The organism is Pseudemcibacter sp. (genome assembly GCF_965661635.1).
Classification (GTDB): domain Bacteria; phylum Pseudomonadota; class Alphaproteobacteria; order Sphingomonadales; family Emcibacteraceae; genus Pseudemcibacter.
Window position 1 is genome coordinate 1 of record NZ_CBFIEP010000145.1, and the last position, 57671, is coordinate 57671.

At 38.3% G+C, this 57671-nt stretch carries 61 protein-coding genes and 3 tRNA genes; 27 read left to right on the top strand and 37 right to left on the bottom strand.

Annotation, left to right across the window (positions count from 1 at the left end; genetic code table 11):
* Nucleotides 1-305 precede the first annotated feature (305 nt).
* From ACTF6W_RS09300 to gatC, 5 genes are all read right to left on the bottom strand, one after another.
* Nucleotides 306-395 (bottom strand) — tRNA-Ser (locus ACTF6W_RS09300).
* 181 nt (nucleotides 396-576) lie between these two features.
* Nucleotides 577-846, bottom strand: coding sequence for a hypothetical protein (locus ACTF6W_RS09305; protein WP_438994263.1), 270 nt, complete (start codon nucleotides 844-846; stop codon nucleotides 577-579).
* A gap of 359 nt (nucleotides 847-1205) precedes the next feature.
* Nucleotides 1206-2690 carry an Asp-tRNA(Asn)/Glu-tRNA(Gln) amidotransferase subunit GatB gene (gene gatB, locus ACTF6W_RS09310; RefSeq protein ID WP_438994264.1) on the bottom strand — a complete coding sequence of 495 codons (1485 nt, stop codon included), beginning with the start codon at nucleotides 2688-2690 and terminating at the stop codon, nucleotides 1206-1208.
* A 2-nt stretch (nucleotides 2691-2692) separates the two neighbouring features.
* Entirely contained in the window at nucleotides 2693-4171 is a 1479-nt protein-coding gene (gatA, locus tag ACTF6W_RS09315; RefSeq protein WP_438994265.1) for an Asp-tRNA(Asn)/Glu-tRNA(Gln) amidotransferase subunit GatA, read from the bottom strand.
* A gap of 9 nt (nucleotides 4172-4180) precedes the next feature.
* Complete coding sequence (gene gatC, locus ACTF6W_RS09320) at nucleotides 4181-4468, bottom strand: Asp-tRNA(Asn)/Glu-tRNA(Gln) amidotransferase subunit GatC (RefSeq protein WP_438994266.1); 288 nt, start codon at nucleotides 4466-4468, stop codon at nucleotides 4181-4183.
* 191 nt (nucleotides 4469-4659) lie between these two features.
* Between gatC and ACTF6W_RS09325 the strand changes: the two genes are divergently transcribed.
* Both ACTF6W_RS09325 and ACTF6W_RS09330 read left to right on the top strand, forming a co-directional pair.
* A complete protein-coding gene (locus ACTF6W_RS09325) occupies nucleotides 4660-5088 on the top strand; it encodes a MarR family winged helix-turn-helix transcriptional regulator (protein ID WP_438994267.1) in 429 nt (142 codons plus the stop codon).
* Between the two features lie 61 nt (nucleotides 5089-5149).
* Nucleotides 5150-5500 carry a hypothetical protein gene (locus ACTF6W_RS09330; RefSeq protein ID WP_438994268.1) on the top strand — a complete coding sequence of 117 codons (351 nt, stop codon included), beginning with the start codon at nucleotides 5150-5152 and terminating at the stop codon, nucleotides 5498-5500.
* 116 nt (nucleotides 5501-5616) lie between these two features.
* Here ACTF6W_RS09330 and ACTF6W_RS09335 read toward each other — a convergent pair whose 3' ends face one another.
* From ACTF6W_RS09335 to ACTF6W_RS09345, 3 genes are all read right to left on the bottom strand, one after another.
* Nucleotides 5617-5877, bottom strand: a complete 261-nt coding sequence (locus ACTF6W_RS09335; RefSeq protein WP_438994269.1) for a hypothetical protein — start codon at nucleotides 5875-5877, stop codon at nucleotides 5617-5619.
* Between the two features lie 32 nt (nucleotides 5878-5909).
* Entirely contained in the window at nucleotides 5910-7970 is a 2061-nt protein-coding gene (locus ACTF6W_RS09340) for a TonB-dependent receptor (RefSeq protein ID WP_438994270.1), read from the bottom strand.
* Between the two features lie 82 nt (nucleotides 7971-8052).
* Nucleotides 8053-8535: an Lrp/AsnC family transcriptional regulator gene (locus ACTF6W_RS09345; protein ID WP_438994271.1), complete on the bottom strand. Its 483-nt coding sequence runs from the start codon at nucleotides 8533-8535 to the stop codon at nucleotides 8053-8055.
* A gap of 215 nt (nucleotides 8536-8750) precedes the next feature.
* On the opposite strand from ACTF6W_RS09345, the gene rocF reads away from it, so the two are divergent.
* The gene (rocF, locus tag ACTF6W_RS09350; RefSeq protein ID WP_438994272.1) at nucleotides 8751-9686 is read left to right on the top strand and encodes an arginase; all 936 of its coding nucleotides are present in this window, start codon (nucleotides 8751-8753) and stop codon (nucleotides 9684-9686) included.
* 171 nt (nucleotides 9687-9857) lie between these two features.
* Here rocF and era read toward each other — a convergent pair whose 3' ends face one another.
* The 10 genes from era to folK all read right to left on the bottom strand — a co-directional run bounded on the left by era (nucleotide 9858) and on the right by folK (nucleotide 18045).
* Entirely contained in the window at nucleotides 9858-10772 is a 915-nt protein-coding gene (gene era / locus ACTF6W_RS09355) for a GTPase Era (RefSeq protein WP_438994273.1), read from the bottom strand.
* A gap of 18 nt (nucleotides 10773-10790) precedes the next feature.
* A complete protein-coding gene (gene rnc, locus ACTF6W_RS09360) occupies nucleotides 10791-11471 on the bottom strand; it encodes a ribonuclease III (protein ID WP_438994274.1) in 681 nt (226 codons plus the stop codon).
* 9 nt (nucleotides 11472-11480) lie between these two features.
* Complete coding sequence (gene lepB / locus ACTF6W_RS09365) at nucleotides 11481-12275, bottom strand: signal peptidase I (protein WP_438994275.1); 795 nt, start codon at nucleotides 12273-12275, stop codon at nucleotides 11481-11483.
* A 68-nt stretch (nucleotides 12276-12343) separates the two neighbouring features.
* Entirely contained in the window at nucleotides 12344-12745 is a 402-nt protein-coding gene (gene acpS, locus ACTF6W_RS09370; RefSeq protein ID WP_438994276.1) for a holo-ACP synthase, read from the bottom strand.
* A gap of 39 nt (nucleotides 12746-12784) precedes the next feature.
* Entirely contained in the window at nucleotides 12785-13519 is a 735-nt protein-coding gene (locus tag ACTF6W_RS09375) for a pyridoxine 5'-phosphate synthase (protein ID WP_438994277.1), read from the bottom strand.
* Nucleotides 13519-14103: a DUF2062 domain-containing protein gene (locus ACTF6W_RS09380; protein WP_438994278.1), complete on the bottom strand. Its 585-nt coding sequence runs from the start codon at nucleotides 14101-14103 to the stop codon at nucleotides 13519-13521. The genes ACTF6W_RS09375 and ACTF6W_RS09380 overlap by 1 nt, the downstream gene beginning before the upstream one ends.
* Before the next feature lie 15 nt (nucleotides 14104-14118).
* Nucleotides 14119-14706, bottom strand: a complete 588-nt coding sequence (pyrE, locus tag ACTF6W_RS09385) for an orotate phosphoribosyltransferase (RefSeq protein WP_438994279.1) — start codon at nucleotides 14704-14706, stop codon at nucleotides 14119-14121.
* Between the two features lie 19 nt (nucleotides 14707-14725).
* Nucleotides 14726-16876, bottom strand: a complete 2151-nt coding sequence (locus tag ACTF6W_RS09390) for a RelA/SpoT family protein (protein ID WP_438994280.1) — start codon at nucleotides 16874-16876, stop codon at nucleotides 14726-14728.
* A gap of 110 nt (nucleotides 16877-16986) precedes the next feature.
* Nucleotides 16987-17403 carry a DNA-directed RNA polymerase subunit omega gene (gene rpoZ, locus ACTF6W_RS09395; protein WP_438994281.1) on the bottom strand — a complete coding sequence of 139 codons (417 nt, stop codon included), beginning with the start codon at nucleotides 17401-17403 and terminating at the stop codon, nucleotides 16987-16989.
* Nucleotides 17404-17508: 105 nt separating this feature from the next.
* Nucleotides 17509-18045, bottom strand: coding sequence for a 2-amino-4-hydroxy-6-hydroxymethyldihydropteridine diphosphokinase (gene folK / locus ACTF6W_RS09400; protein WP_438994282.1), 537 nt, complete (start codon nucleotides 18043-18045; stop codon nucleotides 17509-17511).
* Between the two features lie 161 nt (nucleotides 18046-18206).
* On the opposite strand from folK, the gene ACTF6W_RS09405 reads away from it, so the two are divergent.
* From ACTF6W_RS09405 to ACTF6W_RS09415, 3 genes are all read left to right on the top strand, one after another.
* Nucleotides 18207-18761, top strand: a complete 555-nt coding sequence (locus tag ACTF6W_RS09405; RefSeq protein ID WP_438994283.1) for a LabA-like NYN domain-containing protein — start codon at nucleotides 18207-18209, stop codon at nucleotides 18759-18761.
* A complete protein-coding gene (locus tag ACTF6W_RS09410; protein ID WP_438994284.1) occupies nucleotides 18761-19435 on the top strand; it encodes a uracil-DNA glycosylase in 675 nt (224 codons plus the stop codon). Before ACTF6W_RS09405 ends, ACTF6W_RS09410 begins: the two co-directional genes overlap by 1 nt.
* 121 nt (nucleotides 19436-19556) lie before the next feature.
* A complete protein-coding gene (locus tag ACTF6W_RS09415) occupies nucleotides 19557-20279 on the top strand; it encodes a hypothetical protein (RefSeq protein WP_438994285.1) in 723 nt (240 codons plus the stop codon).
* A 58-nt stretch (nucleotides 20280-20337) separates the two neighbouring features.
* Here ACTF6W_RS09415 and smpB read toward each other — a convergent pair whose 3' ends face one another.
* From smpB to ACTF6W_RS09435, 4 genes are all read right to left on the bottom strand, one after another.
* Entirely contained in the window at nucleotides 20338-20817 is a 480-nt protein-coding gene (smpB, locus tag ACTF6W_RS09420) for an SsrA-binding protein SmpB (protein ID WP_438994286.1), read from the bottom strand.
* Nucleotides 20818-20971: 154 nt separating this feature from the next.
* A complete protein-coding gene (locus ACTF6W_RS09425) occupies nucleotides 20972-21478 on the bottom strand; it encodes an EF-hand domain-containing protein (RefSeq protein ID WP_438994287.1) in 507 nt (168 codons plus the stop codon).
* Between the two features lie 105 nt (nucleotides 21479-21583).
* Nucleotides 21584-22738, bottom strand: coding sequence for a 3-phenylpropionate MFS transporter (locus tag ACTF6W_RS09430; RefSeq protein ID WP_438994288.1), 1155 nt, complete (start codon nucleotides 22736-22738; stop codon nucleotides 21584-21586).
* Nucleotides 22728-23294, bottom strand: coding sequence for a regulatory protein RecX (locus ACTF6W_RS09435; protein WP_438994289.1), 567 nt, complete (start codon nucleotides 23292-23294; stop codon nucleotides 22728-22730). Before ACTF6W_RS09435 ends, ACTF6W_RS09430 begins: the two co-directional genes overlap by 11 nt.
* Nucleotides 23295-23316: 22 nt before the next feature.
* Here ACTF6W_RS09435 and ACTF6W_RS09440 point away from each other — a divergent pair, with 22 nt between their 5' ends.
* The 5 genes from ACTF6W_RS09440 to spt all read left to right on the top strand — a co-directional run bounded on the left by ACTF6W_RS09440 (nucleotide 23317) and on the right by spt (nucleotide 28816).
* Nucleotides 23317-24213: a DMT family transporter gene (locus ACTF6W_RS09440; protein WP_438994290.1), complete on the top strand. Its 897-nt coding sequence runs from the start codon at nucleotides 23317-23319 to the stop codon at nucleotides 24211-24213.
* Nucleotides 24214-24479: 266 nt separating this feature from the next.
* A complete protein-coding gene (locus ACTF6W_RS09445) occupies nucleotides 24480-26252 on the top strand; it encodes a fatty acyl-AMP ligase (protein ID WP_438994291.1) in 1773 nt (590 codons plus the stop codon).
* A gap of 80 nt (nucleotides 26253-26332) precedes the next feature.
* The gene (locus ACTF6W_RS09450) at nucleotides 26333-27265 is read left to right on the top strand and encodes an NAD-dependent epimerase/dehydratase family protein (RefSeq protein ID WP_438994292.1); all 933 of its coding nucleotides are present in this window, start codon (nucleotides 26333-26335) and stop codon (nucleotides 27263-27265) included.
* A gap of 69 nt (nucleotides 27266-27334) precedes the next feature.
* Complete coding sequence (locus tag ACTF6W_RS09455) at nucleotides 27335-27583, top strand: acyl carrier protein (protein ID WP_438994293.1); 249 nt, start codon at nucleotides 27335-27337, stop codon at nucleotides 27581-27583.
* 27 nt (nucleotides 27584-27610) lie between these two features.
* Complete coding sequence (gene spt, locus ACTF6W_RS09460) at nucleotides 27611-28816, top strand: serine palmitoyltransferase (RefSeq protein WP_438994294.1); 1206 nt, start codon at nucleotides 27611-27613, stop codon at nucleotides 28814-28816.
* Here spt and ACTF6W_RS09465 read toward each other — a convergent pair whose 3' ends face one another.
* A complete protein-coding gene (locus tag ACTF6W_RS09465; protein WP_438994295.1) occupies nucleotides 28817-29776 on the bottom strand; it encodes a hypothetical protein in 960 nt (319 codons plus the stop codon).
* A 236-nt stretch (nucleotides 29777-30012) separates the two neighbouring features.
* On the opposite strand from ACTF6W_RS09465, the gene lptF reads away from it, so the two are divergent.
* From lptF to ACTF6W_RS09490, 5 genes are read left to right on the top strand one after another with little or no spacing between them, the layout of a single operon-like run.
* Entirely contained in the window at nucleotides 30013-31188 is a 1176-nt protein-coding gene (lptF, locus tag ACTF6W_RS09470; protein ID WP_438994296.1) for an LPS export ABC transporter permease LptF, read from the top strand.
* Between the two features lies 1 nt (nucleotide 31189).
* On the top strand, nucleotides 31190-32320 hold the full coding sequence (lptG, locus tag ACTF6W_RS09475) for an LPS export ABC transporter permease LptG (protein WP_438994297.1): 1131 nt from the start codon (nucleotides 31190-31192) through the stop codon (nucleotides 32318-32320).
* Between the two features lie 18 nt (nucleotides 32321-32338).
* A complete protein-coding gene (locus ACTF6W_RS09480) occupies nucleotides 32339-33487 on the top strand; it encodes a hypothetical protein (RefSeq protein ID WP_438994298.1) in 1149 nt (382 codons plus the stop codon).
* Nucleotides 33488-34147: a DUF502 domain-containing protein gene (locus tag ACTF6W_RS09485; protein WP_438994299.1), complete on the top strand. Its 660-nt coding sequence runs from the start codon at nucleotides 33488-33490 to the stop codon at nucleotides 34145-34147.
* Nucleotides 34140-34745 (top strand): class I SAM-dependent methyltransferase, encoded by a 606-nt coding sequence (locus ACTF6W_RS09490; RefSeq protein ID WP_438994300.1) that lies wholly within the window; start codon nucleotides 34140-34142, stop codon nucleotides 34743-34745. The genes ACTF6W_RS09485 and ACTF6W_RS09490 overlap by 8 nt, the downstream gene beginning before the upstream one ends.
* On the opposite strand, the gene recG is transcribed toward ACTF6W_RS09490, so the two are convergent.
* Nucleotides 34732-36825, bottom strand: coding sequence for an ATP-dependent DNA helicase RecG (gene recG, locus ACTF6W_RS09495; protein WP_438994301.1), 2094 nt, complete (start codon nucleotides 36823-36825; stop codon nucleotides 34732-34734). The genes ACTF6W_RS09490 and recG overlap by 14 nt on opposite strands.
* 94 nt (nucleotides 36826-36919) lie before the next feature.
* Between recG and ACTF6W_RS09500 the strand changes: the two genes are divergently transcribed.
* The 5 genes from ACTF6W_RS09500 (at nucleotide 36920) to ACTF6W_RS09520 (ending at nucleotide 43265) form a co-directional block, all read left to right on the top strand.
* The gene (locus tag ACTF6W_RS09500; RefSeq protein ID WP_438994302.1) at nucleotides 36920-37237 is read left to right on the top strand and encodes a succinate dehydrogenase assembly factor 2; all 318 of its coding nucleotides are present in this window, start codon (nucleotides 36920-36922) and stop codon (nucleotides 37235-37237) included.
* Between the two features lie 53 nt (nucleotides 37238-37290).
* Nucleotides 37291-40722 (top strand): transcription-repair coupling factor, encoded by a 3432-nt coding sequence (mfd, locus tag ACTF6W_RS09505; RefSeq protein WP_438994345.1) that lies wholly within the window; start codon nucleotides 37291-37293, stop codon nucleotides 40720-40722.
* A 53-nt stretch (nucleotides 40723-40775) separates the two neighbouring features.
* Entirely contained in the window at nucleotides 40776-41189 is a 414-nt protein-coding gene (locus ACTF6W_RS09510; RefSeq protein WP_438994303.1) for a flagellar basal body rod C-terminal domain-containing protein, read from the top strand.
* A gap of 156 nt (nucleotides 41190-41345) precedes the next feature.
* Nucleotides 41346-42461 carry a DUF2336 domain-containing protein gene (locus ACTF6W_RS09515; protein ID WP_438994304.1) on the top strand — a complete coding sequence of 372 codons (1116 nt, stop codon included), beginning with the start codon at nucleotides 41346-41348 and terminating at the stop codon, nucleotides 42459-42461.
* Between the two features lie 30 nt (nucleotides 42462-42491).
* The gene (locus ACTF6W_RS09520) at nucleotides 42492-43265 is read left to right on the top strand and encodes an NAD kinase (RefSeq protein WP_438994305.1); all 774 of its coding nucleotides are present in this window, start codon (nucleotides 42492-42494) and stop codon (nucleotides 43263-43265) included.
* Between the two features lies 1 nt (nucleotide 43266).
* On the opposite strand, the gene ACTF6W_RS09525 is transcribed toward ACTF6W_RS09520, so the two are convergent.
* From ACTF6W_RS09525 to ACTF6W_RS09545, 5 genes are all read right to left on the bottom strand, one after another.
* The gene (locus ACTF6W_RS09525; RefSeq protein ID WP_438994306.1) at nucleotides 43267-44562 is read right to left on the bottom strand and encodes an ATP-binding protein; all 1296 of its coding nucleotides are present in this window, start codon (nucleotides 44560-44562) and stop codon (nucleotides 43267-43269) included.
* Nucleotides 44563-44619: 57 nt separating this feature from the next.
* Nucleotides 44620-44940: a hypothetical protein gene (locus ACTF6W_RS09530; RefSeq protein ID WP_438994307.1), complete on the bottom strand. Its 321-nt coding sequence runs from the start codon at nucleotides 44938-44940 to the stop codon at nucleotides 44620-44622.
* Nucleotides 44941-44981: 41 nt separating this feature from the next.
* A complete protein-coding gene (locus ACTF6W_RS09535; RefSeq protein WP_438994308.1) occupies nucleotides 44982-46103 on the bottom strand; it encodes a DUF2336 domain-containing protein in 1122 nt (373 codons plus the stop codon).
* A 350-nt stretch (nucleotides 46104-46453) separates the two neighbouring features.
* Nucleotides 46454-46540, bottom strand: a tRNA-Leu gene (locus tag ACTF6W_RS09540).
* 153 nt (nucleotides 46541-46693) lie between these two features.
* A complete protein-coding gene (locus ACTF6W_RS09545; protein WP_438994309.1) occupies nucleotides 46694-47449 on the bottom strand; it encodes a competence/damage-inducible protein A in 756 nt (251 codons plus the stop codon).
* A 53-nt stretch (nucleotides 47450-47502) separates the two neighbouring features.
* On the opposite strand from ACTF6W_RS09545, the gene sfsA reads away from it, so the two are divergent.
* Genes sfsA through radC form a run of 3 tightly spaced genes read left to right on the top strand, consistent with a single transcriptional unit; the run spans nucleotide 47503 to nucleotide 49701 of the window.
* A complete protein-coding gene (sfsA, locus tag ACTF6W_RS09550; protein ID WP_438994310.1) occupies nucleotides 47503-48210 on the top strand; it encodes a DNA/RNA nuclease SfsA in 708 nt (235 codons plus the stop codon).
* Complete coding sequence (gene map / locus ACTF6W_RS09555) at nucleotides 48210-49031, top strand: type I methionyl aminopeptidase (RefSeq protein WP_438994311.1); 822 nt, start codon at nucleotides 48210-48212, stop codon at nucleotides 49029-49031. The genes sfsA and map overlap by 1 nt, the downstream gene beginning before the upstream one ends.
* The gene (gene radC / locus ACTF6W_RS09560; RefSeq protein ID WP_438994312.1) at nucleotides 49024-49701 is read left to right on the top strand and encodes a RadC family protein; all 678 of its coding nucleotides are present in this window, start codon (nucleotides 49024-49026) and stop codon (nucleotides 49699-49701) included. The genes map and radC overlap by 8 nt, the downstream gene beginning before the upstream one ends.
* Here the strand turns inward: radC and alr are convergent.
* Entirely contained in the window at nucleotides 49698-50921 is a 1224-nt protein-coding gene (alr, locus tag ACTF6W_RS09565; RefSeq protein WP_438994313.1) for an alanine racemase, read from the bottom strand. The two genes, radC and alr, sit on opposite strands and share 4 nt — an antisense overlap.
* 70 nt (nucleotides 50922-50991) lie before the next feature.
* On the opposite strand from alr, the gene ACTF6W_RS09570 reads away from it, so the two are divergent.
* Nucleotides 50992-51342, top strand: coding sequence for an MmcQ/YjbR family DNA-binding protein (locus ACTF6W_RS09570; protein WP_438994314.1), 351 nt, complete (start codon nucleotides 50992-50994; stop codon nucleotides 51340-51342).
* A gap of 4 nt (nucleotides 51343-51346) precedes the next feature.
* On the opposite strand, the gene ACTF6W_RS09575 is transcribed toward ACTF6W_RS09570, so the two are convergent.
* Nucleotides 51347-51423 (bottom strand) — tRNA-Pro (locus ACTF6W_RS09575).
* A gap of 112 nt (nucleotides 51424-51535) precedes the next feature.
* Between ACTF6W_RS09575 and ACTF6W_RS09580 the strand changes: the two genes are divergently transcribed.
* On the top strand, nucleotides 51536-52030 hold the full coding sequence (locus ACTF6W_RS09580) for a hypothetical protein (RefSeq protein WP_438994315.1): 495 nt from the start codon (nucleotides 51536-51538) through the stop codon (nucleotides 52028-52030).
* Nucleotides 52031-52141: 111 nt separating this feature from the next.
* Entirely contained in the window at nucleotides 52142-53437 is a 1296-nt protein-coding gene (locus tag ACTF6W_RS09585) for a hypothetical protein (RefSeq protein WP_438994316.1), read from the top strand.
* A 6-nt stretch (nucleotides 53438-53443) separates the two neighbouring features.
* On the opposite strand, the gene ACTF6W_RS09590 is transcribed toward ACTF6W_RS09585, so the two are convergent.
* The 6 genes from ACTF6W_RS09590 to ACTF6W_RS09615 form a co-directional block, all read right to left on the bottom strand.
* A complete protein-coding gene (locus ACTF6W_RS09590; RefSeq protein ID WP_438994317.1) occupies nucleotides 53444-53863 on the bottom strand; it encodes a MerR family transcriptional regulator in 420 nt (139 codons plus the stop codon).
* Nucleotides 53864-53927: 64 nt separating this feature from the next.
* Nucleotides 53928-54221, bottom strand: coding sequence for an integration host factor subunit alpha (locus ACTF6W_RS09595; protein ID WP_438994318.1), 294 nt, complete (start codon nucleotides 54219-54221; stop codon nucleotides 53928-53930).
* Between the two features lie 141 nt (nucleotides 54222-54362).
* Nucleotides 54363-55340, bottom strand: coding sequence for a beta-ketoacyl-ACP synthase III (locus ACTF6W_RS09600; RefSeq protein WP_438994319.1), 978 nt, complete (start codon nucleotides 55338-55340; stop codon nucleotides 54363-54365).
* A complete protein-coding gene (plsX, locus tag ACTF6W_RS09605) occupies nucleotides 55340-56425 on the bottom strand; it encodes a phosphate acyltransferase PlsX (protein WP_438994320.1) in 1086 nt (361 codons plus the stop codon). Before plsX ends, ACTF6W_RS09600 begins: the two co-directional genes overlap by 1 nt.
* A 113-nt stretch (nucleotides 56426-56538) precedes the next feature.
* Nucleotides 56539-57102: a YceD family protein gene (locus tag ACTF6W_RS09610; RefSeq protein ID WP_438994321.1), complete on the bottom strand. Its 564-nt coding sequence runs from the start codon at nucleotides 57100-57102 to the stop codon at nucleotides 56539-56541.
* 5 nt (nucleotides 57103-57107) lie between these two features.
* Entirely contained in the window at nucleotides 57108-57650 is a 543-nt protein-coding gene (locus tag ACTF6W_RS09615) for a ubiquinol-cytochrome C chaperone family protein (protein WP_438994322.1), read from the bottom strand.
* Between the last annotated feature and the right edge of the window lie 21 nt (nucleotides 57651-57671).

A 57671-nucleotide genomic window follows, 5' to 3' on the forward strand; every position in this document is an offset into this window, starting at 1 on the left:
CTATCGGAGATTAATACTTATCAGTGTCTGTCCGTCAGGGTTGACAACTTAAATGGTTCTTCAATTATGGGCCAGTGTAATATACTCTTGAGGATACCCCCGTGGCCCATCCCCCACCCCTGGAAAATCACAATTAGATCACAATTAGATCACAATGAGTAGTGCAATTCTAACTAAATAGTGTAATATATAATCACTGTACCTAAGAGTAATTACTGAGATTTATTTAGTTTTTTATTGTGTTGAAAAAGAGATATTACCGTTAAGGTACAATAGGTTATGTGAGCTGATATGTTAGAAAACAATGGCGGAGAGGAAGGGATTCGAACCCTCGAAGGCGTTACCACCTTACTCCCTTAGCAGGGGAGCGCTTTCGACCACTCAGCCACCTCTCCGCCGCCGTTTTTAGTGAAGCGAAGCTCTCTTGTCAAAGCATTTCTAATAAAAAATCAATTAAAGAAAAAAAGAAGGCATGGAAATAAATTCCATGCCATTCATAAGGTCAATATATATAGCAATGAGAATAGTAAAAAATTAAGAACTCAACTCTTTACTTATACTACAAAACTATACTTATTAATGTGTTACTACCCATTCGCGTGCTTTACGTTGCGCTTCAGAAATTTCCATATTTGACATTATGTCTGCCAATTCTGCACGATCAACTTGTGCACTGATCATTCCACGCATTGCTGCGAGATTAAACCATTTGTGTGCTTCGATATTATCTTGCTCAACACCATGACCAATTGAATATAAAATTCCTAAATCATAAAGTGCTTCTGCTTTACCCTTTTCCCCCGCTTCGATGCGATTTTGAATGTAATTTTGGTCTACCATTCCCATTATGCTTGCTCCTATATTAACTATAAAACTTGTTTTTTTTAATTTCAGCGCTTTTGGCGCGCCTTATGGTTAACAAAATTGGATTATAACCTTAAATAAATGGTTAACGGTTTGAAATTTATTGTAAACAATTGATATTAAAAGGAAAAATTATTAACCATTAAAAGTTAATATTCATGGAAAAGGTTAATTTTTCTCAATTAACGGCTTTTTTAAGTGATTCTTAGATAAAATTAGGATCGCTTTTTCTATAATGATAAGAAAGCATAAACCATTTTTTTTGAGCCGTTTAGAAAACATAAAAAATAAGCCGATGAAATATTCATCGGCTTATAAGAAAAATTATTAGATCGTATACCTTAACCGTCCAATTTTGGTTTTAGCAATTGATTAACAACTTGCGGGTTCGCTTTACCGCCTGTTTGCTTCATCACTTGACCAACAAAGAATCCATATAGCTTGTCTTTCCCACCGCGGTATTCTTCAACCTTATCAGCATTAACGGAAAGAATTTCATCAATCATAGCTTCAATTGCACCTGTATCGGAAACTTGTTTAAGCCCCTTCTCGTCTACAATCGTTTCAGGTGACTTCCCACTTTCAAGCATATTTTCAAATACTTCTTTGGCAATGCGTCCTGAAATTGTTCCCTCAACTTGAAGGTTTAAAAGCTCAGCCGCATTCTCAACTGAAACAGGGTTTTCTGAAATGGTTTTACCAAGTTTTTTCAACGCTCCAAATAGATCACTTGTAATCCAGTTTGAAACTAACTTTCCAAGCTCAGACACAGGTTTCCCTGTTTTGTCAACAGTCACAGCAAGCAACGTTTCAAAATAATCAGCATTTTCTTTCTCAGCAACCAACACACTCGCGTTATAAGGTGTAATGTGAAGGTCCGCGATAAAGCGTTCTTTCTTCGCATCTGCTAATTCTGGCATTTCTGCAGCTAACTCATCTACAAATTCTTGACTGAATTCTAATGGTAAAAGATCAGGATCAGGGAAATAACGATAATCATGCGCTTCTTCTTTTGAACGCATCGTTCGAGTGGTTCCTGTCGCCACTTCAAATAGACGTGTTTCCTGATCTACCGTTCCACCATCTTCAATTAAATCTATCTGACGACGAATTTCGCTCTCAACCACCTGCATCACATAACGAATGGAATTTACATTCTTTGTTTCTGTTCGCGTGCCTAATTCTTCGCCGGGACGACGCACGGAAACATTGACATCAGCGCGCATAGAGCCTTGATCCATATTGCCATCACAAGTTCCCGCATAACGAACCAGAGATCGAATTTTCTTAAAATACTCAGCCGCTTCTTCCGGTGTGCTCATATCAGGCTTTGAAACGATCTCCATAAGAGCAACACCAGAACGGTTTAAATCCACATAAGTCATAGTCGGATGTTGATCATGCATGGATTTTCCAGCATCTTGCTCAAGATGAAGTCTTTCAACACCAATAATTTTTGTTGAACCATCGGATAGTTCAATGGCTATTTCGCCTTCACCAACAATTGGGTCTTTAAACTGTGAAATTTGATAACCTTGTGGCAGATCAGCATAAAAATAATTTTTACGGTCAAATATACTGCGCAAATTTATTTCACAACCCATTGCAAGGCCTGTGCGCACCGCTTGTCGAACACATTCCTTGTTTATTACAGGAAGCATCCCCGGTTGCGCTGAGCAAACAAAACTCACCTGTGTATTCGGCTCCGCACCAAAAGTCGTCGCCGAACCAGAAAATAATTTAGCCTCAGATATAACTTGAGCATGGATTTCAAGCCCAATAACAGCTTCCCAATCACCTGTGGCACCTGGATATAGTTTTGTCATAATTACTCTCCCCACCACTTAGTTGGTTTATAATTGAATGATGCCGCACCTTCGAGCACGTCAGCCACATTTAAAAGTTGTTCTTCGCCAAATGCTTGACCGATCAATTGTAATCCTAGCGGCAAACCTTCTGCGCTAAGACCAGCAGGAACAGAAATACCTGGAAGTCCTGCTAATGAAGCCGGCACTGTAAAGACATCATTTAAATACATAGCAAGTGGATCTGATACTTTTTCACCTAGATTAAAAGCCGCACTTGGTGCTGTAGGTGTTAAAATAACATCACATTTTTGATATGCCGTTTTAAAATCATTCGCGATCAATGTACGTATTTTTTGTGCCTTTAAATAATAAGCATCATAATAACCCGCTGATAAAACATAAGTACCAATCAAGATTCGGCGTTTTACTTCATCACCGAAACCAGCAGCACGGGTTTTCTTATACATATCATCTAAACTATCCCCTGTTACTCTTAGGCCGTATTTAACACCGTCATAACGTGCGAGGTTTGATGAACACTCAGCTGGCGCGACAATATAATAAGTCGGTAGTGCATATTTCGTATGCGGTAAGCTAATGTCTACAATCTCAGCACCTGCTGATTTGAGCCACTCTTTACCTTGCGTCCAAAGGTTTTCTATTTCCTCAGGCATACCGTCGACACGATACTCACTTGGAATACCGACTTTAAGTCCACGAATGTCACCATTTAATGCAGCTTCATAATTAGGAACTGCTATATTTGTTGATGTGGAATCTTTCGGATCATATCCCGCCATGCTTTCCATCATAATAGCCGCATCGCGAACCGTCTTTGTTAGTGGTCCCGCCTGATCAAGAGAAGAGGCAAATGCAATCATTCCCCAGCGTGAGCAACGCCCATAGGTAGGCTTAAGCCCCACTAGGCCAGTAAACGATGCAGGCTGGCGAATTGACCCACCGGTATCCGTTCCCGTTGTTGCAATAGCAATATCCGCAGCAACAGCGGCAGAAGAGCCCCCCGATGACCCACCAGGAACCGTATTTTTATCAGATCCTTTCGCACGCCAGGGGTTTTTAACTGGGCCATAATAACTATTTTCATTTGATGACCCCATGGCAAATTCATCCATGTTGGTTTTCCCGAGCATCACAGCACCATCATCCCAAAGGTTTTGCGAAACCGTACTTTCATATTCTGGTTTAAATCCGTCAAGAATATGGCTACATGTTTGGCTATGAACACCCTTTGTACAATATAGATCCTTCATTCCTATCGGAATTCCCGTCATCCCTTTTGCATTTCCAGATTTGATTGTTTCATCAGCAGCTTTTGCCATATCCATGGCTTTGTCACAGGTCACTTCGATGAAACAGTTTAATTCTTTTGCTTCATTAATAGCACTTATATGTGCTTGCGTAATTTCAACGGAGGAAATGTCCCCTTTGTGTAATGCGTCTCTCGCTTCAGATAAAGTAAGTTTTGTTAGATCAGTCATTTCCCGTTCCTATTCAATAACTTTTGGCACAGCAAAAAATCCATGCTCTGATTGCGGGGCGTTTTTAAGAACTTGATCGCGATATCCGCCATCTGTAACTTTATCTTCGCGACGTGGAAGTGATGCATCAACGACACTGGTCATTGCTTCAACGCCATCAGTGTCAACTTCTGAAAGCTGCTCTACCCAATCAAGAATATTATTTAATTCGCCCACTGTACTTTCCAACTCATCTTCGGAAACCTCAATGCGGGCAAGATTTGCGATCTTCGCAACCGTTTCTTTATCAACTGACATATCAATGTGCTCTTTTCATTATTTCAAGCGAATTTAATTGCCGGAAACTAACACCAGAGGCTTCATTTCGCAAGAGTTATAGTAGTTTTCAGATACTAAAATTTTTTGCTTTTTTTAACACTTGACATACAAATATAAAAAGATTAATTAATACTTGAATAATCAAGTATATTTAAAGTAATTGGAAAAAAATGAATACAATAAATAAAAACAGCGAAACCGCAATAACATTGTGGGTAAAAACGGCATCCTTAACACGAAAAATGGACGCATCACTTGCATCAGTACACGGCATTGGGTTTCTCGAATATATCGTTCTTCATCGTTTAATAAATGCCCCCGGCAATGCTATGCGCAGAATTGATCTCGCTAATGCGATTTGCCGCACAGCGTCAGGAGTGACACGTATGCTTAGCCCGATGGAAAAAATTGGCCTTGTTGAAAAAGCAGATAATCCACGCGATGCTCGTGTAAGTCGAATTAAAATCACCAAAACTGGTGAAGAAATTTATCATGATGCGACAAATTCATTGAACGAAAAGTCTAATCAAGTCATGACACATGTTTCTGAAAAACAGATTGAAGGCATCATTGTATCCCTAGATCATATGAACTTGTGATATTTGCCATTCTTTAAAATATTTTATAAAGTAATTTCTCATAAATACTGGGAGAAAGAATTTGACAAGATTAATAACAATAGTGGCGACGGTTTTACTAATGATATCATCAGCAACTGCCGCTGATGTTGATGGAAATTGGAACGTAATGTTTTCAAGTGCAGAAGGTGGTGCAATGGTTCCAATGGAAATTAAAGTTGATGGTGAAAATGTTACCGCCATGGCGGATGGTGATGAATTAACCGGGACATATAAAGACGGTGAGTTAAAATTAAAGGGTCCTATGTATGTACCCGAAGCTGGTATGTCTGCAACATTAGATATGACCGCCAAACTAGAAGGTGAAGATCTCGTTGGAAAAGCGACATGGGACATGTATGTAGCAAGCGTGCTAGGAACAAGAACTGAATAAAATAAAATTCTGATTAAAGAGAGGTTAATTCAACCTCTCTTTTTTTTATTCTTTTTTATCGCTCCAAAGAAATTCACTTTTATAATTTAAAATTACCTTTTCCATTTGTGCGGCCATCATATTATACCCCCCTGCTCTAAAGACGCGAGCAATTGAATTTCAAGAGCATTGGATTTGCCCATAATTTCCCGGCGCCTGACGCCCGTTTCTTTTCCTGCTTTTTGAATAAGCGATTTTATTTCATCTAATAAATATGATTCGTACTGTTTCCCAGTAGTGGTTTCATCTGGAGCTTCAGGCGGCACATATCCTGGCTCACTTTTTCGCTTAAGCCATTCTTTAATTTTTATTTCAGATAATAAATCAAATAATTTCATCGCAGAACAAGTATACTTAATTAATGCAAAGATTAATATTTAATTTTAAAGCCTAGTCTTACGGTAAATGGTTCAACTGGGTGATAATGAATATCAGATACTGCATTGGCTTCGCCTTGCAGTTGAGATCCGTAAAAATAGGTTATATCTCTGTCGTTAGTTCCCAACAAATTAAAGATATTAAATTCAATCGTGTAATTTGAAATATCATAAGCGGCGCCAAAATTAACCAAAGTCGTTGATTCAGACCTGACACTATTATCTTCAATCAATGGGGCACTTCCAAAATGGCGTAAACGTAGACTTGCCGTTAAGCCATTATCAAGTGTCAGAGTTGTACCAGCACCAAGAACGGCACCTACAGAACCTGGAATATAATTATCATTATCCAAATTGAATTTTGCATCCGTCGTTGCTGCTGTGACATCAAAAGCAAGCCATTCATTAGCCTGCCAGAAGGCGGCCATTTCAACACCGTACCGTATTGAGCCGTCGTTAACTTCTGTCGTACCGGCGTCTCCCACAAAAACAAGTTCGCTATCAAGTTCAAGCCAGAAACCAGAAACAGTGAAATTAATATCAGCAGTTGGCGCAAATCTTATTCCAAGTTCACCGCCCCTATTCTTCGCAATGATGGGCACGTTCGGAACCGGGTCTCCTGATACTGGATCAACTGTAATCGCTGCGCCACGCACATCATTTGAATGAAAACCATGACCATAGTTTGCATAAACTTCTGCTTGCTCACTCAATCTATACGCTGCAGCAAACTTTGGACTAAGAACAATGTCATTTCCAGTGCCGGAATTAGCGGCTCTAATGGCATCAACAGAATAACTATATCGATCGGCACGTAATCCAGTAGTAATGCGAAGGTTTTCGCTTAAATAAAATTTCAAATCAGCATAAGTACCCAATGCCAACTCATCAACTTCATCATCACGAATGGTTTGAAATCTGATACGACTTTCAGTTTTATGAAGCCCAACTTCTGAAATATTATCATATCTTAGAGATCCGCCAAGCGTCCATACAACATCAATATCATCAAGCGTTAATTCATCCGAATATGAAATATTACCACCCCAAACTGAACGATTGTCAACTTGTTCAAACTCGTCCCCTCTGATCGGATTTTCAAGGAAATAAGTAAAGTTAGAAAAGAGATTAAAATCATAATATTGACCATATATTTGGGTTTTAAGGTTTTCTGTTTCAACCTTAGCAGATAATGTCATACGGGTCGTTTCACCGCCTAAGTCATCATCAAGATTTCCTCTTTCATCTATCAAGCCACTTGTAACTGCGCGAGAAGCAATTTGATCAGTAGCATTCCAAGTTGAATGATACGCAGTGGCCAATAGCTCTGATTTCATAAACCCATGATCACGACTATATTTTAACATGGCATTATATTTCTTTAAATCATCGTCAAGAACCCAAGGGCCATCATTTAATTGACCTTCTGCGGCAAATAATAAATTCCCGTCTGAAATTTCGGCACTACCGGCGCTGACAATTCTGTAATACCCATATTGACCAATGTTAATTTCGGTAAAGTTTTCATCTAAACTGTCATAGACATTAAACGTGGTTAATCCGGCAGATGAAAAATCACCAACTTCACTACTATAAGGCCCTTTTCGGTATTCAACTGTTTCAATAATTTCTGGAATAATGAAATTTAGATCAAGGTACCCCTGTCCGTGACCGTGTGTAGGCAAATTTATTGGCATTCCTTCTAATGTAGAAAGAAAATCCGTACCATGATCAAGGTTAAATCCTCTTAAGAAATATTGATTTGCTTTGCCTGAACCACTGTGCTGTGTTGCAACCATGCCCGGGATTACTTCAACTAACTCACCTACTCGCAATAATGGTCTTGTCGTAAAATCGTCATAACCAACTACACCGTCCGATGCCGATTCTGCGGTTCCAATTAATTGTTCCGCCCGACCGTAAGTTACGACACGATCAATATTATTCGCTTGGTCAAATTCGCTATTTTGAAAATCATTATCTTGCGCCCAAGAAATCGCTGGAACAAAAAAAATTGCTGCTGAATAATAAAAAATGCACTTAACTTTTGGCACAGGCCACCCCTCTTATTTGATGTTATAGTATAACAAAAAAGGTATGCCAAATTTATAAAAAAAGTTCAAGCACTAAAAAAGGTTACTCAACTAGTTTTTCGATGGAAAAGCCACTAAACGGTTTAGTATTTGCTAATACAACATGACCGCTAATATTTGCTGTTCCTTCCATTCTTTCAATCAATGCATCATTAAGTGCCAAATATCGCTTCATATCAGGACAAACAACGCGGAGAAAATAATCAAAGTTACCACTTACAGTATAACATTCTGTAATTTCCGGAAATTCTTCAACAGCACTGTTAAAGGTATCAAAGTTTTCATTGGTATGATCGTGCAAGCTGACCGTTAAAATAATGGTTACGGTTCGACATACTTTATCGAGATTAATATGCGCCATATATCGGTTTATATATTTCTCGTCTTCCAAGCGTCTTACACGCTGAAGGCAACTGCTAGGGGATAAATTCACTTTATTGGAAAGTTCATGATTGGTTATTCTTGCATCACTTTGAAGAATCGAAAGAATCTTCAGATCAATATGGTCAATAGCCTTTTTTTTCATAATTTCTCTTTCAATTATAAAGTTTTTATTTTCACATAAGCCTTGTATTATGGGGTTTATAAAACATAATTTACTATAAGACAAGCTTACCGAATAATATTTGGCATTTTCTTTAATAATAGTTATTTCATTTATGTAAAAGCCAGTAAGATGACTGAAAATTAGATACACTCACTAATAATTATCAATGCCAGCTATTTTAAAAGGGTTTTACGATGACAGATAAAGTTTCACTTATCGGTGTACCAAGCGATATCGGCGCAAGCGACCGTGGCGCATCAATGGGGCCAGAAGCATTACGTGTAGCAGGACTTGCAAAGATGCTTATTAAGCAAGGTTGCGAAGTTCGCGATATCGGTGATCTAAACGGCCCTGAAAACCCTGAACTTCCGCCAAAAGACGGTTATCGACATTTAGATGAAAATGTCGCATGGGCAAATAAAATATCAGATGCAATCTATTCTGAAATGAATGATGGGCATTTTCCAATAATGATGGGGGGCGACCATGCGATGTCAATTGGCTCTGTTGCCGCGGTTGCAAAATACTGTGCAGAGAAAAATCGTCCCATTTGCATTTTATGGATTGATGCACATGCAGATTATAATACGAATGACACTTCACCCTCTGGAAATATCCATGGTATGCCTGTGGCTGTTGCTACTGGCCTTGGGCATCCTGATTTACTATCTGTAGGCCATGCCATACCAATGGTTGCACCAGAAAATGTTTATCAAATCGCCATACGTTCCGTAGACCATAATGAAAAAAAATTGGTTATTGAAAGTGGTATTAATGTTTATGATATGCGACGTATTGATGAAATTGGTATTCGCCAAACAATGCAAGAAATTTTACATGAAGTGTCAGAAAAAGGCGCACATCTCCATGTTAGTTTTGATGTGGATAGCCTTGACCCTTCTATTGCACCAGGAGTTGCAACAACAATTCCAGGCGGCTTAACATATCGGGAAGCACAGCTTTGCATGGAAATGATTCATGATAGTGGCCTTATGGGTTCTTTGGATATTGCAGAAATTAATCCTGCACTTGATACAAACAATAGCACTGCTAAAATCGCCGTTGATCTAACAGCGAGCCTTTTTGGTCGTCAAATATTTCCAATTCATTCACTTTACCAAGGCGAATAAATATTCTTACAAAAGGAAATAATCAAACAAAAAGACGAAATTATAGGAAAAGGAATGTTCATCTGTATAGAGCTTCTTAAGTCAGTTTGGCTTGCCCGCCCTTATTGTGAAGCTCTGTTAAAAAAGCATGCTTTACAAAGAAGTCCTATGAGTCTGTGATTAGATTAGCACTTATTTAATCCAATCAAGTCCCATATTACGGTAACGTTCTTTATCATCGCTCCAACCTTTTCTTACCTTTACGAATAGGAATAGATGTACTTTGCGGTCAAGTAGCTCCTCTAGCTCCTCACGGGCCATTTTACCGATCACTTTAAGGCCCCGCCCTCCCTTGCCGATAACAATTTTCTTCTGACTATCTCGTTCTACATATATGACTTGTTCTATGCGTACACTGCCATCTTTTAATTCTTTCCACCTTTCGGTTTCAATTGTCGCGGCATAAGGAAGTTCTTCATGAAAACGCATAAAAAACTTCTCACGAGTTATCTCGGCTGCCAACATACGCTCGGTAATATCTGTTAAGTGATCTTCAGGATATAACCAAGGGCTTTTGGGAAGAAATTCAGCAATCTTATCTTGTAAATCATCAAGGCCATTTCCCGTTTTTGCTGAAATCATCAAGGTTTCATTAAATTCAGCCAGTTCATTTAATTCTTTAGTTTTTGCAAGCAAACTATCACGTTTTATAAGATCAATTTTATTTAACACAAGAACGGTTTTCTTGCCGCTTTTATTTAAACCTTCTGCTATTGCACGGGTACTATCATCAATGCGTAAAGTCGCATCAACCATAAAGACAACAACATCCGCGTCATTGGCCCCTTCCCATGCAGCAGCAACCATGGCACGTTCTAATCTCTTTTTGGGTGCAAAAATACCCGGCGTATCGACAAAAACCATCTGGTTGTCGCCATAAACCGCAACACCAATAAGCCTTGACCTTGTGGTTTGTACTTTTTGGGTAACAATCGCAATTTTGCTTCCGACAAGCGAATTTAACAATGTTGATTTGCCTGCGTTCGGTGCACCAACAAGTGCAACAAAACCGCAACGCTTATCTAATTGATTTAAATCAACGTTCATATATATCTCTCAATTTTTTTAAATTTTCCATTCGGACTTTAATCTTTTTAATATCTTTTCTGCAGCTAACTGTTCAGCATCTCTCTTCGAAAAACCTTTTGCTGTTTCTTCGCCTTCTCCTTGTACACTTACGACTATTGTAAATGTTGGTTGATGATCAGGCCCCTTCTTGTCTATGGTTGTATAGACAGGAGTACTTTTCCCCCGTGACTGCACCAACTCTTGGAGTCTGGTTTTCGCATCTCTTTTTGCGACTTTAACGTTATGCGCCATCTCATGCCAAAATTTTCTTATAAATTTCTCTGCTTCTAGATAACCAGCCTCAAGATAAATTGCGCCAATAACCGATTCACAAACATCTGCGATGATTGTTTCTCTTTTACGCCCCCCAGTGTCTTCACTGCTTTTTGCCATATGGATAAAATCGCCTAAATTCAAGTCTGCCGCAATTTTGGCGCAAGCCTCTCGGCGAACCAAATTAGTATGCCGACTAGCCAACCCGCCCTCGTCTGCATTTGGGTGTAGCTCAAACATCCATGCGGCAATGGCTAATCCTAATACACGGTCTCCAATAAACTCTAGACGCTGATAGCTAGGGGTTCCTTCAAGACTTGGATGCGTTAGAGCCTCTCTAATGAGGCTCTCATCTTTAAATGAATATCCAAGTATTTCATATAGCTCTGAATATTGACTACTCAAATTAAGTCCCTAATTGATTGCGGAGAAAAAGCGGTCTCTTCGTTCAGCTGGGAACCATTTCCAGAACTCCCATAGCGCACTTTTATTATCAAATGAAAGCGTCAACCATTTTGCTTTACCAACTATATTTTCATAAGGCACAAACCCTACTCCAATATTGCTTGGCCAGCGGCTATCCATTGAATTATCACGATTATCCCCCATGGCAAAATAGTGCCCTTCTGGTACTATAAAGACTTCGGTATTATCGGCAAGTGGACGATGTTCAATGTTAAGAGTGATATAAGATTTACCGTTAGGCATGGTTTCTTCGTACTGTTCAAATCGTTCTTCACGGCCATATTCATTAATGCGAACATAGTCATCCAATTTGATGCGAGGCACAGCGGCGCCATTTAATTGTAGCTCTCCATTTACCATTTGAATTTTATCGCCCGGGGCGCCAACAATTCTTTTGATATAATAGGTTCCAGGATCACGCGGCAATCTAAACACCACAACATCGCCGCGCTCAACGTCATCGGCAAAAACTCTTCCAGGGATAAGTGGCAGACTAAAGGGAAGTGAGTGTTTAGAAAACCCATAAGAGGATTTATTAACCAGAAGAAAATCACCAACCATCAAGTTATTCAACATAGATTCTGACGGAATTGAAAAGGGTTGCAAAACAAAAGTTCTAAAGGAGATCGCGATTATAAAAGCATAAAAGATCGTTCTAAAAAACTCTCCCCAAGTTTCATCATCCTTAAGTAGCGCTTTTTCTGCGCTTTCTTTAACTGTTTTCTTATTTTCGTTACTGTCCATAAACTAAATTCACTTATTTTATAATATATCTATTTCTTAGCCAAACACTAAGGGTTTTGAAGAACTTATCAACATTTAACTGCAGTGAGTATAACTATCGCCTGCGCTAAGGGGTATTCATCCGTCAAACTTAAATCGATTTGCGCTTCCATGCCGTCGGGTGTTAATGACTTTAATTTATTTAATGCTCCACCAGATAATTTCAACGAAGGCTTGCCTAATTCGTCATTTATTACTTCCATATCTTTCCAAAACACACCTTGCGCAAATCCTGTGCCTAACGCTTTAGAACATGCTTCCTTAGCTGCAAATCTTTTAGCAAAATTTGAAGCCTTATTACCTTTAGATTTTGCATATGCAATCTCGCCGTCCGTAAAGATACGCTTCATAAACCGTCCGTCAAATCGGTCAATAGATTTTTCTATACGCCTAATATCCGTTAAGTCATTACCAAGGCCAATAATTTTCATAAAACATTTCCTTTATGGCATAAAAATGACATCTATGGTTTAACCTCTAGCCTTATCCATTAACTCGCGCATTTTTAAGATAGTTTCTTCTAGACCAACAAATATTGCTTCCCCCATAAGGAAATGGCCAATATTAAACTCTGTAAATTCAGGAATTTTTGCGACCGCTTCAACGGTGTCATAGTTAAGCCCATGCCCTGCGTGGACTTCTAAGTTGATTTCACCACAATATTTTGCGCCTGCTCTTAACCTTTCGAGTTCATCTTCCTGATTTTTACCTTCAGCATCAACATAAGATCCTGTATGCAATTCAACTTTATCAGCACCCAATTCTTTAGAAGCTTTAATTTGATCTAAATCTGGATCAATGAATAGCGAAACACTTACTCCTGCTTGCTTTAATTTTCCTATGCAAACTTTCAAATTATCGTAGCCACCAATAACATCAAGACCACCCTCAGTGGTCAACTCTTCTCTCTTTTCGGGAACGATACAAGCGGATGCTGGTTTTAATCTAGAAGCGATTTTAAGCATCTCTTCTGTAGCTGCCATTTCAAAATTGAGCGGAATAGAAATATTTGCCATTAATCTTTCAATGTCTTCATCAACAATATGACGCCTATCTTCACGAAGATGGGCCGTAATCCCATCTGCACCAGCTTCTTCTGCAAGCAAGGCTGCCCTTAATGGATCTGGATGAAATCCACCTCTCGCGTTTCTAACTGTTGCAACATGATCAATATTGACACCAAGACGAATTCGATCTTCAGCCATTAGTCGATAACCTTTCTATTCTTTTGACGCCTTTTAAGTTGTTTAATTTTATATTCCGAAACCAATTTATATATTGGCCAATAAATAAAAAACCATAATGAAGCACCAATAATAGTACCCCCTAATAGCATAGGAAAGAAAATAGTTTCTAAAAAAGGACCTAATGTATTTAATGGGTCGTTCACTAAATCAACAATAGTAAAATTACCAAACATTTTATCCAATTGTCCCATTAAATCATTTGTTGACGTACCAACTAATAAATTGATACCTACATTGTAGCTAGCCGCCCAAATAAAAGGAAAAGTCCAAGGGTTTCCAACCGCAGTACCAATTGCAGAAGTTAATATATTACCCCGCACAATCCATGCAATTATTGCCGCAAAAATAAAATGGAACCCTACAAATGGCGTAAAGGAAACCGCCGCGCCCGAAGCAAAGCCAGCGGCGATCGCATAAGGCGAACCATCAATACGCGCAAGTCGGTGCTTCATATAATGCCCCGCACGACGCCATCCGGCTGAAGGCCATAAGAATTCTCTTACCTTGATTAAAAATGATTGTTTTTTTCGGCGCCTAAACAAGGGCTTTCCCCCTGATTATTTTTTTAGATCTCTACTGCCAGGCTTTACTGCATCTGTTCCTTCTAAATGATCTGGAAGGTTATCTTTATCATAAGCCGCAATTTCAAGGCCAATAAGCGAGACCAAAGGAACTCCTAAATCTATCTTTCCATTACTCCGGTCAATAAGACAGCTGGCCGCAACAACATTGCCACCAAATTTATTAATTGTTTCAATGCACTCTTTTGATGAAAGCCCAGTGGTCACTATATCTTCAGCCATTAAAACATTTGCACCCTTTGGAATTTCGAACCCTCTTCTAAGTTCAAACTCACCATCAACACGTTCAGTAAAAATCGATGGCACCCCTAGCTGTCGCCCCATTTCATAGCCAACAATTACGCCACCCATTGCAGGAGAAACCACAATATCAATTTTCTTATCAATAGTAGCATTAATTTTTTCTGCTAAAGCTTTACAAATCCTAGCGCCTCTCTCAGGATCCATCATAACACGGGCACATTGCAAATACATTTCACTATGAAGTCCCGAAGAGAGTAAAAAGTGCCCTTCTAACAATGCATTAGCATCTCTAAATTCATTTAAAACTTCTTCTTTATTCATGATAATCTTTCGTATTTCTTTATGTATATGCGCGCTCAATTGAATTGATATATTTGCTTGCTTGAAGTGCCGTAATCACATCCGTTAAATGTTTAGCATCTCTGACCTCAAGATCAAGCTCAATCCGAAAAATATCTATCGATCTTTCAATGAACTTTACGTTCGTTACATTTCCTTGGTCTTTTGCAATCAATAAAAGAACAGACGCTAATGCCCCAGATACATGCTTAAGAGTTATATTAACTCGAGCAATATGAATTGAGGATTTGTTTTCCGGATATTGCCATGATAGGTCAAGCCAATCTTCTGGCGTGTCCGTATAAACCTCAAGAGCTTCACAATCGATCGTGTGGACCATTATCCCCTTACCTTCAGCAACAATGCCAACTATTCTATCTCCTGGAATGGGATGGCAACATTTAGAAATATGAACATCCAGGCCAGGGGTTAATCCTTTAATTGGCAACTGATTGTCACCCGCTTTGTGGGGACGGCTTTTATCAACAACGATTGCCGAAGTGGAAATAGTATCCTGCTTATTCTTTAAGCTCGGAAACACAATTTCTAAAACCGCGCGATCAGAAAGTTCACCACTTCCAACTTTTTCAAAAACTGTCGCTGATCCACCTTTTAAATTCAACTTTTTTGCCACGGCTGTAATGGCTTTCTTAGTATAGTCTCGCTCTTCTTGCTCAAAACTAAGTTTGAGAATTTCTTCACCTTGGGTGATATTTTCTTTTTTCTTTTGCTGCCTTGTATACCGACGTATTGCAGCCTTTGCCTTTCCAGTGACAACGAAGTCGGCCCAATTCTGATGGGGTATTTGAGCTTTAGATCTCAAAATTTCAACTTGATCACCATTCGCCAATATTCTGTTAAGTTGTGCTGGTTCGCCGTTTACTTTTCCGCCCACACATGTGTCACCAACATTTGTATGAACTGCATAAGCAAAATCAACAACTGTTGAACCTGCAGGAAGGTTGATTAATTCTCCTTTTGGTGTAAAGCAAAAAACCTGATTTTGATACATTGCAATTTTTGTATGTTCTAAGAACTCTTCAGGATCTGCCGCATGCTCTAAAATTTCTAATAAATCCTGCAACCAGCGATAATGAACATTATCTTTTTTTGAACCTTCATTTTTATATCGCCAATGGGCAGCAACCCCTTTTTCAGCAATAATATCCATCTCTGTAGATCTGATTTGCACTTCGATCCGTTTTCTTTGTGGTCCGATGACAACTGTATGAATTGATTGATACCCATTTGGCTTGGGCATAGATATATAATCCTTAAGAAGCCCAGGCACCGCTTGCCATGTATTGTGAATGACCCCTAGCGCTTTATAACATTCTGCAACATCATCAACAATCACACGAAAAGCGAATAAATCCGCCTGATTTTCAAGACTTACATTTCTAAATGTAATTTTTTTCCAAATTGAATAGGGCTGCTTTCGTCTACCGACCACTTCAGCATCAAGGAAATTATCAGCAAATATTTTTTCTAATTCCCTAATCACTTCATCACGAACATTTTCGGTATTAGAGTATAAATAATCTAAGCGTTTCATGATTGATTCGTGTGCTTCTGGATAAACATGCGGAAATGCAAGATCCTCAAGTTCATTCATCAATTCCTGCATTCCTATCCGTTCGGCAAGTGGCGCATAAATATCAAGTGTTTCACGAGAAATTCGCGCCCTCTTTTCAGGTTTCTTAATATAATGAAGCGTACGCATGTTATGAAGACGGTCAGCAAGCTTAACAAGCAAAACCCTTATGTCATTAGACATTGCCAATAAGAATTTTCTAAAATTTTCGGCTTGTTTTGAAGTTTCTGATGTATATTCAAGTTCAGATAATTTTGTAACACCATCGACCATTTTGGCTATTTCTAAGCCAAATAATTCTTCTATCTGCTCATATGTAGCAACTGTGTCTTCTATTGTATCATGCAAAAGCGCAGTGACAATCGTATCACAATCAAGTTGCATTCCTGTCAAAATACCCGCTACTTCTAGCGGATGAGAAAAATAAGGGTCACCGCTAGCACGTTTCTGCATTCCGTGTGCTTTCATTGAAAACACATAAGCCCTATTTAGAAGCATTTCGTCTAAATCTGGGTCGTATGCTTTAACCATATCAATCAATTCAAATTGACGTATCATGAAATCAATTCCATCTTATTTTTCTATTTATGCATACTGTACAAAAAAAGACTTGCTGAGAACACCTCAAACAAGTCTTTTTTTTGAAAAATTTTTATTGGCGTTGAAACTTATGCTTCGCTATCACCTTTTAATGCCGCCTCAAACTCTGCTGCTGCATCAGCTTCCGCAGTTGCGATGTCATTTTTAACTTCCGTGGCAACCTTAGCAAGGTTATCAGCAGTCATATCCTGGTTATTTTCAGAGAGCTTCTGTTCAGCTAAAAGAAGTGAGATATCATCTTCTTCAGGCTCATCAACTTCAACATGCTTTTGAAGTCCATAAAGTACAGCTTCTTGAAGATCATCAGCAACAATAGTTTCATCGGCAATTTCACGAAGTGCCACAACAGGGTTCTTATCGTTATCACGTTCAACAGTGATTGGTGCCCCTGCAGAAATCTGACGTGCACGACGTGCAGCTAGCAACACAAGATCAAAACGGTTTGTGACTTTATCTTCACAATCTTCTACGGTAACGCGTGCCATATTGCACATTCTCCATATAATATTAATTTTGCCTTATTGGCATACAAAGATGGGCTTATACAATTCCTAAGCCATTCTGTAAAGTCGCTATATTGATAATTTAACCTATTTTTCAGATAAAAGCCGCACTATTCCGACTGAAACTAGGTCATCAAGCAATTTTTGAGTATTTTTCTTGAAAATTGGGTGTTGCCAATCGGCTGCGACATCACTCATGGGAATCAGAACAAAGTCTCTTTCATGTAATCTGATATGTGGAATAATTACACCTTTTAGCACTTCTTCTTTTACTTTTTTCAACCATATTTTTTCATTTGGAACGATAAGATCATTATAACATAATAAATCAAGATCAATAATGCGCGCTTCCCATCTTTCTTTTCTAACTCTTCCCAACTCATTTTCAACATCATGTAAAATGTTTAATAGATTATCGGCAGCAAAAGATGTTTCAACTCGAATGGCTGCATTTACAAACCATGGCTGGTCAGATTTTGGAACAGGTTCAGTTTCATAAAAATTTGAAACTTTTCTAACATCCAAACCTTTCTCACGTAGCAATGAAATCGCAGCTTCTAAAATCTCTTTCGACGTTAAATATTTCTCTGTCGTAAGGTTGCTGCCTAATCCTATAACTATCATTTTATCAATCTACTCTAATAAATCGTCATGAAACTATATGATGAGGACTTGAGAAACCAGAAAAAACGAATACCCCCAACTTATGGTTTCAGAATTTCTTTAAAAATAACCCCTTTCGTGTTACAATTTGGAATATTTTATTTATATTTTAGGAATTTATTATGTTATTTTATCCCGATGAAAAATTGGCGATCTTTATTGATGGCTCGAACCTTTTTGCGACTGCAAAATCACTTAACTTTGATATCGATTATAGCAGATTACGTCGTTATTTTGCCGACAAAAGTCGATTAGTGCGCGCCAATTATTATACGGCACTCATCGAAGATGCCGATTATTCTCCCCTTCGTCCGCTAGTTGATTGGTTAGACTATAACGGTTACACCATGATCACGAAACCAACCAAAGAATTTACAGACGCACACGGTGATAAACGCATTAAAGGTAATATGGATATGGAGCTGGCCATTGATATGATGGGCATGGCTGAACATGTTGACCATATGGTTTTATTTTCAGGCGATGGAGATTTTAGAAGATTGGTAGAAGCGGTACAAAGACGAGGCGTGCGTGTTTCCGTTGTCAGTAGCACAAAAACCAACCCTTCAATGATAGCTGATGAATTAAGAAGACAAGCTGATAGTTTTATTGAAATTGCAAATATGGAAGAGGCCTTTGGTCGCCAGGCATCATCTGATGAAATTGGTCATCCATAATGCGGGAAAATATTGACATCATTGAAAGACATCAAAAATCCCTACCGGGAAATGCCCCTTTAAATTGTAAAATGTGTCCTAGACTAGTTAAATTTAGAAATAGTAATATTGAAAAATTTCCAGAGTATTTTAATGGTCCTGTGCCTGCATTTGGCACAAAAGATGCTGAACTCTTGATCGTTGGATTAGCCCCCGGATTAAAAGGTGCTAATAGAACGGGCAGACCTTTTACGGGTGATTATGCCGGTGATCTATTATACCCAACATTACTTAAATTTGATTTTGCAAAAGGTGAATATGGTTCACGCATAGATGATGGTCTTTCTATGCATAAAGCTATGATTACTAATGCAGTGCGGTGCGTTCCACCGCAAAATAAAACCATCGGTGAAGAAGAGACAAATTGCCGCCCCTTTTTAATTGAACAAATAGAAAAAACGCCAAGCATAAAAATTATTCTTGCCTTGGGTGGCGTTGCCCATAATGCCGTGCTTTCAACATACGGCGAAAAAAAATCCGCCTTTAAATTTGCTCACAACCAGACACATGCTTTATCAAATGGTTTAAAACTAATCGATAGTTATCATTGTTCTCGATATAATACCAATACGGGACGGTTAACGACAGAAATGTTCGAAGATGTGTTTAAAAACATTCAAGAATTATTGGGCTAACCTCAGTCATAAAGCAAGCTTTCTGAATGATTACAGCATTATTCAGTTTGAGTTCAGGTTAATAAAGTATATTATTATTTAGGTGGACGGGTTCTATTAATTAAATTTGAAGGAATAGAACATGAGTAAAATAAACAAATTCCTAAACAAAACCGTAGTAATTTCAGGTCTTTTTGTTGCTAGTTTAATAGTATTACCTATGACAGCATCATCTCAACAGCGCGGTAAAAACAAAAATCGTACAATCATTAATAATAACAATAATGTTATCGTTAATAACGGTGGAAATCGTGGTAGATTAAGCTTAAATCGCGGTATGGGCGGGCGTCAAATTGGCTATAATAACCGCAATCGCAAAGCATTCAGACGTAACGCACGCGTTAATAATCGTGCCTATAATCGTGGGTTTAGACACGGTCGTCGCAACAAAGGCGGAGCTTTTGTAGGCGGCCTTTTCACAGGTGCAATTATTTCATCTACTTTTAATAGCAGAAACACACACGTCGGCGTGAACTATAATTATGGTCATCCAGGATACGGTTATGGTTATGGATATCCTGGATATCGTTTTGCACCTAGAACCAATGTAGTTTATGTGGAGCGTCCTGTTCAAACGGTTGTACAGCAAGTGCCTGTTTATCAACAACAGAACCCATACTTACAATCGCAAAATCAATATCAACCTACACAGCAGCAGGCTGTAAATAACAATTGCTTGCAATCTCGGGAATATACGACAACGATTGAAATTGGCGGCGAAGCAGTTCCCGCATACGGTCAAGCTTGCTTGCAACCCGATGGAAGTTGGAAATTTGGTGATCCGGTCGCGGTACCGAGCTTCTAAAACGAAAATAGAAGCCGTAATTTACTGAATACCCGCCAAATTGGCGGGTATTTTTTTATTACTGATGATCACTTTTTAAGATGCGACCCTGTTCACGGTTCCAGTCCCGATCTTTAACGGTTGCTCGTTTATCATGGAGCTTTTTACCTTTGCCTAAACCAATCATTAATTTCGCACGGTTCTGATCATTAAAATAGATTTTTAGTGGTACTATCGTCATACCTTTACGTTGCATTGCCGCCATTAATTTATTGATTTGCTTACGGTGTAATAATAATTTTCGTGGACGCTTAGCTGCGTGATTAAAGCGGTTCGCTTGCTCATACTCTTTTATATGAGCATTAATCAAAAAAGCTTCCCCGTCTTTCACTTCTGCGTAACTATCAGCAATATTCGCTTCACCCAGGCGTAGTGATTTTACTTCTGAGCCGGTCAGTACAATACCCGCTTCAAAATCTTCTTCTATATGATAGCTAAAGCGCGCTTTTCTATTTTGCGCTATCACCTTATAGGCACTATTCTTATTATCACTACTCATTAGGCTTCCTAATCATTAATCCCTGCAAAATAGGGATATGACGCTCTAACTTCAAGTGTTTAAAATAAAAAAAAGGCGAGAGATATCTCTCGCCTTTTAAGTAATGCGCTTTTGAACCTATGGGGTAAATTCATTGCACACGGGACATTCTATATTATCTGCCGTCGCGACCGCCTCTTCGGCCTCTCTCACCACGATCACGGCGATCGTTTAAAATACCGTCATCATTTCGGTCCATTCGGTCAAACATTTTATCGCCAGCCGCTGCATATTCTTCTGCTGTTACTGTTCCGTCTTCATTCTCATCAAGACGATTGAAGCGTTCTTGCAATCTTTCTGCCATTTTTGCTTCGCGTTCAGCTGATCGTTCCTCTTTTTTGGCCTCTCTTTCGGCACGACGTTCCGCGCGTCTCTCTTGCCATGCAGCACGATCTGCTTCTGCTTTAGCCTGATATTCTTCAAATGTAATACCATCGTTATTTGTATCCGTTTCAGCAAAACGTTTTTCAAACATAGCAGTGAATTCTGATTTTTCGACAGTACCATTACCATCTGTATCCATCCGACTCATGCCTCTGCCAAGACCACGGTCTTGTGATATGGCTAAGCCTGCAACAGACAAAGTTAGAACACCTGTTATTAGATAAATTGATTTTTTCATTTTAATCTCCAAAATATTTCAATCCCATTCCCACAAGTCATGTACCTATAGTACGGGGCACCTTTAGAAAACCCGACAATTTATTTTAATTTTAAGATGAAATGTTTATTTTTTGCGATAAAAGCGAATAACTGAAGCTAAAAATGCAGCAAAACACATTCCGGCCATTGAGAGATAAGCATCACCAGCTGTTTTTTCATATATTAATCCACCCGCAAAGGTGGCCAGCCCCATTCCAAGCCCTAAAGGTAATGATGAATATAAACTCTGCGCCGTGCCGGCATTCTCACTTAATACTTTCTGGCCTATATATTCTATCGCCACCAAGTGGCTAGCACCAAAGGTAAAGCCATGGAGAAGCTGGACAATAAATATGACCGGCAATGATACTGTCGACGCCATAACGACCCATCGCACCACCCCCATTAATCCGATAACAGCAAAAATTGCTGAAATTGGGTATTTTTTAACCATTCCCCCACCAAATACAAAAAATAATATTTCTGCAACTACGCCCACAGCCCAAAGAAAGCCGATTATATTCTCTTCTAAACCATTTTCTTGCCAGAAAATACTACCCATCGAATAATATACACCATGGCTGGCTTGCAAAAGTCCTACAATGCATAAAAACCAGAGAAAGTCCCTACTGTATAATAAATCTTTAATCGGTGATTTTTGCTGTTTCTCAACAACATTTTTATTTTGCTTGTTCCCGCTTGGTAAAATCATCACTGACATTAATAAGACCAACAAGCTGCCAAAAGCATAATATAGTATTGCATCAATTGCTTGGCTGCCTATTAGCCAACCGACAACGACAGCAGCAAATATAAATGAAAATGATCCAAATGACCTTATTCTACCATATCGTAATTTATGTTTTGATGTTTGCGCAACAGTAATCGTTTCCATCAGCGGAACAATTGCAGGATAAGTCAAATTTACCAATACGGTAATCGTTAACAACATCCAAAATCCATCTGAAAAAAAATAGAATGTCGAAAAAACAACACTAGATAACACGCATAATATAAGTGGCCTTCTGTATTCTTTACGTCGATCGGCTGTTTGGCTAATGAGAGGAGCAACTATAATTTTTATAATATAAGGAATAGCAATTACTACGCCAATTTCACTGGGACTTAATCCTTTATATTTAAGCCAAATAGCCCAAAATGGCGTCATGACACCAAGGTATATATACATACTAGTATAATTAAGAGCGAGTTTAGAAAAAACGGTACGACTAGTTTCCATATAATACATCTTCTAAATCTTCGAGTTTTCCCTTTAATATCTTTATAGATTCGCTATATGAGTAACCTGCTCGTGCCATTGAGGCTAATTCTTTATCAAAAGTTGTTTCATTTAATTTGCGAATACGAAAAGGGCCAAAACGTCTTTTTTTTGCATATTTGATGGCACTCTTAAAATTAATATCTGGGGTATTGCTTATCGCTTCATTGATTACATCGTTAATTATGTCTTGTGGAACACCTTTGGATCGAAGTTTATTTTTTATATTGGCTAAAGAGTTTCCAGAAAGTGAATATGAATTCATTTTACTTTCGGCGTATAAACGATCATTAACAAGTCCATGCTTCACACACTCTACAACTACTTCATTAATCCACGCTTCAATTTCACTTATATTAAAATCTTCTTGATCGTTTTGACTAAGAATTCTATCCGTTTTCCTCTTTAAAATGAAAAATAAATTCGCCTCTGTAGTTGCATATCTTTCAAGATAGCGATAGGCTGCGCCTTGAAGATAGGATTTTGTAATATTTCTATTATTTCGCTTTTTATACATAAAGGGACAATAACCATTTTATATGACTGATAATAGACCAATTTCTCATTATTTTTACTTATTATTCCTTTCAACTGTCTGGGGCTGTTCATTTTTGTTTCTAAAAATTATGGCCCCTACCATTCCTCCCTTAACAATCGCAGCCGCAAGAATAACAATCGGCGCAGTAATAATTGCTGCATATGTATTATTTAAAGGTGGAAAATTCCCAACCCACTCATCTATTTGGATTAAAGGGACCATAATTGGGTTCATTGGAACCTGTATACCATTCGTTTTCATAAACTGGTCTATGAACTATATTAATAGTGGTGTTGGGGCTATTTGCATGTCCATCATTCCGTTATCTGTTTTTGTTATGGCCCATTTCACAACCCATGATGAAAAAATGAGTTGGACTGGCCTTGTTGGTATAGTGAGTGGTGTTTGCGGTATTCTCGTACTATTTTATGATAATCTTTCCGCAGATAATAGTACACTCGGTACATTAGCATTAATAGCGATGTTATTAGCCGCTTTTGGTTATGCACTCGCAAACATTTTAATAAGACGCTATGTAAAAACGGAGCCTATAAATACCTCATTAGTCATACTAACGACTTCCTCAATTATTACCTGGCCCATAGCGTTTATATTTGAAAGCCCATTAGAGGTAAATTACGGTACTTTTGAAATATTATCATTAATTTACCTTGGTGTTTTACCGACAGGTATAGCGACAATGGTCTTAGTAATTTTTACTCAAAAAGCCGGCTCAACATTCGTTTCATATAATACTTACCTTATACCAATTGTCGGAGTGTTAGCTGGTTTTATTTTCCTTGATGAAGCATTAAAAGAAACGACTTTTCTTTCCATTTTCTTTATTGCTATTGGGATCTATATTTCTCAAAGACCAAAGAAAAATGCTTCATTGTAGTATTTTAAAAATTTAATAGCTTCAATTTGAACTATATTATTTGTTTGCAAAAACCTATCAGCTCTATAAAATATCTACTGAAAAAGATAAAAAACTACTTGCGATATAATGCTCCAGCATGTATCGAAGGGGAATTATTTAATACGAAAATATAACATTATAGTTTTTTTTATATTAAACTATATAAACAAAAGATTGTCAGAATCGTAACGACTGATTATTCTTGGGTTAATTTATAGAAAACAGCTAAGTGACAAAACTCATATATGCTTAAACCTACTCCAACACAAGACACCACCCTCCCTAGAAGGTATGCCGATTTTGATACTCTCTTGGACGCATTAGATTATGCGGCTCAAGGTAAGCGTGGGTTAAACTTTTATTCACCACGTGGTGAGTTGGAAACAAGCCTTACATATGGACAAATTAGAGACCGGGCACATGAAATTGGTCGGCGTCTCGTTCATTTTGGTATTGAGAAAAACTCTCGTGTTGCACTTATTGCTGAAACCAACGAAGATTTTGTGTGTTATTTTCTAGGCTGTCAATATGCTGGATTACTTCCTGTACCTCTTCCCCTTCCAACATCATTTGGTGGGCGCGATGGATATACAGAGCAACTGCATCAACAAATGAAAAGCTGTGAGGCAAGCGCCGCACTTTCTGCATCTTACATGTTGCCACTTCTAGATGAAGCGACGAGTGGTTTAAATATGGAATTTGTTGGCACGCCCGACACTTTTGAAGCACAATCAAGTTTAACAGATATCAAAAATGTAAAATTACCTGAAGTAGCTTCAGATGATTTGGCTTATTTACAATATTCTTCCGGCAGCACACGCTTTCCACACGGCGTCGCCGTGACACACAAATCCCTTATGTCGAATTGTTATGGTATTGGTAAAATAGGCATGGAAGTGGACGATGACGATCGTGCTGTATCCTGGTTGCCGTTTTATCATGATATGGGTTTGGTTGGTATGTTAATATCGCCAATTGCCTGTCAGGTTTCAATTGACTATTTAGCGACAGAAGCATTTGCAAGAAGGCCGATGCAATGGCTAAAACTGATTTCAAAAAATAAAGGCACAATGTGTTCTGGACCAACTTTCGGATATGAAATATGTGCTAGACGTGCAAATTCTACGGATTTAGAAGGTCTTGACCTTTCTTCATGGAAAGTGGCGGGTATAGGCGCAGATATGATACGCCCTAACGTACTTGAAATTTTTGCTGAAACATTCAAAGAATGCGGCTTTAATAAAAAGGCATTTATGCCGAGTTATGGCTTAGCAGAATGTACCCTAGCGGTAAGTTTCGGTAAAAAACTATCCGGATATTCCGTCGATCTTGTTAGCGAAGAAGTGCTTAATGGGAATGTAAAATCCTTTAAAGAACATAAGCTTAATGCGAATGTAAAATCCTTTAAAGAACATAAGCTTAATGGGAATGGAGCTAATTACCGTGAAGTTGTTGACTGCGGTAAGCCTCTTCCTGAATATAATCTTGAAATTCGTGGTGAGCATGACAAAGCACTTGGCGAGCGAGAAATTGGTCGCGTTTGTGTAAAGGGTCCAAGTGTTATGGTTGGTTATTACATGGACGAAGAAGCCACAAAGCAGTGTTTATCAGAGGATGGATGGCTTGATACTGGCGATATTGGGTATCTGGCGAATGGTTCATTATTTATTATCGGTAGAATAAAAGACCTTATTATTATCAATGGAAAAAATCATTGGCCACACGATATTGAATGGGCTGTTGAAAAATTACCTGAACTTAGGTCAGGTGATAGTGCTGCTATTTCAATCCCCGGTGATAACGACGAAGAAGTTCCCGCTATTTTAGTACAATGTCGCAAACGTGATGAAGAAGATCGTGAAGACCTAGAAAATAGAATTATAACAGAAGTTCAGGCGGTTATTGGTAAAGCTCCAATAGTTATACTCGTGCCTCCTCGCTCACTACCGCGAACTTCGTCAGGAAAGCTTAGTCGCGTAAAAGCGCGTCGGCAATATCTTGAAGGTCAACTTACCTAAATAGTATAAGTCGATTGACGAAACCGTTTCAAGAACGCTAATCTATAATATAGACTAGCGTTTTTTATTTGGGAATGTAGATGACAAAAATAATAGCCTTAACAGGTGCGACAGGTTTTGTTGGCCGTCATTTGCTTCATACGCTAGCATCGCAAGGTTTTATTATAAAAGCCTTAACTCGAAGACCTCAGCCTGAGTTAAAAAATGTAATTTGGGTGAGCGGTGATTTAGAAAACCAATCTTCACTCAAAGAATTAGTAGCAGACGCAGATGTCATTATTAATGTTGCAGGATTGGTAAAGGCAAAAAACTTAGATGATTTTCTAGATGCAAATGCAAATGCCATTGAAAATATATTAAACGTAATAGATAGTCATAAAAAACCACATTTCCTTCAAATTTCATCGCTCGCGGCTAGAGAAGAAAATATATCTGATTATGCCTTTAGTAAAAGGCAAGGTGAAATAATCCTGCAATCTAACACCCATCAACTACCTTGGACAATCATTCGCCCTCCTGGGATATATGGCCCTAGAGACACTGAAACCTTGAAAATTTTTAGAATGTTAAACGCTGGTCTAGCACTTTTTCCTGAAGATAAAAATAATCGTGTTTCATGGATAAACATCAATGACCTTATCATTGCAATAGTATATTTAATGAATAATAAAAATTATTTCCAAAAAACTCTGGAAATCGACGATGGGAACCAGAACGGTTATTCACATGAAGAATTTTATAAAACTGCAAGCGAAATTCTTAGCGTTAGTCCTTTTTATATCACTATACCAAAATTTCTTTTAAAACTATTTGGACATATAAATGACATATTCGGGCGTATTTTCAACTATGCTCCCATGGTATCTGCTAAAAAAGTAAACGAAATATGTCACTCTGATTGGGTATGCAGAAAAAATAATGACTTTGACATAAATGGATGGCACGCGAAGATTGATTTAAAAACAGGCCTAAAAGAAACGCTCGACTGGTATAAGAATAACGAATATATTTAATCTAAATTTTATAATAGATTTTAAAAGCGATATTCTGTAAGTTAACGACCTATTTTAAAGGTATAAATAATGACACTTAGTACAACAGACATTTTTGATCAGATTTGCGTTCTAGTTGAACCATTCAACCAAAAAGCAATAGCGGTAACAACCGAAACTACTTTTGCCACTGATCTTGAATTAGATTCACTTTCAGTAATGGATATGCTTGCTGCCATCGAAGATCACTTTGATGTTACAGTCCCTCTCAATATATTACCTGACTTAGAAACAGTCGGGCAAGTAGCAGAAGCCATTAAAAAAATTCTTGAAGAATAATATTTCTCTTATTTGGTAAGACCATAAATGACACTTGATTTATTTGAAAAATTTGATGCCACCTTAGATAGCTTTAATCAGCTCCCAAAAGGTGATTTAAACCCTTTTACTGTTAAAATGGATCAAGTTATTTCCCCAACAGAAGCCATTATTAATGGTCGCAAGACAATTCTAGCTGGCACAAACAATTATATGGGCATGACCTATAATCAAGAATGTATGAATGCCGCAGAAGATGCGCTTAAAAGCTTTGGTACAGGTACAACAGGATCGCGTGTTTTAAACGGCACTTACCATGGCCATAAACAGTTAGAAGAAACACTTAAGGATTTTTATGATGCGGATCATGCCATTGTTTTCTCAACTGGCTATCAAGCAAACTTAGGAGTAATTGCAACCTTAGCTGGCCCCAAAGATTATATCGTTATTGATGCAGATAGCCATGCGAGTATCTATGATGGGTGTGCTATGGGCAATGCAACGGTCGTAAGATTTTCCCATAATGATCCAGAAAATCTTGAAAAAAGACTCGCACGTATCAGAAAAAAAGATCCCGAAGCAGGTATTCTAGTGGTTATTGAAGGAGTCTACAGTATGTTAGGCGACCAAGCCCCAATTAAAGAACTCGCTGAAGCGTCTAAAAAACATAATGCATATGTGCTCGTTGATGAAGCACATTCAATTGGTGTATTTGGTAGTTCTGGACGTGGTGTCGCACAAGAACAAGGTGTTGAGGCCCTAGTAGATTTTACAGTTGGTACATTTAGTAAAAGTGTCGGCACAGTTGGCGGATATTGCGTATCAAACCATCCTAAATTTGAAGTATTAAGACTTGTTTGTCGTCCTTATGTCTTTACAGCGTCACTTCCGCCATCAGTCGTTGCATCCGCAACGAAGGCGTTAGAGTTAATCAAAGATAGTAACCTACGCGTCAAACTTCTTGATAATTCCATGAGACTTAACAAAGGGTTAGCTGATGCTGGCTTTAATGTTGGCACTACAGGTGAAAGCCCTATCGCTGCGATTATAATTGATGCTCAAGATACCGCTATCGCATACTGGCAACGTATGATGCAAGAAGGTGTATATGTCAATCTTGCGGTTCCACCTGCAACGCCAAATGGTTTAAATCTTATGCGCTGCAGTTTGTCAGCGGCGCATAGTTTTGATCAGATTGATTATATGTTGGAAAAATTTATTGCCGTTGGAAAAGAATTAGGCGTGTTAAGCTAATTAATCTAATCTAATTAAAGTAAGTTTTTCAGATGACGTGATGAACAATTCTCCACTCAAGTCTGTTTCATAAAAACAACCATCAAGAACAAATCTTTTTTTGAATACCAGTCTTGAATGTTCAACTTCCGTAATAATATGCCCTGGAAGCATTGCTTCCTTATATTCACCTTTTAACAGTCTATTGCCAGTTTTGAGAATGGCATCTTTTGTATTTTCAACACTTAAAAAATTCAACGTATCAGCACTTTTTTTAGGGGGAAACTTTGTTCCTAAGAAAATCCAATCAAGGCTACTAATAATAACCATAAAATAACGCCCTACTACGGCGCCTCTCTGGTTTCTATTAATACGTATCATATCTTCCACGTCACCAGACATGCGTGAACCAATATACGCCTTATAAAGAAGAGAAACTATTGTGCTATAATTTTGAACTGTTTGCTTTAGTCCTGAGCGATGCAGAATGCGTTGAAACAATGACTTTTGTTCAACTATATCACCAGCACAAAAATATAATCCATATAGCTTACCCACATGCATCACACCTTCTACTTTCATCAACGGAGTTTTAACCAGATGATTAAGAAGTGAGCCGGCTCTATGTTTTTTAAGAATATTTTTAAGATCATCCTCTACGTTAGGCGCTGTTGCACCAAAACTTTGTGAAATGAACCTCTCGTTACCGCCAGATAATACGGAAATCGGAATGCTTTTTTTACCAAATGGTTTTTTATCTATTAAATATTCAAACGTAGCCGACGATATGGCCTGCCCACCCACAATAATTATCGCGGAAACATTACATTGTTTAAATCGTGTTAAAGCCTCACCAATATCATTGAAATTTTTCACTTCATAGTGAATAATTCCTGATCCCTCTTCTTTGATAATAGCCCGAATTTTATTCATTTCATTTTTTTTCTGAAATGATTCAGGGCTACTTAAAATGGCAAGCATGCTTATTTTTTCCAATTTCTTGTATTTCGTCGACATAATATTATTAAAGTAAAAAAAACAATTTTAAAATCAAATTGCCTAATATTGACCATAAAGTTTTAGCATACACAAAAAACATTTATTTTGTTGCTATTTTTCCGTACTATACAGATGCATATCACTAAAATAAGTTATATAGCTAGCCATAAATGAGCTATGATAAGATTACAAGTCAATATTAAGACAGTTTATAAATAATGCTAAAAAAAGTTGATTACTATATTTTAAAAAACACAATCGTGCCTCTTTTAGCCACGCTAGGTGTTGCAGCATTATTGCTTCTTCTGGAAAAAATGCTTTCCCTATTTGATTTTGTTATTAATCAAGGCGGCCCTATTGATGTTGTTTGGCAAATGTTAGGCAATTTAATGCCTCAATATCTTACATTGGTCATTCCGCTTGCCATGTTTTTAGGTGTGCTACTCGCTATTCGTAAATTTGCATTAAGCAGCGAACTAGACGCATTTTTATCATGTGGACTTAGCCTGCATCGCCTTTTATTTCCGTCATTTCTGATTGCTCTTACTTTGCTCGCCATCAATATTATCGTAGTAGGTTTCGTTCAACCATATAGCAAATATGCTTATGAAGAACTTATCTTTGATGTCAGAAGCGGCGCACTTGGCGCTGCGATTAAATCCAATGAATTTACGAACCTTGGTGAAGGCCTGACCCTTCGTATTGAAGAATCACGTAATTCCGGACGTGAACTCATTGATATCTTCGCTCAAAAAGAAGATGCCGATGGCCATATATTCTCCGTGAGTGCTAAAAGCGGAAACTTCTTCGCATCCCCTGATCAAAAATATATTATTTTAAGGCTATATGAAGGAAGTCTGATTGATTTCGATGCCAGTCAAGACCGCCCAAGAATACTTAATTTTGATATGCATGATTTACCATTAGAAGTTCCAATGTTTGAACAATTCAGAAACCGTGGTGATGAAGCTGCGGAAATGACATTTCTTGAACTTTGGGCCGAACGCAATTCAGGGGATACTGCAATTATTGCAACACTGCATTCAAGAGCGGCGCGGGCCTTATCTATCTTAATTGTGCCTTTTCTTGCCGTCCCTCTTGGATTGGTTGCAAAAAGGTCAGGACGTGCACTTGGTATTTCGGTAGGCGTTTTTCTACTGCTTCTTTATCATAAAGTGCTCGAATTCGGTTTAGACTTTGCCGCTGAAGGAAGCATCGATCCTATTATTTCTATATGGTTACCGACCGCATTATTTGTCCTTCTTACGGCGCGATTATATTATATTGGTGCTTATAAAGTAGGTGGAACCCCGCTTAAAACGCTTGAAATGATTTCTGAAGTGATCTCCGAGGCGGCGACAAAAATATTCAAACGACTGAAGATGGCGAGCTGATATGGTGGAACGCGTCATGAGCTATGGTGGACATTTTGGCAGGTTTTTCAATCCTGGCAGTATGGATGTTTATCTCGCAAAAATCTTTATCACTCGATATGCAATTATCCTCGTTGGGCTAATTGCAACTCTACAAATGCTAGATTTACTGGCTAAATCAGAAGAAATTCTTGCAGGTGATGGTGCAGTATATGCTGACCTATGGCGATATATAACATTAAGAAGTCCGCATCTCATTACATTATTCTCACCATTTGTCGCTCTATTATCTGCTATTTTGACCCTGTCTGTTTTGAACGTGAATAGTGAAATCGTGATAATGAAAGCATCAGGATGGTCGGCCTTTCGGATCCTTGTACCTTTAATGGGAATTTCTCTTCTCATTGGTTTGGTTACATTTGTATTTTCAGAAACCGTTACTGTTCATGCAAGAGCCGAGCTTCGTAACTGGGAAGCCAATGCCTTTGCTGCTGATATTCCACCTGCCCCAGATTCCGTCTATGATTCCTGGGTTACTGACGGTCAAAACTTAGTTAAAGCAGAAAGTGCTAGTAGAAACAGTAGCATCCTACTTCTTGACCAAGTGACACAATATATTCGTGATGAAAATAAAAACATTACCAATATAATTAAAGCCGATTTTGCCGTTCATCGCGATAACAAGTGGAAACTATTTGAGGTTAAAACATTTGATTTGGAAACACTTGAAATCACCGTACTAGAGAATCTAGATTGGGACACAACAATACCTCCAGAAAGATTTATCTCACTTGCCATAATTGCCGACCAAGTTAACTTACCGCGACTTCGCCGTGCAATCGATCAATTGCAATCTGAGGGTCATGGCACAGACAATCTTGATACCATGCTCCACCAGAAATTCGTAACGCCACTAAGTACACTATTAATGCCTTTATTGGCCGGGCTTGCTGCCTTTGGGTTACATAGGGGCGGAAATTTATTTGGCCGAATACTGATCACTCTTTCTATGGGTTTTGGTTTTTTTGTCGTCAATAATCTCTTCATCGCATTAGGGCAATATGGCGCGGTCCCACCTATCATTGCTGCATGGCTTCCATTTCTATTATTTGGTCTGGCTGGCATTAGCTTTATCTTATTAACAGAAGAATAAATATTAAAAGGATCTTTTGTGTCTTCACATTCAATTGAAATAAAACCCGTTCTGAGCAAAAAAGATCGCAAGATTTTTGTTACGCTACTGTGGGATATCTTCAAAGATGATCCAAATTGGGTTCCACCGCTTATCATGGAACGTATGGATATAATTGATGAGAAAAAAAATCCATATTTTCTTCATGCGGATGTGCGGTTATGGATCGCTTATAAAAACGGTATGCCGGTAGGACGAATTAGTGCTCAAATAGATGAGCTTGTAGAACCGCAGCATGGCGTTAAAACCGGACATTATGGCTTTTTTGATTGTATTGATGATCAAGACGTTGCCAATGCTCTGTTTGACACTGCCTGTTCGTGGTTAAAAGAAAATGGAATGATCGAGGTTATTGGCCCCTTTAGCCTTTCCATTAACGAAGAAACAGGTATGCTCGTTGAAGGATTTGATACACCACCCCGCCTTCTTATGGCCCATGCACGCCCCTATTATGAAAAGCTGGTCCACAATTATGGTTTATCGAGTGTTAAAGATACTTGGGCTTATACCCTTGATATCAGCGACCCTATCCTTCCACCTACGATACAAAAATTGGTTGATCGGGCTGTTGATAAAGGTCAGGTAAAATTTCGCCCTATCAATATGGATAAATATGAAGAAGAATTAAAAATCATTCTAGATATTTTTAATGATGCCTGGATTGAAAACTGGAAATATATTCCATTTACTGAAGCTGAACTTGATCACGCGGTTAAAGAACTAAAAATGATTATCCGAGAAGACTTCACCTATATTGCAGAAATTGATGGTGTACCGCAAGCGATGATGGTAACTCTGCCTAATATCAACGAAATCATAAGAGACTTAAACGGAAAATTATTCCCATTTGGTATATTTAAACTCCTATGGAGACTGAAAATAAAACCTAGTTTCAAAACCGTAAGGGTTCCTTTGATGGGAGTTAGAACAGAATATCAGAATAGCCGTTTAAGTGGTATCATGTCATTTGGGCTATTTGAAGCTTGCCGACAAAGTGCCATTAAAATTGGCTGTGAACAAGCCGAACTTTCTTGGGTACTAGAGGAAAATACACGTCTCTCTAAATTGTTAGAAAGCATTGGCTGCGTAAAATATAAAACATACAGACTTTATCAAAAAGATTTATAAATGACCGAAATAATAGAACCTCCGAAAAAAGTAAGCCTTTTTCATCGCCTTAGAAATTATTTTCTTACAGGACTTGTTGTGGCTTCACCAATTGGTATTACGATCTACATTGGTTGGTGGTTCATCACTTTTGTTGATGAAAGTGTAAAACCACTCATTCCAAATGCATATAACCCTGAAACATATTTACCGTTTTCTATTCCTGGTCTTGGCCTTGTCGGGGTTGTCGTTTTCCTGATCATATTAGGGGCATTAACCGCTAACCTTTTTGGGCGAGCATTGCTTAGATTTGGAGAGAAATTTGTTGACCGCATGCCAGTTATTCGTAGTGTTTATAGTACATTAAAACAAATATTTGAAACGGTTATATCACAGGAAGCCAAAAGTTTCAGTGATGTTGTTCTGGTCGAGTACCCTAGACCAGGCCTATGGGCAATTGCGTTTGTTTCTGGCGAAAATACGAGCGAAATTCAAGGACGAATGGAAGATGAAGTGGTCAATTTATTTCTACCCACAACACCAAATCCAACATCTGGGTTCTTGTTATTTGCCCCTAAAAAAGATTTGATTTATTTAGATATGACTCCAGATCAAGGCGCCAAATACGTCATCTCTGCTGGCCTCGTAAATCCTGAAGATTTGCCTAAGAAAAATGGCTAAAAAAATTCAAGAAACGCTTGTTTGTGATTTTGTTGGGGGTCCAGTAGGTCATCGCTTTCGATCTGGCTGCGGACGCGGACAAGCACTTCCAAAAGCAATTGGTTTAAAAACCGGCATTAATCCAATTGTGGTTGATGCCACCGCAGGATTAGGTAGAGACAGTTTTTTACTCGCATCATTGGGGTTACACGTCACATTAATCGAACGAAATAAAGAAATGCATCAGCATTTAAAACTAGGATTAGATAAGGCACGAAATGCCAGTGACGAATATAGAGAAATAATTGATCGCATGACCCTGCTTTATGGAGATGCGAAAGATATTATCCCTACATTAGAGCCAGACGTCATTTTGGTCGATCCCATGCACCCAGAACGAAAGAAATCTGCGCTCGTGAAAAAAGAAATGCGTCTCATACGAGAAATTGTCGGTACAGATCCAGATGCGAAAGAATTGATTGAGATTGCCTTAAACCATGCAAAAAAACGTGTGGTGTTAAAATGGCCTATGAAAGCAGACTCTATTCAAGGACTTAGAATGCCATCTCATCAGATAACTGGTAAATCAACCCGTTATGATGTTTTTATCCAGAATTAAGGTAGCGCACACCTTCATCTCTTTCAAAAAGATATAATAAAATCCTTAAGTTCTTTCCACGCTCAGACGTAAGATCCATGTCTTTTTCCAAAATCAATCGTGCATCATCACGTGCCATTGGAATTAAATGATGATGTTCTTCAAGGCTTGCCACTCTGAACTTTGGTAATCCGCTTTGACGTGTACCTAACACTTCGCCCGCGCCTCTTAATTTCAAATCCTCTTCAGCTATAATAAACCCGTCCTCGGTTTCACGCATGATGGTTAATCGCGCTTTCGCTGTTTTTCCAAGTGTTTGACCATATAATAAAAGACACGTTGATTTATCAGCCCCGCGTCCGACACGTCCCCTAAGTTGATGAAGTTGTGAAAGACCAAAACGTTCCGCATGTTCAATAATCATAACAGTAGCTTCAGGAACATTAACGCCCACCTCAATAACCGTGGTAGCAACCAAAATATCAATTTCACCATTTGAAAACCGCTGCATTACTTCATCTTTATCTTTTGATTTCATCTTTCCATGGACAAGACCAACACGATCGCCAAATATTTGGGATAAATGACGATACCTTTCCTCTGCGGCGGCTAAGTCAAGTACTTCCGATTCCTCCACGAGTGGGCATACCCAATAAAGCCTAGCACCATCTTGAATAGCACGACATGCAGCGCCAACAATATCATCTATTCGGGTTAATGACATAACGCGGGTATCAACAGGCGTTCGCCCTGGCGGCTTTTCATCAAGTCTTGAGACATCCATATCACCATAAACGGTCAACGTTAAAGTTCGCGGAATTGGGGTTGCTGTCATGGCAAGAAGATCCATACCAACACCCTTTTTCCCTTTCGCCGAAAGAGCCATTCTCTGCTCTACGCCAAATCGATGTTGCTCATCTATAACTGCCATTGCGAGATCATTATAAATAACGTCTTTTTGAAATATTGCATGTGTACCAATTAATATATCAATCTCGCCCTTCGCTAATTTAGAAAGTAAAGCCTCTCTCGTTTTTCCTTTATCGCGCCCTGTTAAAATTGCGACATTGATATCAAGACCACTTGTCATTTCTGACAAGCTATCAAAATGTTGCCTTGCTAAAATCTCAGTTGGTGCGAGGATTGCAGCTTGCGCATTATTTTCAACGGCAACCAACATAGAGATAAGCGCAACAACTGTCTTGCCACTGCCCACATCCCCCTGAAGTAACCTCATCATCGCTGAAGGATCCTCCATGTCCTTTTTTATTTCATCAATAGACCTTAGTTGGGCATTGGTTAAGGCGTAAGGAAGCTGATCAATCACTTGCTTAGTTAAACTATCATTAGATGCCATTACCCGACCTTTTTTCTTCTTAGTTTGTCTACGCATTATTTCTAATGCAAGTTGATTTGCTAGTATTTCATCATAGGCCAATCTTATTCGTGAAGGAGCATCACTGAAGGTGTCTTCTTTATTCTTGGGATGATGCATATCAATTAAAGCATCATACCAATTCAACCATTTCTCGCGATCCAAAAGACTTTGATCTAACCACTCTGGTAACGGTTTCGCCTTTTTAGTTGCCTCGCCAATTATGCGTGCCATAACTTTACCGCTTACCCCGGCAGTCAATGGATATATGGGTTCAATATGCGGAATTTCGTTTCTTTTATTAATTGGCATTATATATTCTGGGTGGCTCATTTGAAGAGCACCATTATAGATTTCAACTTTTCCGCTAATCAGTCGATTTTCGCCTTCTGGTAATTGCTGTAAAATATAATCCCGTCTCGGGTGAAAGAATATTAATTGCATCGATCCCGTATCATCATGACACCATACCCGATAGGGTTTACGGCCTTTCCCTTGTACACCTTCATGTTTTCCGACGGTAATTTCAACCGTGACGATTTGATCGAAAAGAATATCTTTTAAGGCTGGGCTATTACGTCTATCAATTACGTCTAAAGGCATATGCCATAAGAGATCAATGATCTTACTGCCAGCTACTTTTTCCAAATTTTTTGCGATACGCGCGCCTACCCCTGGAAGAGTTTCCGTATCAGCAAATAAAGGATATAAAATTTCCGGTCGCATTAGGTTTGTCTTTTTTTAGGTTTAATTGTTTTCATTTCAAACATATTTTTATATACACATAACATACCTTATCAATTGATGAATGAGAAGTTAAGTGACACGTTTTAACACACCCGGTTTTATCGAAGGACAAATAGATAAAAACGAAAGTATCGATATCCGTAAAAAACGGCTTAAATTCCGAAGCTGGCACCGCGGTATAAAAGAAGCCGATATTTTATTGGGCTCATTCGCCGATCAATTTTTACATGATATGACAGACGAGCAACTTGATAAATATGAAACGTTGCTTCGCGAAGCTGATTCTGATCTTGTCGCCTGGATAACAAATGATCGCCCCGCACCAGAACATTATGATCATGATGTCATGACAATGTTAAAATCCATTGATTATATCAAGATATTAAAGTGAACGATATTTCAGAAGAAAACACCTCGTTAACTTTAAGCAACGTACCAGAAGGTATGGACGCACTTATAATTGCTGAAATTGCAAATTCAGTTAATGCAAACCGTCCATTAATGCATATCGCACGTGATGATTTGCGCATGGAAAATATAGCTGAACTTGTTCAGTTTTATTTTCCTGAAGCTAACGTTATTACGTTTCCAGCATGGGACTGCCTACCCTATGATAGGGTATCCCCAAATCCTGACATTCTAGCACGGCGTATGACCGCCCTTATGAATATCTTAAATCCAACTGATAAAAAACAAATTATCATCAGTACCATTAATGCCGTCACACAGCATATTCCCTGTAAAGAGATCATTAAAAATGCAAGTTTCACAGCTAAAATTGGCAGCACCATTAATATTGGTAACCTGACAAATTATTTAACCCATAACGGATATAGCAGATCCAGTACTGTAGTTGACCATGGTGATTATGCCATTCGCGGCAGTATTATTGATATTTTTCCACCTGGTAATAAAAAACCCGTACGAATTGATCTTTGGGGTGATGAGGTTGATACAATAAAGTTATTTGACCCTGTTAGCCAAAGGACCGACACCAAGATAGACGGTATTAAGCTTGTTCCAATGGGGGAAATTTTTCTTGATGATAAATCAATAAGTTGCTTCAGACGCAAATATGTCACCGAATTTGGCCCTGCACGTGGCAATGACCCTCTTTATGAAGCCGTAACAGATGGCCGCAAACATGCTGGTATGGAACATTGGTTGCCGTTTTTTCATGAGAAACTTGAAACTATTTTCGATTATCTAAATGCACCTTTAATTACAATGGATAATCTCAGTACCGAAGCCTTAGAAACACGCTTAAGTGCTATATCCGATTATTATCTATCTCGTAAAACCGCCTATTCAGAAGCCCCTAATAAAACAGATACAATCGCTCCTTATAAACCAGTTCCGCCGGAACAGTTATTTATGAGTGCGGCTGAATGGAACGATTATTCTGATCAATTAAATTTTCATCAGTTTAACCCATTTGAAGTACCACCCGCTAAAAACACCCGTTCTTATAAAGGGTCACAAGGTCGCAATTTTGCACCGGAACGTAATGATAAAAAAATCAATATTTATGACGCGCTTAGAAAGCATATCGTTGCGAAACAAGAAGCGGGCAAGAAAATATATCTCGCAAGTTATAGTATCGGTGCACGTGACCGCCTAAGTGCAGTGCTAAATGATCATGGAATGTCGCGCTATAAGTTATTAGACAGTTGGAAAAGTGCAAAGCGGCTACCCCGTGATACGATCGGTCTTATAATTTTACCGCTAGAGCATGGTTTTGAAACTGATAAGTTCGCGATTATTTCCGAGCAAGATATTCTTGGTGATAGACTTATTAGAAAAGTTAGACGCACGCGCAAAGCAGAAAACTTTATTTCTGAAGCTTCCGCATTAACGCCGGGGGATCTAGTGATCCATATGGACCATGGTATTGGTCGATATGTTGGACTTAAAACAATTGATGTTGGTGGAGCCGCACATGATTGCGTTCTTCTCACTTATCATGGTGGTGATAAACTTTACGTTCCCGTTGAAAATATTGAAGTTTTAAGCCGGTACGGTAACGAAGACAGTGACGGAAAACTCGATAAGCTTGGTGGTCTAGCATGGCAAGGCCGCAAAGCTAAACTTAAAAAACGTATCCGAGAAATGGCGGATGAATTAATAAAAGTTGCTGCAGAGCGTGCCCTACGTAAAGGGGAAGTTATAAAACCCGCTGATGGTTTATATAACGAATTTTGCGCACGTTTCCCTTATTCAGAAACAGATGATCAATTAAATGCTATAGGCGATGTAATAGAAGACCTTTCTAGTGGTCGCCCTATGGATCGATTGATTTGCGGCGATGTTGGGTTCGGTAAAACGGAAGTCGCCTTAAGAACGGCATTTCTTGCCGTTATGGAAGGCTTCCAAGTCGCGATTGTCGCCCCCACCACCTTGCTTGCGCGACAACATTATAAAACTTTTTCAGAACGCTTTCGCGGATTTAATATTAAAGTTGGCCACTTATCACGGTTAGTAACGGCAAAAGAACAAAAACTTACAAAAGAAGAGTTATCAAAAGGTGATTGTGAAATTGTTGTAGGCACTCATGCTGTACTTGGGAAAACGATTAATTTTAATAATTTAGGCCTTCTCATTATTGATGAAGAACAACATTTTGGTGTTGGTCATAAAGAACAATTGAAAAAATTAAAGAGCAATGTTCATGTTTTAACATTAACTGCGACACCAATTCCAAGGACATTACAGCTTGCCATGAGCGGTATTCAAGGCCTTAGTCTCATTGCTACTCCTCCTGTTGACAGATTAGCAGTGAGAACATTTGTTCTACCGATGGATGATTTGGTTATTCGTGAAGCGCTTCTTCGTGAACATTACCGTGGTGGACAAAGTTTTTATGTTTGCCCCCGGATTTCTGACCTTAAAGAAATTCATGAATTTTTAAAAGAAACCGTCCCAGAAGTAAAAGTTGTTATGGCACATGGGCAAATGTCACCCGGGCAAATTGAAGATATTATGAATGCTTTTTATGATGGTGCATATGATGTCCTTCTTTCTACGACTATTGTTGAAAGCGGCCTTGATATTCCAACGGCAAATACGATGATTATTCATCGTGCTGATAATTACGGTCTTGCACAACTTTATCAATTACGTGGCCGGGTTGGCCGGTCTAAAGTTCGCGCCTATGCTTATTTGACCTTACCACCAAGACGCATTCCTACGCCACAAGCTGAAAAAAGATTAAATGTACTACAAACACTCGATACGTTAGGCGCGGGTTTTACACTTGCTAGTCACGATCTTGATATACGTGGCGCGGGTAATTTATTAGGCGATGAGCAATCCGGGCATATCAAAGAGGTTGGTATTGAACTTTATCAACAAATGCTCGAAGAGGCAGTCGTTCAGGCGAAATCTTCTGCCAATGATGATGATGCAGAAGGAGCATGGTCCCCTCAAATAAATGTGGGTGCATCTGTTATGATACCTGAACGCTTCGTTAAAGATTTAAATCTAAGAATGTCCCTTTATAGAAGAATTGCTGAGTTGAAAAATAGAAATGATATCGATGCTTTTGGTGGAGAATTAATTGATCGATTTGGGTCATTACCAGAAGAAGTCGAGCACTTATTAAAAGTTATAGAAATTAAACAATATTGTAAAATTGCATGTATAGAAAAAATTGAGACAGGCCCAAAGGGTGCAATTATTTCTTTTAGAAATTCGAAGTTCCCAAATCCACCTGGCTTGATCGTTTTTCTAACCAAACAAGGCTCGGTGACAAAATTACGTCCAGATCATAAATTGGTTTATGTTCGAAAATGGTCGAAAGTTGAAAATAGATTACTCGGTTCATTAAACCTTTCAAAAGCACTGGCAAAAATCGCTAATAAAACCCCTAATAGTTAAAATTTTTCCTAATCCTTAATTAATGATTAGAAAGTGCAGTATATAATTTTCGCATGATAAATGGAATTAACACAAGTCTATCTGGATTACTTGCAGCGTTGAAGCGCGCCAATACGGCCGCAAATAATATCGCGAATGCATATAATACGTCTTTACCTGTAGGAGGTGACCGTAATACGGCTACGTTACAGGCATCTCGAGCATATGTTCCGCAAAAAACGGTCAATTCTTCACTTAAAAATGGCGGAGTGACGGCAACGCACGTGCCTGTAAGTCCTTCTTCTTTAACCGTTTTTAGTCCTTATAATCCCGTTTCCAATGAAGAGAGTTTTGTTAATATTCCAAATATTGAACCAGCCATTGAATTTTCAGAGCTTATTAAAGCTAAAAACGCATACAAAGCGAATGCTGCCGTCTTAAGAACTCTCTCTGAAATAGAAGATACAGCACTAGACATTATTGAATAATCTGAACTTTTTATAATTATATAACTTTTTTCTATTTTATTTTGAAAAGATGTATTTTCTTAACCTTTTACCTTTATAGTTTTCCATAAGAATAAAAAAGACTTTAAAAGCCTTCAATTTATGTGGAAATAAATGAGGTTATCTGGTGTGTAAACAATGAGTGAAACAGAGAATTCAACCGGCGAAGAAATCGCGAAATTAATGGTTCTAGCTCACAATAGTAGCAAAGAAGCTCGAGCGGAATTATTTGATGGTATTACGGATTTAATCGAAGCCCAACATCAACAAATTTCAGTTACTGAAATTGACTTGATGATGGACATTCTGAGCACGATTATTTCAGATATTGAAATAAATATTCGTAAAAAATTATCATTAAAACTTGCTGATCGTTCTGATGTTCCTGCTGAACTTATTATACTGCTTGCTAATGATGAAATTGAAGTCGCAAACCCTATTCTTATTCAGAACACTCTTCTTACAGATAAAGATCTTATAAAAATTATTCAACGTCGATCTCGCCAACATCAAATGAGCATTGCGTCACGTAAAATGCTATCTGCTGATGTCTGCAGAGAATTAGTGAGTACAAACGATGATAATGTAATTGTGACGCTTCTGACAAATCAAGAAGCAAAGATTGACAATGACACGATTGAAAAAATTATCGAAAAAGCGAAAGTCAGAGAAGTCCTTCAACCGCCACTCGTAAGACGCGAAGATTTACCAAAAGACATCGCAGCACGCATGTATAGTTGGATATCCATGTCGCTTAAGAGCGAGCTTCTTAAAATTCATGACTTTGATGCTGATGAGCTTGAAGGTGTCCTTGAAGAAAGCATCAATGAGTTAAAAGAAGAAGATGACCTTTCAAGTCCTAATATTGAACCTGAAGTCGCTCTAATATCTAAGCTTAAAAAAGCAGACAAACTACACATTTCTTTTTTGATGAAAAGTCTGCGTCAAGGAAATACACGCCTATTTGAACTTGCTTTTGCAGAAATCTTAAATATTCCTGATGAAATCATGTGTAATATTTTATATAATCGTGGTCCAGCTGCCCTGGCTATTGCTTGTTGCGCTGCACGCATTGATAAATCGGTTTTTCTAACTATTTTTCGCTTAACCCGTGAAGCAAAAATGATGGATACCGAGCTAAGTAAAGAAGAAATCAAGCATACATATAATCAATTTGTGAACACAAACGAGCAGCGCGCTAAACTCATTTTACACAAATGGGTTGAAGATTCCGCTCGCACGCCTATATTCTAATCCTGTATTAATTTCTAAGATTGGCGTATTATGTCGAAAACTGACATTAAACTTGCTTTGGTGAATAGCCACAATGAACTTGCTGTAGAATCCGCTTCAGCACTTCGAAAATTATATGATTTTGTAGATATTAACAAAGCTGACGTCATTGTCGCCCTTGGTGGTGACGGTTATATGCTACATTTATTTCATGAACTGATTGAAGTAAATAAACCTATTTTCGGAATGAATTTAGGTACAGTTGGCTTTCTTCTTAATCAATATGATACGGATAATCTTCTGGAGCGTGTATCCAAAGCCATTCCTTTCCAACTGCATCCTCTTAGGATGGAAGCCATCGATATTGATGGTAACAAAACGGATGCAATCGCATTTAATGAAATTTCATTATTAAGAGAAACACGCCAAGCAGCAAAAATCAAAATATATATCGACGACAAACTTAGATTAGAAGAGCTCGTTTGCGATGGTGTCTTGCTTTCTACACCTGCTGGAAGTACTGCTTATAACCTATCTGCTCATGGTCCAATTATACCAATGCATGCAAATATTCTTGCCCTTACGCCCATAAGCGCATTTCGACCACGCCGTTGGCGTGGAGCACTTCTTTCACAAAGTGCAAAAGTTGTATTCGAAGCATGTGATCCAAACAAAAGGCCAGTAAGTGCGGTAGCTGATACTATCGAAGTGCGTAACGTAAGAACAGTATCCGTTGAGCAAGATACGTCACATTCTAAAAAGCTTTTATTTGATAAAGAACATACACTTGAAGAACGTATTCTAAATGAACAGTTTATTAGCTGAATTATTTAGTAAGCGGGATTAACACCGTAAATTCAGATCCCTCACCGACTTCACTTTTCAAGATCACATCTCCACCCATTTGGCGTGCGAGGTGCTTTGAAATATGTAATCCAAGTCCGGTACCTTCTTCTTTTCTCGCATAAATATGACCGCGGTCTTGATGGAATTTTTCAAATACAAGGTCTTGTTGTTCTGGTGATATTCCGATACCTGTGTCCCAAACACTTACAGCGATGACATTCTCAGCAAACAATTTCGTTCTAATACCAATTTTACCACCTTCCGGCGTAAATTTCACAGCATTGCTCATTAGGTTTACGAATACTTGAGTAATGCGGCGCGTATCAGCATAAATATTTATATCATCAGTTATACTTAATTCACTGATATCAATTTCTTTTTTATCTGCGTTAATCACAACCATATTACGTGCTGTTTCCACTACTTCTCGCAGTGATACGTCTTCTGTTTCAAGTTGGATTTTCCCACTTTCAAGCACAGCAACATCAAGAATATCATTAATAAGATGAAGCAAATGTCGGCCGGCATTCATGATGTCGTTACTGTAAGAAATATATTGGTCATTAAGTTCACCAAATGCTTGCATTGTCATGGTTTCAGCAAATCCAATGATTGCGTTAAGTGGTGTTCTTAATTCGTGGCTCATAGCCGCAAGAAAATCTCCCTTGGCTTCAAGTGCTTCCTCAGCTTGCTTTGTGGCCACATCTAATTTTGCACGTTTATCTTTTAAATCGTTAAGTGTTTCATTAAGTGTTTTTTGAACTTTTTCTGCTTTAACTTTCGATTTATGGCTATCGGTAACATCGGTTCCTGCCCCCCTAAATCCTTGGAACTCACCGGATTGAACATCAAATAATGGCACACCGCTTAGATAAATATAGATATTCTCATCATCTTGATCTTTTAAGACCATAAGTTGATCCCTAAAGGGGGCATTCTTTTTCATAAATGATGTACATTTAACTTCGCCACCTTCAAATCCCTCTAAAAGATTTCCGACATCATCAAGACGCTTACCCATTATCAAGAATGATGGCACACCAGTGATCGCTGTAAAACGGTTCGACAAATATGTGAGGTTAAATGATTTATCAACTTCCCAATACCAGTCTGACGTTGCACGCGCAAAGTCACGATAGCGTTGTTCAGTAATACTCGCGTCTTCTGAGTTACTCGCTTTATATTGTTCAGTACAATCCGTATATGTACCACCAATCGCGATGACATACCCTTGATCGTCACAAATAGGAAAATGACGAGAACGATACTGACGCATATTACCATGAATATGTATTGTTTCTTCTACCGTTACGCTACTACGCGTTAACTGTACTTAGTTTAAAATTGATAAAAGGCTAGCCGGGAGAGTATATTCGCCGCGCGGATGATGCACCATGCCGTTTATCGATTCACTATCACTCACAAGCGCACGATAGCCATCATTAACAAACACCAATTCACCTTTGATAGTAGAAACATAAAGAGGAACATTTTCATCGAACTTCATTTTTGCCAGAAGCATATGAATTTGATCTTTTACTGTTGGGTTATCGCTTCTTTCAAGCTGATTTTTGACAAGCTTTTCCGCCCTAAGCTTCTCGACGATTTCCAACGGTATGATCGTTTTGTTCGTTATATTATTCTTGTTTTGCACTTTACTTTCCTATCCCAGTAATGTGTGGAGCATGGTTTGGCTTAGCATGCGTCCTGTAATAACATTTGTGCTTCCTGATAATGATAATCGCGTTGCCAATATTTTACGGCCGCCTTTGCATTATCTGGTTTTATTCTATCATATAAATTTAACATCGTATTCAAGATTGATGTCGATCTTGCTTTTGGTCCACTGTTGGCTTGCAGGATCAAAAGAAACATCGTTGAAAATTGGCTCTTCTCTAATCCTATCGCTCTTGAAATTACAGCAAGTCCTTCATCATTCTTTTCTCTTATCACTCGCCATATTATTTTTACACCAAGTCCGCTCAACTCAGCAAGTGCTGCTACAGCAACATTAATTTTTTGCTGCCTAAGAGAGGTAACAACAAAATCAAAATTTAATTTTCTTTGGCTATCCAAATTTTTGACCAGAAGGATTACCTTTTCCATGACCCCTTCTTTTTCATTATGTTTTTCAATGACTTCCTTGGTTGCATCTTCTAATGCATCATCCAGTAAGGTTTCATCAATATCAAATTCCGCGACAATTTTTCGGCGAAGTGCAGCTGAAACCCACCAATACATTTTATGTACAAGTTCAAATGAAAGATCGTTTCGATTAAGCAGTGGTTCTTGGAATCGGTCTACTGATCGCGATTCTTGTACTAAATAATCCATGGATGCTTTTGAAAGTTCGGCATTTGAATTTTGAATTAGAGCTTCAATAACATCTTCGTTTCCATGTTCAATCAGTTCATCAGAAACAGTTTCACTTACATGTTCACGTATGGCAATTGATAAACGATGAGAATCCGTTCTATTGCGAATCGTTTCAACAAGATCTTCATCTTTTAAAAGTGCACTTTTCTCTAAAACTGGTCTTGCAACCTCAATGTGATCATTTGCAAGCATAGTCACTAGTTCAATAGAAATCTCATCAGATTCGGCTAATCTCTCAGATAATCCTTTACGGATTTTCTTTTCAACGTTCTTAAGAAGTTTAACCATTATATCGTTCATCAAAACGCGTTCATGATCATTCAAACGCCCATCAGGAGATAGGAACATATCAGTGATATTTTCCATAAGGGCTTCTTTAGACCCTTTGGTGCTATCCTGAGCCAGTTTGATCAAGCCTGCTGATGAAAGATTCTCGTTCATAACTTTCCAACTAATCCCTACGCTTTTTGCTTACTGCAATTTTACGTAATGTTATTATTTTCTTATATTTTTTACTAACAAAGTCTAAAACGATAAGGTTAACAAAATCTAAAAATCCTTATATTCCAGAGAGTTCAATATATCAATTCAATTAAAACATTAAAAATTCTTAACAATTCTACAATCTTCATATTAATTTTTCTAAAATTTGAACAATAAAAATTTTCTAGAAAAAAATGCATCGCATATAGTTCACGAAATCATAATTAAAACCATTGTCTAATTAACAATTGGCTTAAAGAGCACATAAAAAGATATTTTATTGTTTTATTTCAATTAGTTAAGGTAGGTGGTGCGCTCGGCCGGACTTGAACCGGCAAGCCCGTGAAGGCGGCAGATTTTAAGTCTGCTGTGTTTACCAATTTCACCACGAGCGCACAATTGAAACGTGATTGGTAAATCGATAAAAGGGTATGCCACATTATTTTAACGAATGGAACCACCAGTTTTCATTTTTTTCATTTTTTTGTCTTTTTTGGCAATTTTCTTCAAGATTTCATCAAAAAAGTAAAGACTCGGCGAAATTGATTTTACTTTGGAGCTTCTCCAGCAAAATATTCGTATCCCAATCCAATGATTTTTTCTTTTAAACTATTTAGTGCTTGATCAACATTTTCTTCAATTGCTGATCGAATAACGAATGTAGCACCATAAGCCCCTTCTTTATAAAAAGGATAACTACCAATAGTTAAATGTTCAAAAGTCGTCTCTACTTCAGAAAGGATATTTGCGAATTTACTTTCTCCATGAAAAACATGTATTGATTTTGATGTAATTTTTGGCCCACCTGTAATACGATCTTCTAAGTCTTGCAACATGCTTTGCATAACTGCTGGAATTCCAGCGAGCACAAATACATTTCCCATTTGAAAGCCCGGTGCTGCACTAACAGGGTTTTTAATTAAGGTTGCGCCATCAGGGATCATTGCCATTCTTAAACGTTCTGGCGTCATATTTTCTTTTCCCATTTTATCTTCAAGTAGCTTCTTTGCCTCTTCATTCAATAAAAAATCAACACCAAATGCACGCGCTACATTTTCAGCTGTAATGTCATCATGTGTGGGTCCGATACCTCCCGTCGTAAACACATAATTAAAAGTAGCACGATATTCATTTACCGTTTTCTGAATACGTTCAGCGACATCGGGAATGACGCGGACTTCATCTAAAATAACGCCCATGCTTCCTAACCATTTGGCTAAATGATTTAAATTCGCGTCTTTGGTTCGGCCGGATAAGATTTCATCACCAATAATGATGAGGGCAGCAGTAACTTTTTTTACCATTCTTTTTATCAACTCAATTGAATAAACATTAAAATAATACTATATCCTAAGATATGAAATATGAACACGAACTTTTCCATGGAACTTTAATTAAACGATATAAGAGATTCCTGGCCGATATAAAATTGGATAATGGCGAAATTGTCACCGCTCATTGTGCCAATAGTGGATCAATGCTTTCATTAAAAGATGAAGGCAATGAAGTTTGGTTGTCACCCGCGACAAACCCTAAAGCAAAGTTAGATTATAAATGGGAAATTGTAAAAGCTGACGGTGCTATGGTCAGTATCAACACATCTTGGCCAAATAAATTGGTTGAAGAAGCAATCCTTGACGGCACGATATCAGAATTACAAGGGTATGATGATTTGCGAAGAGAAATGAAATACGGACAAAAAAGCCGTATTGATTTATTTTTAAGTAATCATCCTGAAAATGCGGATTGTTATGTGGAAGTCAAAAGTGTCACATTAAGCCGTGAAACGGCACTTGCTGAGTTTCCTGATTCTGTTACAGCTCGTGGTACAAAGCATTTAAATGAATTGAAAGACATGGTTGATCAAGGCAGCCGCAGTGTCATGTTATATTTGGCACAAAGGTCCGATATAAATAAATTCAAAGTCGCATCAGACATTGACCCCGCTTATGCAGATGCGTTAAAGATGGCAAAAGAAAACGGTGTTGAAGCATATTGTTATATTTGTACAGTTACACCATCAGGTATAAAGGTGGATCATAGTATCCCCATTTTGGAAGAATAATGAGATATATAAAAGCATCTGATGCACCGGTCGAAGCAACGAGCGCAATTAAAATTCATGATCCTCAAGATTTTGAAGGCATGCGAAAAGCTGGAAATTTGGCGGCGCGCACTCTTGATATGATAACACCTCTTGTCGTGCCGGGCGTCAGTACTGACGAGCTGGATAAAATTTGCGCTGATTTTGTCGCGGATCATGGTGCCATTAGTGCCCCTCTTAATTATAATGGCTTTCCAAAATCCATCTGTACATCGATCAATCATGTTGTTTGTCATGGCATACCCGGACCTAAAAAACTTAAAAAAGGCGATATTATTAATATCGATGTCACCGTTATTGTTGATGGCTGGTACGGCGATACGAGCCGCATGTTTTATGTTGGCCCACCAAATGTTAAAGCAAAGCGACTGGTTGACATTACTTATGAATGCCTCATGCGCGGTATCGATCAAGTTAAGCCCGGTAATACAATGGGTGATATCGGCTATGCCATTCAAGAATATGCATATAGTCAAAGATGCAGTGTAGTGGAAGTATTTTGTGGCCACGGCCTTGGGCGCATTTTTCACGATAGTCCAAATGTTCTGCATTATGGCCGAAAAGGTGAAGGCGCCGTCATCAAAGAAGGCATGTTCTTTACAATTGAGCCAATGATTAATCTTGGCACTAAAGAAGTAAAAGTTCTATCTGATGACTGGACTGCCGTAACGCGCGATAAATCGCTTTCGGCGCAGTTTGAACATAGTATGGGGGTGACCGCTGATGGAGTAGAGATTTTCACTCTATCACCAGAGGGTCATACTAAGCCCCCTTATGTCTGATGAGCATAAGAAAGGTCATAGAGAGCGTTTAAAAACACGCTTTAGAAAAGGCGGTGTAAAAGCACTCGCCGATTATGAACTTCTCGAACTTTTATTAATGATGGCCATTCCAAGACGTGATGTAAAACCACTCGCAAAATCACTTATTTCGGAATTTGGTTCTTACGCCGAAGTCATTAGTGCCTCACCGGAAAGACTAATGGAATTTAATGGTGTAGGCGAAAATGTCGTAACGGCATTAAAACTCGCGGAAGCGAGTGCACAAATGCTATCGCAAGGCAAAGTTATGGAAAAACCAGTGCTTAGCAATTGGCAAGCACTTATAAATTATTGTACGTCACAAATAGCCTATAAAAAGAACGAGCAATTCCGTGTGCTTTTTCTTGATCGACAGAATAGATTAATTGCCGATGAAAAAATGCAAGAGGGAACAATTGACCACACGCCCGTATATCCACGTGAGATTATCAAACGTGCATTAGAATTAGGGTCAAGCGCGATTATACTGGTACATAACCACCCTAGCGGTGACCCAACACCAAGCCGCGAAGACATTGATATGACTAAGAAAATAGCAGAAGCCGGAAAGCAATTAGGTGTGATGCTTCATGACCGTCTCATAATTTCCAAAGGCGGCCACAGCAGTTTTAAAACCATGGATTTAATTTAAACCTTTAATCGCGTAAGATAGGGTTTCAAGCAATTGGCCGTGTGATAGGCATGCCCCCCAGTTTGATTGGAATATTCTGTATTGGTGATCTCTTCATCACCATCTTTCCCAATGATAGTAACAATATCTCCTATTTCGATATCATCCGAACCTGTAACATCAATTGAAATATGATTGGCCGTGATAAGAGCAATCATAGGGTATTTCTTACCCTTAATAAGGACATTAGCATTATTTACGCTGCTTAGGGCAAAGCCATCTGAATACCCAAGCGGCAATGTGGCGACCCGCATTGGTTTTTCAATTTTATAAGCTTGGTGATACCCAATTGAATCGCCCGGTTCCATGTCTTTCACATAAATAATTCTCGTCTTAACACCTAGAACAGGCCTAATATCCATATTTGGCATTGGCTCTAAACCAACAAGGGCGCTCCCTGGTCTCACCATATCTAAATGTGAGCCGGGATTATGATCCACTTCGGCGCTTGATGCAGCGTGACGCACTCCTAAATCAATCCCCTTGGCTTTTGCAGTATCATAGATAGAATTTAATCTTTTAATTTGGATGGGATTAAAATCGGCATCTTCAGTCATGGCCGTCAAAACACCTTCAATTTCAATATGTGAAAGCGCGGCGACTTTCTCGACAAAGGCATCAGCAATTTTATAAGGCACCCCTACTCGCCCGAGCCCTGTATCAATTTTAATATGAACTTTCGCAATACGATTTAATTTCACAGCTTCTTCATTTAATATGTCAACCGCATCCGAAAAGACGGATTGGCTAATATTATGTGTAATGGCCGTTCTGGCATCACGTGCAGAAAATGGGCCAAGGTTTAAAACCATACCTTCTATACCATTGTGCCTTAAGTGTTCCGCTTCATCCATTTTTACAACAGCAAAATGGCTAATTCCCTTTAACTCCATTGACTTGGCAATTTCAATGAGACCATGACCATAAGCATTACATTTAATAACAGCCATAATCGGACGCCCATCAATTTTTTTACGTACTTCGGATATATTATGATTTAGATTATCAATATTTAATTCCACCCAAGTATCAAACTGATCTTCAACTGTTTGCGGTAGAGGTCCAGCTATATCACTTTCTTGCGCTTTCGTAATTGTGGCCGCAGTTCCCGTTAAGACAACACCTGCAGAAACTGTGCTTGCCAATTTTATGAAATCACGCCTATTTTGATCTTGTCTCATTTTATTCCCTCATATTCACTTTTTAAAAATTGTATCATAGTTTATAATTGGGTCAACAAGGGGTAATAAAATGACCAGAGACGAATTCAACGATTATTGTAAGTCATTAAAATCAACCTCCAATGTCGTACAATGGGGGGATGCTAGCGTATGGAAAATTGGCGGTAAAGTATTCGCAATACATTCAGGACAAGATGATAACGCGCACACTATGAGTTTTAAATGTAGTGAACTTAATTTTCGGATTTTGACGGAATTGGATGGCATTCAAAGAGCCCCTTATCTAACTCAAGGAAACTGGATACAAATTACATCTGAAAAAGCAATGAACAACCAAGATATCAAAGATTATATCAAAGACTCATATGATATCATTGCCGCAAAATTGACGAAGAAATTAAAAGGTGAATTGGGTATTTAGTGAATGGTCGGAATGACAGGATTTGAACCTGCGACCTCTTCACCCCCAGTGAAGCGCGCTACCATGCTGCGCTACATTCCGACATCAATTCGAACGCAATATAACCATAGAGCATCGCTCCTGCAACAGGCCAATTGATCTTTTGCTATTTTATTTATAAAGTACTCACATATTAAAAATATAGGATTTCAAAATGCTAAAAAAACTAATTGCTATCTTCTTTGCTGGTGCAATCTCAAGCGCACAAGCACAAAATCTCGAAGAGTTTACAGTAGAGAACATTCATTTTCACATGGGCGTCGTGGCTGCCTTTGCCGAGGTGGTAAGTATGGATGTTAAGCAAATCGGACTTAGCGAAATGTTTTCAGAAGAAGAAGCCACCAAATGGGAACCCGTTGTCAATCATATTGCTGAACGTAACGGGGTAAAAGCATATCGTGAAAATGACTTTTTAGTGACCGATCTCTTTTCACCTTCAAGAACCAATGGCCTTACATTATTTTTAATTTATAAGGGCGACACCCTGGAAAAATATAACGCATTGAAAAAACGCAAAGCTGAGCTTATTGCAAATAATCAATATGACGAATCCGGCAGACGAGAAATTGCAACCGGATTTGGAAAACTACTCGATTATTCAGATGATGTTATCAATCGACTTATTGCATCCAATGGTGGCCAACATTAATTTTTATTCGAATTTCATTTATTACAATTTTAATTAATTCTTAAATCAAATTTAAAATAGCTGTTTTATCCTAAATAATTAGAATTTCTTTGATTATGGATATTAAACAGAATGTTTAAACGGTTAGACAATGTTACCAAATCTACTATTGCGGTATTTTCTTCCTTTATCGGAAGAAGTGCTAATCGTTATGGTGATATCCAGAATTTTGAAAAAATTATTTCTGTTAGCGATTTATTTGCAACTGGAAAAGTTCATTTGATAAGCCTTCAGTATTTGAAAGAGCAACTCGGGTTTTCCTGGTACGGGAAACGCGACGAAATTTTAAAAAAACTGTCGATACGCCTCAAGCAAAATACCAATGACGAAGATGTAATATTCTCAAGATCTGAAACAGAACATTTAGTTGTTTTTTCAAATACCCCTCAAAGTGACGCACAGCAATTATGCGGAGATATACTAAAAAAACTATCAACTGAATATTTAGGACAATGCTACGATTGCAACGTTATTATCAGAACAGCAACAGGACGGCGTCACGGTAAATTGCTATTTCAAGATGTTGCTTATTCCAGTATTAAAAATTCCACTCCTGATATCATAGAGCAAGCGCCAAAGCCTAAACTTGAGTCTTTTCCATCACCAATAGATGAAAAAAAAGAAAGACCATATGAGTTAATATACAAGCCAATTTGGGATAAAAAGAACAATATCGTTTCTACTTTTATGATTAGTCTAAGAAGTAATAAAAAGAAAAAAGGAAGTAATATTGACACGTCACCTATTGGATACCGTTCCTTACCAAACCCCTTTTGCCTGGCATCAATGATAGAGCTTGATAAATATATGCTCGATGAAATTATAGAAATGATGCAGGATTTCTTTAAAAATAACTTTAGGGCTATGTTCGCTATCCCCTTACATTATAAAACCCTTTTTAATCTTACACGGCTCCATAATTTCTTATTTCATTGCCAGTCTATCCCCATACCCTTAAGAAAATATATTACTTTTTCTCTTATTGGTTTTCCAGAAGGTTTTCCTGAAGCTCGTATGAATTTAATTACAACAAGCCTACAAAAATTTTGTAGGAACGTAACAATAGTCAGTGAAAAAATTCCGAGTGATATCGGCTATTATAAAGGGTGTGGTGTATCCGGTATTTGTCTTTTTATTCCAGAAAAAATAAAATCTACAAAAGGTTATTCCTCTGAGCTAAACAAACTCGCTAAGAAATGCGCAAAAGAGAATATAAAATTGTCACTTGATGGCGTTGATAAATTCGAAGAATTGGAACCGATCAAAGAAACTGAACTCGATTATATATCGGGTAATATAATTGGTCGATATGAAGATGCTCCATTACATATTACACATATGGGATGGAATGATATTGTTAAGCACTAATGATGGTTAAGTTTTCAAAGACTTCTTTAAATTGTCTCTCGTAACTTGAAGATTATCTCTTATAGACGTCAATGAAACATCGTCACTATTTGCAACTGCAATAACGTCTGGCGCAGCATTGTCATCTTCTGCGGAGGCATTAGTATATGTCTGATGAACAACGGCTTTGACACCATGTTCTCTTAATAATTTTTGCGCGCCCTTAATGGTATAACCATCATCATGAAGTAACCGTCTTATTGCCTCAATTATTTCAACATCTTCAGGGCGGTAATAACGACGACCACCACCACGCTTCATAGGTTTAATTTGGCTAAACTTGCTTTCCCAAAACCTTAATGCATGTTGTGGAATACCGATACCATCAGCGACTTCACTGATAGTTCGAAAAGCATTTGGTGATTTGGCATGTTTTGAGGCTGACATTTAGCTCAATATCTCTCTGCGCTGCATGTGTTGCTACTATAGAAGCAGAAACAATTTCCAATTTCTATGAATTACTCACTCTATCTTTTAAGACTTGTGAAGGTCTAAAGACGAGTACTCTTCTTGGTTCAATTGGAACTTCTTCCCCTGTTTTTGGGTTACGTCCAATACGGCCACCTTTATCGCGAACAATAAAGCTACCAAATGAAGAAATTTTAACATTGTCCCCATTGGTCAAAGTAGAGGCAATTTCATCAAGAACTGTTTCAACCAAATCTGATGATTCATTTCTGGATAGCCCCACTTCCTGATACACTGCTTCAATCAGATCCGCCCTTGTTACTGTTTTTCCACTCATGTTTCCTACCTCTTTTGTTTTCTTTAGCCTACTGCAGCAGAATTATGCGGTCAATATCAAAGGGATGCACAAACTTCCTAAAGGACTAGTTTACGTAACAAAATAGCAAAAAAGGTAAAAAAAGGGGGGTAAAATAAACTTTTACCACCTTAAAAGACAAGCACCCCACGTGAATCCCCCACCCATTGCCTCTAGAATCACAATGTCATCTTGGGTGATTCGGCCATCGCGCACCGCTTCATCAAGCGCTAAAGGAATAGAAGCAGCCGATGTATTCGCATGTTTATCGACCGTGACAACAACCTTATCAGGAGAGATTTTTAACTTGCGAGCAGTGCCATCTAATATGCGTTTATTGGCTTGATGAGGTACAATCCAATTTATATCGTCAGATGTCATATTGGTATCTTCTAAAACTTCACCGACCACTGAGGCTAAATTTACAACTGCGTGACGGAAAACTTCTCTTCCTTGCATTCTTAAATGTCCAACCGTTTGTGTCGAAGAAACTCCACCGTCTACATAAAGCATATCATTATAGCGACCATCAGAGTGAATGCGTGATGCAAGAATTCCTTGATCAGAATTATCGCCTACACCTGCTTTTGCAGAAAGTACGATGGCACCGGCTCCATCACCAAACAAAACACATGTTGTTCGATCTTCCCAATCTAATATTCTTGAAAATATTTCAGCACCGATTACTAACACATGTTTTGCTTGCCCAGCCTTGATGAAATTATCCGCAGTTGTTAACGCATAAACGAAACCGGAACAGACTGCCTGCACATCAAATGCGGCACCTTTCGTTATGCCTAATTTACGTTGAACAGTAGTTGCGGTTGAAGGAAAGGTTTGATCCGCCGTCGATGTTGCGACAACGATAAGGTCTATGTCTGCAGCATTTAAATTTGCGCTTTCCAAAGCTTTGGATGCAGCGGCTACTGCTAAATCTGAGGTAACCTGATCATCCGCGGCAATATGGCGTTGCTTAATGCCCGTTCTCTCGATAATCCATTCATCAGATGTATCAACTTTATTCTCTAAATCTTTGTTCGTTAGGATATTTTCAGGTAAATATGATCCTGTGCCCGATATAATCGAACGAATGGCGGTCATTATGTTTGTTCCTTGATATTCATTTCTATAACCGTTTCGTCAGCCTCATCTTCATCGGTTTCTTCAATTGTATTCTTAAAGTTTGTTAAATCACGTGTAATTTTCCCCGCAAGGTCATTTTCTGCCATGTCAACAGCAACACCAATTGCAGCAGCAAATCCCTTAGCTGACGCGCCACCATGGCTTTTAATAACCAAACCATTCAATCCCATAAATACGGCACCATTATGATTATTTGGATCAAGATGATTTTTTAAAGACTGCAATGAAGAACTGGCAAATAAAGCGCCAATTTTGGACAGAATAGATTCCATCAGACTACGTTTTAATAGGTTAGCAATCATTTTTGCCGTACCTTCAGCCGTTTTAAGCGCAATATTACCCGTAAAACCATCAGTCACCACGACATCAACTTCACCACCACCTAATCCATGGCCTTCTGTGAAACCTTTATAATCCATTGGGATATTAGCTTCGCGAAGCATTCTATCAGCTTCTTTAATGACATCGCTACCTTTTAATTCTTCAACACCCACATTTAGTATAGCTACAGTCGGCTTAACGACACCTAATACTGTGCGCGCAAATGCAGCGCCCATAATTGCGAACTGAACCAAATTATTTTCATCACATTCAACATTCGCGCCGAGGTCAAGCATTACACTTTCCCCTCTACTTGTCGGTATGAGTGATGCAAGAGCTGGTCTATCGATCCCTTCCATAGTACGAAGAATAAATTTCGCCAGGGCCATTTGAGCGCCAGTGTTGCCGGCAAGAACCGCCGCGCAAGCTTTATCATCTTTTACGGCTTGTATGGACTGTCCCATACTCGAATCTCTTCCTCGTCTTAAAGCTTGACTTGGTCGTTCATCCGCTGAAATCACCTTATCTGTATGAAAAACTTCACAACAATTTTTGAGAATTGGGAAGCGCGTTAGCAAAGGGACGATTTTAGTTTCATCACCAAATATTAAAAACTTTAGACTAGGAACACGTTCACGCGCAATACTCGCCCCCTCGATTACGATCTCAGGAGCGTGGTCACCGCCCATTGCATCCAATGAAATTACAAGTTCACGCGTCAAAGCATACCCTTAATTTGAATTTTACTATAATTATCTTAACTCAATCTAATATATATAGCCCAATAAAGATATCATATAAAATATAGCAATATCAGTTATCTTCAAGTGTTATGTTAAAGCTCTTTCAAAACTGCAAAAGGATTTTTCTTTTCTAATTTCTTTGTTGCTTCATCTTCACTAAGAATTTTATAACCTAATTCTTCGCCTTTGATCTCATTTTGTCGAGGATAGCTATTCATAAACAGGGCTAAATATTCAGCAACGTATTCGCCAATATCTACCTCTTTATCTTCGATAATTTCAATATCATCATCATCAATGTTAAAAACAACTTCTTGACTATCATTATTGTTTTTTGATGGCGGCGCGTTTTTTTGAAAAATAATTGAAAATTCTTCGTTTATTGATTCGTGCACTTCATTTAAAGTCACAACACACGATTGAATAACTTCAGCGTCCATTTTGACGCGAAGCAAATAATCGCCTAATTCTTTTTGTTTCCTTCGATTAAGGATACATGTAGCCTTCAGCGACACAACTTCAATTATCGAGAACCTTTCGGCAAGTAAAAGGCATTCATCCGAAGTCGCTTCGATAATTATCTCAGTCGCTTTTTTTTCTACTAGATCGAGATTAAAAGTCCTACTGAATTCATTAGCTGTGTTTTCTTCATTCATAATTTTTAATTGCTCGGTAATTTAAACTCAATATGACCATCTAAGATTTTCTCAATATCTTGCTTTATAATCAATTCATATTGCTGATATATATATGAAACCATTTTTTTCAATATGTCCTCATTTATTGTTTTCTCACGGTATAAATTACGCTTTAATGTATTAGACATTTCATCTTTATTTTCACTAGAAAATAAATTTTGATACGCTATCATTCGTCCATAGAATGCTTCAGCCATCACTTTAATTTTTTTTCCCACACCCAAATCACCCACTCCAATTTCTCTCAAAGTTAAATCCAGGTTATCAAACATTATTTCTTGTAGAATTCTTTTAAATTCTGGCACGTCTTTAAAATTTTTATGATGATCTAATTTTTCCAAAACTATCGCCATATGAACGGACATTAAATCAAAACGTCCATCTAAACTATCCTCCACAGAATAGTTTTCGTAAAAATCGATTACGCGGGAATGTTCGATGATTATACTGAATATATTATGTGCTGCATTATTCAGTTTCTTTTTATTAAATAAAAACCCAAACATTTTTCATTATTTCTTTCGATA

Coding starts and splice junctions, on each gene's coding strand:
- sfsA (WP_438994310.1), top strand. CDS start 47,503: ATGAAATATGAACACGAACTTTTCCATGGAACTTTAATTAAACGATAT.
- ACTF6W_RS09445 (WP_438994291.1), top strand. CDS start 24,480: ATGCTTAAACCTACTCCAACACAAGACACCACCCTCCCTAGAAGGTAT.
- rpoZ (WP_438994281.1), bottom strand. CDS start 17,403: ATGGCACGCGTTACCGTAGAAGATTGTGAAGATAAAGTCACAAACCGT.
- ACTF6W_RS09590 (WP_438994317.1), bottom strand. CDS start 53,863: ATGTCAGCCTCAAAACATGCCAAATCACCAAATGCTTTTCGAACTATC.
- ACTF6W_RS09570 (WP_438994314.1), top strand. CDS start 50,992: ATGACCAGAGACGAATTCAACGATTATTGTAAGTCATTAAAATCAACC.
- map (WP_438994311.1), top strand. CDS start 48,210: ATGAGATATATAAAAGCATCTGATGCACCGGTCGAAGCAACGAGCGCA.
- lptG (WP_438994297.1), top strand. CDS start 31,190: ATGGTGGAACGCGTCATGAGCTATGGTGGACATTTTGGCAGGTTTTTC.
- mfd (WP_438994345.1), top strand. CDS start 37,291: ATGGACGCACTTATAATTGCTGAAATTGCAAATTCAGTTAATGCAAAC.
- ACTF6W_RS09430 (WP_438994288.1), bottom strand. CDS start 22,738: ATGGAAACTAGTCGTACCGTTTTTTCTAAACTCGCTCTTAATTATACT.
- ACTF6W_RS09390 (WP_438994280.1), bottom strand. CDS start 16,876: ATGATACGTCAATTTGAATTGATTGATATGGTTAAAGCATACGACCCA.
- ACTF6W_RS09375 (WP_438994277.1), bottom strand. CDS start 13,519: ATGGCTGAAGATCGAATTCGTCTTGGTGTCAATATTGATCATGTTGCA.
- ACTF6W_RS09325 (WP_438994267.1), top strand. CDS start 4,660: ATGAATACAATAAATAAAAACAGCGAAACCGCAATAACATTGTGGGTA.
- ACTF6W_RS09580 (WP_438994315.1), top strand. CDS start 51,536: ATGCTAAAAAAACTAATTGCTATCTTCTTTGCTGGTGCAATCTCAAGC.
- ACTF6W_RS09600 (WP_438994319.1), bottom strand. CDS start 55,340: ATGACCGCCATTCGTTCGATTATATCGGGCACAGGATCATATTTACCT.
- ACTF6W_RS09450 (WP_438994292.1), top strand. CDS start 26,333: ATGACAAAAATAATAGCCTTAACAGGTGCGACAGGTTTTGTTGGCCGT.
- folK (WP_438994282.1), bottom strand. CDS start 18,045: ATGATAGTTATAGGATTAGGCAGCAACCTTACGACAGAGAAATATTTA.
- ACTF6W_RS09305 (WP_438994263.1), bottom strand. CDS start 846: ATGGGAATGGTAGACCAAAATTACATTCAAAATCGCATCGAAGCGGGG.
- ACTF6W_RS09405 (WP_438994283.1), top strand. CDS start 18,207: ATGTTATTTTATCCCGATGAAAAATTGGCGATCTTTATTGATGGCTCG.
- ACTF6W_RS09425 (WP_438994287.1), bottom strand. CDS start 21,478: ATGAAAAAATCAATTTATCTAATAACAGGTGTTCTAACTTTGTCTGTT.
- acpS (WP_438994276.1), bottom strand. CDS start 12,745: ATGAAAATTATTGGCCTTGGTAATGACTTAACGGATATTAGGCGTATA.
- ACTF6W_RS09485 (WP_438994299.1), top strand. CDS start 33,488: ATGACCGAAATAATAGAACCTCCGAAAAAAGTAAGCCTTTTTCATCGC.
- ACTF6W_RS09345 (WP_438994271.1), bottom strand. CDS start 8,535: ATGAAAAAAAAGGCTATTGACCATATTGATCTGAAGATTCTTTCGATT.
- ACTF6W_RS09440 (WP_438994290.1), top strand. CDS start 23,317: ATGACTGATAATAGACCAATTTCTCATTATTTTTACTTATTATTCCTT.
- era (WP_438994273.1), bottom strand. CDS start 10,772: ATGAACGTTGATTTAAATCAATTAGATAAGCGTTGCGGTTTTGTTGCA.
- ACTF6W_RS09535 (WP_438994308.1), bottom strand. CDS start 46,103: ATGAACGAGAATCTTTCATCAGCAGGCTTGATCAAACTGGCTCAGGAT.
- lptF (WP_438994296.1), top strand. CDS start 30,013: ATGCTAAAAAAAGTTGATTACTATATTTTAAAAAACACAATCGTGCCT.
- radC (WP_438994312.1), top strand. CDS start 49,024: ATGTCTGATGAGCATAAGAAAGGTCATAGAGAGCGTTTAAAAACACGC.
- recG (WP_438994301.1), bottom strand. CDS start 36,825: ATGCGACCGGAAATTTTATATCCTTTATTTGCTGATACGGAAACTCTT.
- alr (WP_438994313.1), bottom strand. CDS start 50,921: ATGAGACAAGATCAAAATAGGCGTGATTTCATAAAATTGGCAAGCACA.
- ACTF6W_RS09490 (WP_438994300.1), top strand. CDS start 34,140: ATGGCTAAAAAAATTCAAGAAACGCTTGTTTGTGATTTTGTTGGGGGT.
- rocF (WP_438994272.1), top strand. CDS start 8,751: ATGACAGATAAAGTTTCACTTATCGGTGTACCAAGCGATATCGGCGCA.
- gatA (WP_438994265.1), bottom strand. CDS start 4,171: ATGACTGATCTAACAAAACTTACTTTATCTGAAGCGAGAGACGCATTA.
- ACTF6W_RS09545 (WP_438994309.1), bottom strand. CDS start 47,449: ATGGTAAAAAAAGTTACTGCTGCCCTCATCATTATTGGTGATGAAATC.
- ACTF6W_RS09610 (WP_438994321.1), bottom strand. CDS start 57,102: ATGAATGAAGAAAACACAGCTAATGAATTCAGTAGGACTTTTAATCTC.
- ACTF6W_RS09455 (WP_438994293.1), top strand. CDS start 27,335: ATGACACTTAGTACAACAGACATTTTTGATCAGATTTGCGTTCTAGTT.
- smpB (WP_438994286.1), bottom strand. CDS start 20,817: ATGAGTAGTGATAATAAGAATAGTGCCTATAAGGTGATAGCGCAAAAT.
- lepB (WP_438994275.1), bottom strand. CDS start 12,275: ATGGACAGTAACGAAAATAAGAAAACAGTTAAAGAAAGCGCAGAAAAA.
- gatC (WP_438994266.1), bottom strand. CDS start 4,468: ATGTCAGTTGATAAAGAAACGGTTGCGAAGATCGCAAATCTTGCCCGC.
- ACTF6W_RS09435 (WP_438994289.1), bottom strand. CDS start 23,294: ATGTATAAAAAGCGAAATAATAGAAATATTACAAAATCCTATCTTCAA.
- ACTF6W_RS09520 (WP_438994305.1), top strand. CDS start 42,492: ATGTCGAAAACTGACATTAAACTTGCTTTGGTGAATAGCCACAATGAA.
- ACTF6W_RS09525 (WP_438994306.1), bottom strand. CDS start 44,562: ATGCGTCAGTATCGTTCTCGTCATTTTCCTATTTGTGACGATCAAGGG.
- ACTF6W_RS09585 (WP_438994316.1), top strand. CDS start 52,142: ATGTTTAAACGGTTAGACAATGTTACCAAATCTACTATTGCGGTATTT.
- ACTF6W_RS09510 (WP_438994303.1), top strand. CDS start 40,776: ATGATAAATGGAATTAACACAAGTCTATCTGGATTACTTGCAGCGTTG.
- ACTF6W_RS09615 (WP_438994322.1), bottom strand. CDS start 57,650: ATGTTTGGGTTTTTATTTAATAAAAAGAAACTGAATAATGCAGCACAT.
- ACTF6W_RS09335 (WP_438994269.1), bottom strand. CDS start 5,877: ATGAAATTATTTGATTTATTATCTGAAATAAAAATTAAAGAATGGCTT.
- ACTF6W_RS09515 (WP_438994304.1), top strand. CDS start 41,346: ATGAGTGAAACAGAGAATTCAACCGGCGAAGAAATCGCGAAATTAATG.
- spt (WP_438994294.1), top strand. CDS start 27,611: ATGACACTTGATTTATTTGAAAAATTTGATGCCACCTTAGATAGCTTT.
- ACTF6W_RS09595 (WP_438994318.1), bottom strand. CDS start 54,221: ATGAGTGGAAAAACAGTAACAAGGGCGGATCTGATTGAAGCAGTGTAT.
- pyrE (WP_438994279.1), bottom strand. CDS start 14,706: ATGAATAAAGAAGAAGTTTTAAATGAATTTAGAGATGCTAATGCATTG.
- ACTF6W_RS09415 (WP_438994285.1), top strand. CDS start 19,557: ATGAGTAAAATAAACAAATTCCTAAACAAAACCGTAGTAATTTCAGGT.
- ACTF6W_RS09410 (WP_438994284.1), top strand. CDS start 18,761: ATGCGGGAAAATATTGACATCATTGAAAGACATCAAAAATCCCTACCG.
- ACTF6W_RS09465 (WP_438994295.1), bottom strand. CDS start 29,776: ATGCTTGCCATTTTAAGTAGCCCTGAATCATTTCAGAAAAAAAATGAA.
- gatB (WP_438994264.1), bottom strand. CDS start 2,690: ATGACAAAACTATATCCAGGTGCCACAGGTGATTGGGAAGCTGTTATT.